At 48.9% G+C, this 57,671-nt stretch carries 41 protein-coding genes and 7 tRNA genes (1 of these 48 running past the window's edge); 36 read left to right on the forward strand and 12 right to left on the reverse strand.

The features are described 5' to 3' along the window. Nucleotides 1-6: 6 nt before the first annotated feature. The 3 genes from ACKX2L_RS05215 (at nucleotide 7) to ACKX2L_RS05225 (ending at nucleotide 3,203) form a co-directional block, all read left to right on the forward strand. Nucleotides 7-80: transfer RNA gene (locus ACKX2L_RS05215), tRNA-Arg, on the forward strand. 176 nt (nucleotides 81-256) lie between these two features. Beyond that, nucleotides 257-1,555 carry a fused HPr family phosphocarrier protein/2-hydroxyacid dehydrogenase gene (locus ACKX2L_RS05220; RefSeq protein WP_497552165.1) on the forward strand — a complete coding sequence of 433 codons (1,299 nt, stop codon included), beginning with the start codon at nucleotides 257-259 and terminating at the stop codon, nucleotides 1,553-1,555. A 232-nt stretch (nucleotides 1,556-1,787) separates the two neighbouring features. Continuing rightward, complete coding sequence (locus ACKX2L_RS05225; protein ID WP_497552164.1) at nucleotides 1,788-3,203, forward strand: alanine/glycine:cation symporter family protein; 1,416 nt, start codon at nucleotides 1,788-1,790, stop codon at nucleotides 3,201-3,203. A 178-nt stretch (nucleotides 3,204-3,381) separates the two neighbouring features. Here ACKX2L_RS05225 and ACKX2L_RS05230 read toward each other — a convergent pair whose 3' ends face one another. Continuing rightward, nucleotides 3,382-4,146, reverse strand: coding sequence for a formate/nitrite transporter family protein (locus ACKX2L_RS05230; RefSeq protein ID WP_497552163.1), 765 nt, complete (start codon nucleotides 4,144-4,146; stop codon nucleotides 3,382-3,384). A 404-nt stretch (nucleotides 4,147-4,550) separates the two neighbouring features. Here ACKX2L_RS05230 and hflX point away from each other — a divergent pair, with 404 nt between their 5' ends. From hflX to ACKX2L_RS05260, 6 genes are all read left to right on the forward strand, one after another. Then, on the forward strand, nucleotides 4,551-5,795 hold the full coding sequence (gene hflX / locus ACKX2L_RS05235; RefSeq protein ID WP_497551626.1) for a GTPase HflX: 1,245 nt from the start codon (nucleotides 4,551-4,553) through the stop codon (nucleotides 5,793-5,795). Further along, nucleotides 5,792-6,664, forward strand: a complete 873-nt coding sequence (locus ACKX2L_RS05240; RefSeq protein ID WP_497551627.1) for an HD domain-containing protein — start codon at nucleotides 5,792-5,794, stop codon at nucleotides 6,662-6,664. Before hflX ends, ACKX2L_RS05240 begins: the two co-directional genes overlap by 4 nt. Before the next feature lie 132 nt (nucleotides 6,665-6,796). Next, entirely contained in the window at nucleotides 6,797-7,966 is a 1,170-nt protein-coding gene (locus ACKX2L_RS05245; protein ID WP_497551628.1) for a THUMP domain-containing class I SAM-dependent RNA methyltransferase, read from the forward strand. Then, nucleotides 7,963-9,690, forward strand: a complete 1,728-nt coding sequence (locus ACKX2L_RS05250; protein ID WP_497551629.1) for a lectin like domain-containing protein — start codon at nucleotides 7,963-7,965, stop codon at nucleotides 9,688-9,690. Before ACKX2L_RS05245 ends, ACKX2L_RS05250 begins: the two co-directional genes overlap by 4 nt. 20 nt (nucleotides 9,691-9,710) lie before the next feature. Further along, nucleotides 9,711-10,328, forward strand: a complete 618-nt coding sequence (gene rdgB / locus ACKX2L_RS05255) for an RdgB/HAM1 family non-canonical purine NTP pyrophosphatase (protein WP_497551630.1) — start codon at nucleotides 9,711-9,713, stop codon at nucleotides 10,326-10,328. Between the two features lie 133 nt (nucleotides 10,329-10,461). Next, nucleotides 10,462-10,944, forward strand: coding sequence for a metallophosphoesterase family protein (locus ACKX2L_RS05260; RefSeq protein WP_497551632.1), 483 nt, complete (start codon nucleotides 10,462-10,464; stop codon nucleotides 10,942-10,944). A 49-nt stretch (nucleotides 10,945-10,993) separates the two neighbouring features. On the opposite strand, the gene ACKX2L_RS05265 is transcribed toward ACKX2L_RS05260, so the two are convergent. After that, the gene (locus ACKX2L_RS05265) at nucleotides 10,994-12,961 is read right to left on the reverse strand and encodes a fructose-1,6-bisphosphatase (protein ID WP_497552836.1); all 1,968 of its coding nucleotides are present in this window, start codon (nucleotides 12,959-12,961) and stop codon (nucleotides 10,994-10,996) included. A gap of 429 nt (nucleotides 12,962-13,390) precedes the next feature. Here ACKX2L_RS05265 and ACKX2L_RS05270 point away from each other — a divergent pair. The 6 genes from ACKX2L_RS05270 (at nucleotide 13,391) to ACKX2L_RS05295 (ending at nucleotide 14,068) form a co-directional block, all read left to right on the forward strand. Further along, nucleotides 13,391-13,465, forward strand: a tRNA-Pro gene (locus tag ACKX2L_RS05270). Between the two features lie 28 nt (nucleotides 13,466-13,493). Continuing rightward, a tRNA-Gly gene (locus tag ACKX2L_RS05275) sits at nucleotides 13,494-13,564 on the forward strand. A 123-nt stretch (nucleotides 13,565-13,687) separates the two neighbouring features. Continuing rightward, a tRNA-Arg gene (locus ACKX2L_RS05280) sits at nucleotides 13,688-13,761 on the forward strand. A gap of 27 nt (nucleotides 13,762-13,788) precedes the next feature. Continuing rightward, nucleotides 13,789-13,862, forward strand: a tRNA-His gene (locus ACKX2L_RS05285). 18 nt (nucleotides 13,863-13,880) lie between these two features. After that, nucleotides 13,881-13,952, forward strand: a tRNA-Gln gene (locus tag ACKX2L_RS05290). 43 nt (nucleotides 13,953-13,995) lie between these two features. Then, nucleotides 13,996-14,068, forward strand: a tRNA-Lys gene (locus tag ACKX2L_RS05295). Between the two features lie 91 nt (nucleotides 14,069-14,159). Here the strand turns inward: ACKX2L_RS05295 and ACKX2L_RS05300 are convergent. The 4 genes from ACKX2L_RS05300 to ppk1 all read right to left on the reverse strand — a co-directional run bounded on the left by ACKX2L_RS05300 (nucleotide 14,160) and on the right by ppk1 (nucleotide 21,461). Beyond that, nucleotides 14,160-15,542, reverse strand: coding sequence for an MATE family efflux transporter (locus tag ACKX2L_RS05300; protein ID WP_497551633.1), 1,383 nt, complete (start codon nucleotides 15,540-15,542; stop codon nucleotides 14,160-14,162). A 282-nt stretch (nucleotides 15,543-15,824) separates the two neighbouring features. Beyond that, nucleotides 15,825-18,152, reverse strand: coding sequence for a methyl-accepting chemotaxis protein (locus ACKX2L_RS05305; RefSeq protein WP_497551634.1), 2,328 nt, complete (start codon nucleotides 18,150-18,152; stop codon nucleotides 15,825-15,827). A 123-nt stretch (nucleotides 18,153-18,275) separates the two neighbouring features. Further along, nucleotides 18,276-19,355 carry a 6-phosphofructokinase gene (locus ACKX2L_RS05310; protein ID WP_497551635.1) on the reverse strand — a complete coding sequence of 360 codons (1,080 nt, stop codon included), beginning with the start codon at nucleotides 19,353-19,355 and terminating at the stop codon, nucleotides 18,276-18,278. Nucleotides 19,356-19,394: 39 nt separating this feature from the next. Further along, nucleotides 19,395-21,461, reverse strand: a complete 2,067-nt coding sequence (gene ppk1, locus ACKX2L_RS05315; protein ID WP_497551636.1) for a polyphosphate kinase 1 — start codon at nucleotides 21,459-21,461, stop codon at nucleotides 19,395-19,397. Between the two features lie 197 nt (nucleotides 21,462-21,658). On the opposite strand from ppk1, the gene ACKX2L_RS05320 reads away from it, so the two are divergent. From ACKX2L_RS05320 to ACKX2L_RS05355, 8 genes are all read left to right on the forward strand, one after another. Continuing rightward, on the forward strand, nucleotides 21,659-22,474 hold the full coding sequence (locus tag ACKX2L_RS05320; RefSeq protein ID WP_497551637.1) for a histidine phosphatase family protein: 816 nt from the start codon (nucleotides 21,659-21,661) through the stop codon (nucleotides 22,472-22,474). Nucleotides 22,475-22,658: 184 nt separating this feature from the next. Then, nucleotides 22,659-24,809 carry a beta-galactosidase gene (locus tag ACKX2L_RS05325; RefSeq protein WP_497552759.1) on the forward strand — a complete coding sequence of 717 codons (2,151 nt, stop codon included), beginning with the start codon at nucleotides 22,659-22,661 and terminating at the stop codon, nucleotides 24,807-24,809. Nucleotides 24,810-24,920: 111 nt separating this feature from the next. Beyond that, on the forward strand, nucleotides 24,921-27,353 hold the full coding sequence (gene leuS / locus ACKX2L_RS05330) for a leucine--tRNA ligase (RefSeq protein WP_497551639.1): 2,433 nt from the start codon (nucleotides 24,921-24,923) through the stop codon (nucleotides 27,351-27,353). 133 nt (nucleotides 27,354-27,486) lie between these two features. Next, entirely contained in the window at nucleotides 27,487-29,169 is a 1,683-nt protein-coding gene (locus ACKX2L_RS05335; RefSeq protein ID WP_497551640.1) for a GGDEF domain-containing protein, read from the forward strand. 108 nt (nucleotides 29,170-29,277) lie between these two features. Next, complete coding sequence (locus ACKX2L_RS05340; RefSeq protein ID WP_497552760.1) at nucleotides 29,278-30,450, forward strand: galactokinase; 1,173 nt, start codon at nucleotides 29,278-29,280, stop codon at nucleotides 30,448-30,450. 835 nt (nucleotides 30,451-31,285) lie between these two features. Continuing rightward, nucleotides 31,286-34,075, forward strand: coding sequence for an FAD-dependent oxidoreductase (locus ACKX2L_RS05345; protein WP_497551643.1), 2,790 nt, complete (start codon nucleotides 31,286-31,288; stop codon nucleotides 34,073-34,075). A gap of 150 nt (nucleotides 34,076-34,225) precedes the next feature. After that, on the forward strand, nucleotides 34,226-34,618 hold the full coding sequence (locus ACKX2L_RS05350; RefSeq protein ID WP_497551644.1) for a hydrogenase maturation nickel metallochaperone HypA: 393 nt from the start codon (nucleotides 34,226-34,228) through the stop codon (nucleotides 34,616-34,618). A 33-nt stretch (nucleotides 34,619-34,651) separates the two neighbouring features. Then, nucleotides 34,652-35,368, forward strand: coding sequence for a FadR/GntR family transcriptional regulator (locus ACKX2L_RS05355; protein WP_497551645.1), 717 nt, complete (start codon nucleotides 34,652-34,654; stop codon nucleotides 35,366-35,368). 94 nt (nucleotides 35,369-35,462) lie between these two features. Here ACKX2L_RS05355 and coaBC read toward each other — a convergent pair whose 3' ends face one another. From coaBC to ACKX2L_RS05370, 3 genes are all read right to left on the reverse strand, one after another. After that, nucleotides 35,463-36,656, reverse strand: a complete 1,194-nt coding sequence (coaBC, locus tag ACKX2L_RS05360; RefSeq protein WP_497552761.1) for a bifunctional phosphopantothenoylcysteine decarboxylase/phosphopantothenate--cysteine ligase CoaBC — start codon at nucleotides 36,654-36,656, stop codon at nucleotides 35,463-35,465. A gap of 71 nt (nucleotides 36,657-36,727) precedes the next feature. After that, nucleotides 36,728-37,501, reverse strand: coding sequence for a type III pantothenate kinase (locus ACKX2L_RS05365; protein ID WP_497552762.1), 774 nt, complete (start codon nucleotides 37,499-37,501; stop codon nucleotides 36,728-36,730). After that, the gene (locus ACKX2L_RS05370; protein WP_497552763.1) at nucleotides 37,498-38,187 is read right to left on the reverse strand and encodes an ECF transporter S component; all 690 of its coding nucleotides are present in this window, start codon (nucleotides 38,185-38,187) and stop codon (nucleotides 37,498-37,500) included. Before ACKX2L_RS05370 ends, ACKX2L_RS05365 begins: the two co-directional genes overlap by 4 nt. Nucleotides 38,188-38,519: 332 nt before the next feature. On the opposite strand from ACKX2L_RS05370, the gene ACKX2L_RS05375 reads away from it, so the two are divergent. The 5 genes from ACKX2L_RS05375 to ACKX2L_RS05395 all read left to right on the forward strand — a co-directional run bounded on the left by ACKX2L_RS05375 (nucleotide 38,520) and on the right by ACKX2L_RS05395 (nucleotide 43,961). Then, on the forward strand, nucleotides 38,520-39,833 hold the full coding sequence (locus ACKX2L_RS05375) for an aspartate kinase (protein ID WP_497552764.1): 1,314 nt from the start codon (nucleotides 38,520-38,522) through the stop codon (nucleotides 39,831-39,833). An 841-nt stretch (nucleotides 39,834-40,674) separates the two neighbouring features. Then, complete coding sequence (locus ACKX2L_RS05380; RefSeq protein ID WP_497552765.1) at nucleotides 40,675-40,920, forward strand: FeoA family protein; 246 nt, start codon at nucleotides 40,675-40,677, stop codon at nucleotides 40,918-40,920. Nucleotides 40,921-41,118: 198 nt separating this feature from the next. Further along, nucleotides 41,119-41,340 carry a FeoA family protein gene (locus tag ACKX2L_RS05385; protein WP_497551651.1) on the forward strand — a complete coding sequence of 74 codons (222 nt, stop codon included), beginning with the start codon at nucleotides 41,119-41,121 and terminating at the stop codon, nucleotides 41,338-41,340. 52 nt (nucleotides 41,341-41,392) lie between these two features. Further along, complete coding sequence (feoB, locus tag ACKX2L_RS05390) at nucleotides 41,393-43,528, forward strand: ferrous iron transport protein B (RefSeq protein ID WP_497552766.1); 2,136 nt, start codon at nucleotides 41,393-41,395, stop codon at nucleotides 43,526-43,528. Nucleotides 43,529-43,709: 181 nt separating this feature from the next. Then, the gene (locus ACKX2L_RS05395; RefSeq protein ID WP_497552767.1) at nucleotides 43,710-43,961 is read left to right on the forward strand and encodes a heavy-metal-associated domain-containing protein; all 252 of its coding nucleotides are present in this window, start codon (nucleotides 43,710-43,712) and stop codon (nucleotides 43,959-43,961) included. 69 nt (nucleotides 43,962-44,030) lie between these two features. Here the strand turns inward: ACKX2L_RS05395 and ACKX2L_RS05400 are convergent, their stop codons facing one another. Beyond that, nucleotides 44,031-44,438: a metal-dependent transcriptional regulator gene (locus tag ACKX2L_RS05400; RefSeq protein WP_497552768.1), complete on the reverse strand. Its 408-nt coding sequence runs from the start codon at nucleotides 44,436-44,438 to the stop codon at nucleotides 44,031-44,033. A gap of 495 nt (nucleotides 44,439-44,933) precedes the next feature. Here ACKX2L_RS05400 and ACKX2L_RS05405 point away from each other — a divergent pair, with 495 nt between their 5' ends. The 4 genes from ACKX2L_RS05405 to ACKX2L_RS05420 all read left to right on the forward strand — a co-directional run bounded on the left by ACKX2L_RS05405 (nucleotide 44,934) and on the right by ACKX2L_RS05420 (nucleotide 50,518). Further along, entirely contained in the window at nucleotides 44,934-45,854 is a 921-nt protein-coding gene (locus ACKX2L_RS05405) for an SDR family NAD(P)-dependent oxidoreductase (protein WP_497552769.1), read from the forward strand. Between the two features lie 279 nt (nucleotides 45,855-46,133). Continuing rightward, the gene (locus ACKX2L_RS05410) at nucleotides 46,134-47,543 is read left to right on the forward strand and encodes an alanine/glycine:cation symporter family protein (protein WP_497551657.1); all 1,410 of its coding nucleotides are present in this window, start codon (nucleotides 46,134-46,136) and stop codon (nucleotides 47,541-47,543) included. Between the two features lie 9 nt (nucleotides 47,544-47,552). Continuing rightward, nucleotides 47,553-48,203 carry a trimeric intracellular cation channel family protein gene (locus ACKX2L_RS05415; protein WP_497552770.1) on the forward strand — a complete coding sequence of 217 codons (651 nt, stop codon included), beginning with the start codon at nucleotides 47,553-47,555 and terminating at the stop codon, nucleotides 48,201-48,203. A 230-nt stretch (nucleotides 48,204-48,433) separates the two neighbouring features. Further along, a complete protein-coding gene (locus tag ACKX2L_RS05420; protein ID WP_497552771.1) occupies nucleotides 48,434-50,518 on the forward strand; it encodes an elongation factor G in 2,085 nt (694 codons plus the stop codon). 99 nt (nucleotides 50,519-50,617) lie between these two features. On the opposite strand, the gene ACKX2L_RS05425 is transcribed toward ACKX2L_RS05420, so the two are convergent. After that, on the reverse strand, nucleotides 50,618-51,268 hold the full coding sequence (locus tag ACKX2L_RS05425; protein ID WP_497552772.1) for a YesL family protein: 651 nt from the start codon (nucleotides 51,266-51,268) through the stop codon (nucleotides 50,618-50,620). A 239-nt stretch (nucleotides 51,269-51,507) separates the two neighbouring features. On the opposite strand from ACKX2L_RS05425, the gene ACKX2L_RS05430 reads away from it, so the two are divergent. From ACKX2L_RS05430 to ACKX2L_RS05440, 3 genes are all read left to right on the forward strand, one after another. Beyond that, the gene (locus tag ACKX2L_RS05430) at nucleotides 51,508-52,935 is read left to right on the forward strand and encodes a carbohydrate ABC transporter substrate-binding protein (RefSeq protein WP_497552773.1); all 1,428 of its coding nucleotides are present in this window, start codon (nucleotides 51,508-51,510) and stop codon (nucleotides 52,933-52,935) included. A 130-nt stretch (nucleotides 52,936-53,065) separates the two neighbouring features. After that, nucleotides 53,066-54,055 carry a carbohydrate ABC transporter permease gene (locus tag ACKX2L_RS05435; protein WP_497552774.1) on the forward strand — a complete coding sequence of 330 codons (990 nt, stop codon included), beginning with the start codon at nucleotides 53,066-53,068 and terminating at the stop codon, nucleotides 54,053-54,055. Next, nucleotides 54,052-54,888 (forward strand): carbohydrate ABC transporter permease, encoded by an 837-nt coding sequence (locus ACKX2L_RS05440; protein WP_497551663.1) that lies wholly within the window; start codon nucleotides 54,052-54,054, stop codon nucleotides 54,886-54,888. Before ACKX2L_RS05435 ends, ACKX2L_RS05440 begins: the two co-directional genes overlap by 4 nt. A 16-nt stretch (nucleotides 54,889-54,904) precedes the next feature. Here the strand turns inward: ACKX2L_RS05440 and ACKX2L_RS05445 are convergent, their stop codons facing one another. Next, on the reverse strand, nucleotides 54,905-55,825 hold the full coding sequence (locus ACKX2L_RS05445) for an AraC family transcriptional regulator (protein WP_497552775.1): 921 nt from the start codon (nucleotides 55,823-55,825) through the stop codon (nucleotides 54,905-54,907). A gap of 117 nt (nucleotides 55,826-55,942) precedes the next feature. On the opposite strand from ACKX2L_RS05445, the gene ACKX2L_RS05450 reads away from it, so the two are divergent. Beyond that, nucleotides 55,943-57,671, forward strand: partial view of a right-handed parallel beta-helix repeat-containing protein gene (locus ACKX2L_RS05450; RefSeq protein ID WP_497552776.1) — the 5' portion only. The gene runs 452 nt beyond the window's last position; 1,729 of the gene's 2,181 nt are visible here — the first part of the coding sequence; its start codon is at nucleotides 55,943-55,945; its stop codon lies beyond the right edge, outside the window.

Here is a 57,671-nt window from a genome sequence, read left to right on the forward strand (position 1 = left end):
GGATATGTGCGTGTAGCTCAGCTGGATAGAGCACTTGGCTACGGACCAAGGTGTCGGGGGTTCGAATCCTCTCACGCACGTTTGGAAAGGAGATGCAAGAGCATCTCCTTTTTTTATATTTCGGGAAATGCAAATACTTCTCTCTTTTCTTTGGATTTCCAACGTTATCTGTTCTTTATTTATGGTACAATTCACTTAACCAAAAAGGAAATAAGAACTTTTAGATATCTTTTATTCATCAGGAGGAAAGATCATTATGAAGAGTTTTGATTATGTTGTAACTAACCCGCTTGGAATTCATGCTCGTCCTGCTGCGAGAATCGCCCAGGTCTGCATCGGTTATAAGAGTGAGGTAACCTTATCCGTTGATGGCGCTGAAGCCAATGGTGCGAATGTACTTTCGATTCTTCGTCTGGAAGCCATCAAGGGATCGACCCTTCATGTGGAGGCGGCAGGACCGGATGAAGATGAGGCACTTCAGGCTGTCCGGGCTGTTCTCGAAGAGGAGCAGCCCAAGGGAAAGAAGGCGGATATCCTTAAGATTGCCTTCTTCGGTACTAAGAGCTATGACCGGATCTTCTTCAGTGAACTGGCGAAAGACCGTGGAGTCGGTGCTTACAATGTCGATATCAAGTACATCAAATCTCGTCTGACAGAGGAGACGGCTTATCTTGCGAAGGGTTACGATGCGGTCTGCATTTTTGTAAATGATGAGGCTCCGAGACCGGTCATTGAAGAATTACATGATGTCGGGGTGAAACTGATCCTGCTCCGCTGCGCCGGATTTAATAATGTAGACATCGATGCTGCATCGGAATATGGAATTACGGTTCTTCGTGTTCCTGCTTATTCCCCTTATGCGGTCGCAGAGCATGCCATGACGATCATTCAGGCTGCGAACCGGAGGATCCATAAGGCCTATAATAAAGTCAGAGATAATAACTTCGCCCTGAGCGGACTTCTTGGAGTGGATCTCCATAATAAGGTTGCCGGTATTATGGGCACCGGCCGGATCGGCGTCTGCATGGCGAGAATCTGCAAGGGCTATGGCATGACGGTTCTCGGCTGGGATGCATTTCCAAATAAGAAGCTTGAGGAAGAGGGCCTTCTTACCTATGTGAGCAAGGAGGAACTCCTGCAGAGGGCGGATCTGATTTCTCTGCATGCGCCTCTCATCATGGGCGAGGGCGGAACCCATCATCTGATCAATCGTGAGACCATTTCCCTGATGAAGAAGGATGTCATGCTGGTCAATACCAGCCGTGGCGGTTTGATCGATATTGAGGCTCTGATCGAGGCTTTGAAGGAAGGACATTTCCACGCGGTTGCACTGGATGTTTATGAGGGCGAGGATGCTAATGTCTATACGGATCATTCCGAGGATATGCTTTCCAGCGATGTCGTTGCAAGACTAACGATGTTCCCGAACTTGATCCTGACTTCTCACCAGGCTTTCTTCACCAGAGAGGCCCTGCAGGCCATCGCCGCAGTCACCATGGAGAATGCGAGAAACTTCAACGAAGGCCTTCCTTACGGGGCCGCTGAGGTGAAATAAAGACCGTCCGGATACACTTCATCGCTTTAATGAAGTGAAACTTATTCAAGTGAAAGACGTCATCCTATAAGAAATATTAATAGATAATTGCGAACTTATTACCACGAGCCGCCGGCAATATGCTAAGATAGAAAAAAGTTTTTGCAGATGAAAACTTTTCAGCTGTCATGGCATATGCCGGCGGCTCGTTTCATATCACTTGTTAAGTCATCTGCGCGGGAGGAAAAAGAAAATGTGGAGTTCGATCAATCAAATCTTGGCCAAGATCGATAATGCTGTCTGGGGAGTTCCTCTGATGGCTCTGATTCTTGTAGGCGGTGTCTTACTCACCATCCGAACCAGGGGTATCCAGCTTCGAAGACTGCCTTTGGCGATCCACTGGGTCTTCCATAATGAGAAGGACCAGGAGGGTGAGGTCTCCAGTTTCGGAGCCCTGATGACTGCTTTGTCAGCAACGATCGGTACCGGAAATATTGTTGGTGTTGCAACAGCCGTTGGAACCGGCGGACCGGGAGCTCTCTTCTGGATGGTTCTGGCAGCCTGCTTTGGAATGGCAACCAAATATTCGGAAGCACTTCTGGCTGTAAAATATCGTGCGGTTTCCAAAGACGGAAAGACACTGGGCGGACCTTTCATGTACATCGAAAAGGGTATGGGCAGCCGCTGGAAATGGCTGGCTAAGCTCTTTGCTTTCTTTGGCATGTGTGTTGGTCTGTTCGGAATCGGCACCTTTTCTCAGGTCAATGGTATTGTCAGTGCGGTCAATAATTTCTTTAATCCGTCCGGAGACAAACCCATTCATCTTCCCGGGATCGGAAACTACAGTATGGTTACGATCCTTGCTTCTCTTCTGGTAGCCGTATTGGTTGCACTGGTTGTAATCGGCGGCCTGCAGAGAATTTCGAAGGTTGCTTCTGTTGTGGTTCCTTTTATGGCGATTACCTATTTTGTTTTCGGCATGCTTCTGATCCTGTTGAATATCACCAAAGTCCCGGCGGCTTTTGTTTTGATCTGCAAAGCTGCATTCGCACCCAGGGCTTTCACCGGAGGTATGGTCGGGTCTATGTTTGTTGCTATGCAAAAAGGTATTGCCCGGGGTATCTTCTCGAATGAAGCGGGTCTCGGATCCGCCCCGATCGCCGCTGCCGCAGCACAGACCAAGGAGCCGGTTCGGCAGGGTCTGGTCTCCATGACCGGTACCTTCATCGATACGATCATTATCTGTAATATCACGGGTCTGTCGATTGTTCTGACCGGTGGCTGGGAGGTGAAGGGACTGGAGGGCGTTGCCATCACAACTTATGCTTTCCAGAAGGGACTTCCGTTCCCGGAGCAGTTCTCAGCATTTATTCTGATGCTTTGCCTGATCTTCTTTGCCTTCACAACAATTCTCGGCTGGGATTATTACAGTGAACGCTGCATCACCTACCTCAGCGGGGAAAAGAAGAAACCTGTGAAAGTCTTCCGCTGGCTTTATATTTTAGCTGTATTCGCCGGCCCTTATATGACGGTTTCTGCAGTCTGGACCATTGCAGATATCTTCAATGGCCTAATGGCTGTGCCTAATATGATCGCTCTGTTCGCCCTGTCTCCGGTCGTTGCTTTTGAAACCAGGGACTTCTTCGCAAGAAAGAAACATCTGGAGTGAGACTTATCGTAATAGAAGGCAAAATTGAAAAATACGATAGTTCCGAAGCTCACCGAGGCAAGATTCGAGGGCATTTATCGTAATAGAAGACAAATGTAAAAAATCCGATAGTGAACTCAAGGTTTCACTATCGGATTTTTGAACATCAAGCTGTATTACGATAATTGCCAAGTTGTCTCTATTTCTCAGCCTTGGCTCCCACAAAATATGGAAGTGCAACGAAGCAGACACCGCCGATGATATTTCCAATCGTGACGGCAAGCAGGTTATGCAGCCATCCGCCGAAGGAGACGGCTTGGCCGGCCGGATCAAGGAGGGCCAGGGTCAGCTGAGTCATGTTGGCGATGGAGTGCTCAAAACCGCAGGTAATGAAGGCGAAGAGGCACCAGAAGATCATGATCAGTTTTGCGCTTTCGGATTTGCATTTAAATCCGCACCAGACAGCAAGGCAGACCAGAATATTACAGAGGATACCGCGGATCACAAGCTGTAAAAAGGGAGCGGACATCTTGCCTGCTGCGGCAGTTGCCAGAAAGATCTGGGCAGGCTCGGTATAGAGACCGGAGAAATGGAAGAAGACTGCGAGTAAGGCAGAACCGGCGAGGTTTCCAAACCAGCAGAGGACAAGAAGCTTTAAGGCATCTGCAAAAGAAATCTTCTTCTCAGTCAATCCGGCGGTCATCACCAAGGTATTTCCGGTGAAAAGTTCTGCACCTGCAATCACAACGAGGCTCAGGGCAATACCGAAGGCGCAACCCATGACGACCTTGGTTGCAGGAGCTCCTTTCATGAGGCCGCCGATAACATTGATCAGGATATTACCAAAGCCGATATAGGCACCGGCCAGCATGGAATGGATGAAATATCCAACGGGGCTTTTCTTCAGGAAGTTAACTTTGTTTTTTGCGGCAGAGGAGACTGCCTGATACGTTTCTCCGTACATAGGATTGCCTTTCTGTTCATGTGAAGATTAATGGTCACCGATATAGGTGAAAAGATAAGCAAGGTACATAACTTCAATTTCAGATTATCATAAAAAACGACAGAAGTATACAGAAAAACTCCCTTAGCAAGCCCCATTCCGGTAAGCTCCCATTCTGGTAATATCCCATTTCAGTAAGCTCCCATTCCGGTAATATCCCATTTCAGTAAGCTCCCATTCCGGTAAGCCCCATTCCGGTAAGCCCCATTCCGGTAAGCCCCATTCCTGTCTGACTCCATTCCGGCATGCCCTATTCCAGTAAGATCCCTTCCGCTTTCACTTGCACAAAGTGTCCGCGGGCCTTAGAATATCAATAAATAAGTAAGCTACAGGAGAATAAGTCTTTGATCGAAGAGAAGAGACAAGTGGAAAAATTTATTCTGATCGCAGTAGACTATGGTCAGGACTACCCGCCGGAGAAGTCATTGGATGAGCTTTCCGAGCTTTTGAAAACGGCCGGAGGAGAAGCAGTTTTTCGGGTCATTCAGAAGTTAGACAATCCTTTTCCCGGGACTTACCTCGGAAGCGGTAAAATCGAAGAGTTGAAAGCCTTTCTTCATGGCGAAGAGGAGGCAGGAAATCCAATCACAGGGGTTCTTTCCGATGACGAATTGTCGCCGGCTCAGATGGCGAATCTGGAGCAGATCCTGGGCGTGAAAGTCCTGGATCGAACCAGTTTGATCCTGGATATTTTTGCCCGGCACGCCAAGAGCCGGGAAGGAAAGATTCAGGTGGAAATGGCCCAGCTCTCCTATCAGTCTTCCCGCCTGGCCGGATCCTTCGGTATGGCCTTATCCCGTCAGGGCGGCGGAATCGGCACCAGAGGCCCCGGAGAGTCCATGCTGGAAACCGACCGCCGGGTCATTCGAAACCGCATGGCAAGGCTTCGAAAAGAGATCCGGGACATGGAGAAGTCCCGGGATACCGGCCGAAAGATGCGCCTGCAGAACGGGATTCCTGTCATCGCCATTGTCGGTTATACCAATGCCGGGAAGTCCACGCTCTTAAACCGCCTGACGTCTTCGGATGTCTTAGAGGAAGATCAGCTTTTTGCAACGCTGGATCCGACCACACGGACCGGAAAGCTCATCGATGGTCAGAAAGTCCTTTTTACGGACACGGTCGGCTTTATCCATAAGCTGCCTCACCAGCTTGTCGATGCTTTTCACTCGACTCTGGAAGAAGCTTCCTATGCTGATATCATCCTCCACGTGATCGATGGCTCGGACCCGGAGTGGCCCATGCACCGCCAGGTCGTCTATGAGACCCTCGATGAACTGGGGATCCGGGGCTGCCCTGTGATCACGGTCTTCAACAAGGCGGACCTTCTGGTGGAGCCTCTGCACGGGTCCGACGGAAGGGCTGAGCGGACGGTCTCTATTTCAGCCAAAAGCGGGCAGGGCCTGGACCGCCTCATGGAAGCGATCGCAGATGTCTTGAATGATCAAAGAGTGCTGATTGATCGGACTTTCTCCTATCAGGACGGGGCGAAGATCAACCAGATCCATCGTCAGGGCCAGGTGCTTTCTCAGGAATACAGCGAAGATGGCATCCATATTCGGGCCTACGTTCCCCGGAGTCTGTCAAATTTGGAAAGGACAAATTCGTGAAAGAGTTAGAGAAAAACGAGCGTTATTCCTATTCTTCCATCGGTCATCCGGCCTCCAGAAACCCCGAGGGCTTCTACTATTGCAGGGCGGTAGAGAGCCTGATGGCGGATGATTATGTCCTCTGCAGAGACTGCCCTTTGTATGGAGGGAATCATGCTTTGGGATTTCCCGAATGCTGGTATTATGATCTGGATCTCGAAGATGCGGAACTGATTGACCCGGAGGAGTTCTGCCAGAGAGAACATTCTTTGGTGGAAAGCGGCCTGATCCCGCATTTTCCTTTTTTCTTAACCGATGCAGAAGCACAGCGGCGTTTCGGCCTGATGGAAAAGGCGATTCAATTTGCTGCCAAAGCACATCTTGGACAGAAGAGGAAGGGAAACGGCTTGCCCTATATTTGTCATCCGATCGAAGTCATGATGCTTGTCGCAAGGATGACGCCGGATCCGGAGGTCGCGGCAGCAGCAGCATTGCATGATACTTTGGAGGATACGGATACGAGGGCGGAGGATATCCGGGAGCATTTTGGCGACCGCGTCCTGGCTTTGGTGCAAAGCGAGAGCGAAGACAAGAGGCCGGAGATGTCCAAGGCGGAATCCTGGCAGATCCGGAAGGAAGAGACGCTTGCAGTAGCAAGAAAGGATGGCCGTGACGCGAAGATCATCATGCTGGCGGACAAACTTTCAAATCTCAGGTCGACTTACCGGGAGTGGAAGATCATCGGCGATCAGATTTTCGACCGCTTTAATGTGAAAGACAAGGCCCGACATGCCTGGTATGCAAGAGGCTGTATGGAAGTCTTACAGGATCTTTCGGATCTGCCCCAATACCGGGAATTCTGCCGGCTGGTGGAAACCATATACTCCTGAGCTGTGGAAATGAGTTTTTTGCACGGGAACAAGCAGGTAATGATGAAAACAGCAAAAGGCATTGGCAATCCATAGGAAGGATCCGAGGCACTCTGGCTGCTATCATAAAAGAAAATAAAAGGAATAGAATTCATGAAACAATGGACATTAATGGCACCCTGTCACTTCGGTCTGGAGGCTGTTTTAAAAAGAGAGATCTATGATCTCGGATATGAAATTTCAGAAGTACAGGATGGAAAAGTCCTTTATACGGGAGATCCGGAGGCTTTAGTGCTCTCTAATATTCACCTTCGGACTGCGGAAAGAGTCCTTCTGGTTGTCGGCCGTTTCCGGGCAAGCACCTTCGAAGAGCTTTTTCAGGGCATCCGCAATTTGCCCTGGGAGGATTATCTGCCCCGGAATGCCAAATTCTGGGTCACCAAAGCTTCCTCTGTCAAAAGCAAGCTCTTCAGCCCTTCGGACATTCAGTCGGTCACAAAGAAGGCCATGGTAGAGCGGATGAAGTCCTATTATAAGATGGACTGGTTTCCGGAAGACGGGTCTTCCTACCCGGTCCGCATCTTTCTTATGAAGGATGAGGTGACCGTTACATTGGACAGTTCCGGTCCTTCTCTTCACAAGAGAGGTTATCGGACGGAAACCGGAAAGGCGCCGATCTCGGAAACTCTGGCAGCAGCCCTGATCCTTCTGACTCCCTGGCATGGTGATCGGATCCTGGTGGATCCTTTCTGCGGCAGCGGGACCTTTCCCATCGAGGCAGCCATGATGGCTTGTCACATGGCACCTGGTATGCGGAGGCATTTTACGGCGGAAGACTGGACCAATCTGATTCCGAGGGAAATGTGGACCGAGGCCAGAAAAGATGCTGAGGCAGAGGTCGATCTTGACATAAAAACCGATATCCAGGGCTATGATATCGATGGAGATGTGGTGAAGATCGCCCGCCAGAATGCCAAAAGGGCCGGCGTCGACCAATTGATCCACTTCCAGGAAAGACCCCTTTCTGAGCTGCATCATCCCAAGAAATACGGTTTTATTATTACCAACCCGCCCTATGGAGAGCGGTTGGAGGAGAAGGAAGCCCTGCCTCCCCTCTACCGGCAGATCGGTGAAGTTTATAAAAGACTGGACGATTGGTCTATGTTTCTCATCACGTCTTATGAAGATGCAGAGAAGTATATCGGAAAGAAAGCGGCCAAAAACCGGAAGATTTATAACGGCATGATCCGGACTTATTTCTATCAGTTTCCGGGTCCAAAGCCTCCGAAGAGATCCGGACAGGATAAGGCGGTGAGAAAATGAAGTTTCGTGCACGTTTTCTGATTTTCTTTTTGGTGATCGTGCTGGCCATCCTTCTTAAGAATTTTTCTTCGGATGAGCGGATCGGGACAGTTACGGCCTTCCGCGGAGCCCAGCTGGAATCCGGCGTTTTCAACCCTCTCATGGCCGGAAACGGCAGGCGGGCCGGCCTTCTTTCTGTCAAGATCGACAAAACGACCTATTCCAATCAGGGGGGAGAGACTTTTTTAAATACAGATCAGAAAGTGATGGCCTCCCTGCATTTTGTCCGGGATGTCTTTTCGGCGAGCGCATATGCAGATGCGGATGGAAAGCTGACTCTGCAGAGGAATAATCAGATCTATACCTTTCAAAGAGGGAAAAAGAAGGGGAGCCTTCTTAAGACTTCCGGTCGGAAAGGGTCGGCGGAGCAGGCGGAGAAGATCACCCTCGACCTGGCGCCTCAGGAATACAACGGCAAGTACTATTTCGGCATGGAGGATCTCTGCAAGCTTTTTGGCTATGGCTATCAATTTGATTCTGCATCCGTAACGGCATATCTGGATTCGTCCACAGCAGTAGCAGCCAGCCTTCCCAACAGATATGATCTGAGGGATAAGGGACGAGTCTCGAAGATCATGGACCAGGGAAAGCTTTCGGCCTGCTGGTCCTATGCGGCTTTGTCGGCCTTGGAGTCTTCGCTTCTTCCGGAAGAGTCCCTGACCTTTGATCCCAAGGATCTGGCCAACCGCAACAGCTACGGGATCAAGGATACGGATGAGGGATCTTATATGGTGGCTGTCTCCACCCTCTTGTCCTGGCAGGGGCCTGTCAAAGAAGGCGGGACGGACATCGCCGGTCATCTTCAGGAAGTCCATTTCTATGACCAGGATGATATGGATGATTTGAAATGGGCGATCTTCAAGAATGGCGGCGTGTCCACTTCTCTCTATGTCGAAGTCAATTCCTCGGATCTGTCCAAGTCGGATTTCTACAACAGCCGGACGGATTCTTATTGTTACAGTGGAAATAAGAAGCCGAATCATGATGTTGTGATCATCGGCTGGGATGATAATTACGATAAGAGCAAATTCGCTTCCAAGGTTCCCGGCAACGGGGCCTATATTTGCCAAAACAGCTGGGGAAGCTCCTTTGGAGACGATGGGGTCTTCTATGTCTCCTACTATGACACCAATGTCGGAAACTTCGCCGTCTCCTATGCCAAGTTTGAGAAACCTGAGAATTACGATCACATCTATCAGTCGGATCTCTGCGGGGAAGTCGGGAAGATCGGCTACAACCAGAACACCAATATGGCAGCCAATGTCTTTACGGCAGCAGAGGATGAGGACCTGCAGGCCGTCGGTTTCTATACGACGGGAAAGGATACCCAGTACGAGGTCTATGTCGTGGACCGGTTCGAGAATACGGGTTCTCTGGCGCAGAGGAAGGAGCTGGCCAGCGGCACCCTGCATGACACTGGATTCTATACGATCCCCCTGCAGGAGAAGGTGTCGATTGCCAAAGGCCATCGTTTCGCGGTTCTGGTGGCTCTGAAGACGCCGGGGACCAGCCACCCGATTGCCATTGAGTATAAGGGCAATGATATGACGAAAAATGTAGACCTGTCCGATGGTCAGGGATATATCAGCGGAAATGGCCTGGATTGGGAAGATGTAGAGAAGGCTTACCAGGCCAACCTCTGTCTCAAGGCTTACAGCAACCGGAAACAGAGTGATGAGGAATGAGAAGGAGACAGGAATAGATCATGAAGATTATATTTGCAACAGGTAATCAGGGAAAGCTGAGGGAGATCAGGGAGATCCTCGGAGGTCCGGGGATCGAGATCCTTTCGATGAAGGAAGCCGGTGTGGCTTGTGATCCGGAGGAGAATGGGTCTACATTTCTGGAAAATGCCTTTATTAAGGCAGAGGCCGTAAGAGAAAAGTGCAACGCTTCAAGGGATTCTTCCTTACAGCAGGCCCTGGTGATGGCGGATGATTCCGGCCTTGTGATCGATGCCATGCCGGAGGAACTGGGCGTAAGATCGGCTCGCTTTATGGGGCATGATACGGACTACCGGCTGAAAAACCAGGCTATTCTGGACCGCCTTTCTGATTTGCCGGAGGAAAAGCGGTCGGCCCGCTTTGTCTGTGCGATTGCGGCTGTTTTCCCGGATGGAAGGAAAGTGGATGCGGAAGGTGTGATGGAGGGTCGGATCGCCCATGAGATCGCAGGATCAGGCGGTTTCGGCTATGATCCCATCTTCTTTTTGCCGGATAGGAACTGCACGTCTGCAGAACTTACGGAGGAGGAGAAAAATGCCATCAGCCACCGGGGCAAGGCTTTGCGGCAGATGAAGGAGAAGCTGACAGGATCACTGTAAGGGTGGGTCCAAAGTCCGGCTATGGGATCGGCAGGAGAATGGTATGAGACCGGAGAAAAACGGATGGAAGCCGGGCGATTGTTGAAGAAATAGATGAGGCCGAATCGAAGGCGTGGAGATAGAAGGGAAGAATATGCGCATTCTGATTGTAAGTGACAGTCATGGGGACCGGAAGTATATTGATCAGGCCATAGAACGGGTGGAACCGGATATGATCTGCCATCTGGGCGATGCTCAGGGCGATGACATCCATATCCAGGCCATGGGAAATTGCCCCCTCTATATCGTGCGGGGAAATTGCGACAGTGACCTTTCTTTGCCTCTGGAGGAGACTTTCGACCTGGAGGGGCACCGGGTCCTGATGGCGCATGGTCATTACTTCGGGGGATCTCCTTCTACGATCGAGGCAGGGTTACGACGAGAGGCCGAGAAAAATCACTGCGACATTATTATGTATGGCCATACCCATATCCCGGTTTTAAGGGAAGACCCGGATCTTACGATCTTAAATCCGGGCTCCATCGCAAGGCCACGACAGGATGGCCGGAAGCACAGCTATATTGTGCTGGAGATTACGAAGAAAGGAGATTTCCTTTATAATCTCTGCAGTTTGTGACACTCCACGGCTAAAGCCGTGGAATTTTCTCGCCCACATGGGTGATAAATCACAGGGCCGGATGGCGGCCCGCCCTGGTCGGGTTTTCCGCAATGAGACCGCTTCGATAGGCACTGAGCAGACATTTCAGATCTTCCAGTCGTGCTTTGAGGCGCTGGCCGTTGTCGGTATCGCGGATGAGAATTCGTTTGGGAGCATTCATGGCGATGATTTGATCACTGTGGATGTCTCTCTCGTTTTGGATGGCATCTTCTTTCGAAGTAAAGGGCTCATGGGCAACCAAATGCATACCATAGGAATTGTAGATCAGGGTGTAGCCGGCAATTCCGGTCTGCTTCTGATAGGCTTTTGAGAACCCTCCATCAATGACCAGGACTTTTCCATTGCATTTGGAAGGGCTCTCACCCTTACTCTGCAGAACCGGTACATGGCCGTTTACAATGTGGCCGTCGCTGCCAAGACCGAATTCGCTCAGAACCCGGTTCATGATAGCTTCATTGTCCATCAGACGGTAGTAGGGATTCTTGATTTCCCGGTGAGTCTCTTCATCAGCGATGAAGTATCGTTCAAAGGTGGTCATCCTGTTTTTTCCAAAGAGCGGCGATCTCGGGCTGGACCAGATCCAGTACATAATATCGCGTCCCTTCTGTCTTTCCTCTTCATCTACGGCAAAAAAGGCCCGCCGGACATATTTCTCCAGCTCATCATAGAGAGGCTTTCCGGAAAACTCATGCCCATAGACATTGACTTTCATGAAACGGCCGGATTCATCCAGCGGAATGCAGCCATGATAAAGGAGATTATTGTTGTAGACCTTGTAAAGGCTGCCCTTGTTCAAAAGGAACTGCATGTGAGTCTGGAGCTTATCACATTGTAGAAAAGCGGTCTGCATGCGGTCCATGACATATTCCTCTTCCTCTGTCAGGCGATAAGGATCCTTGGGATCTATGGTTGGAAAATTGTTATCCAGAAGGGGATATTCTTTCCCGTCTAGATTGATGGTTCCCTTGTCATAATTGATTTTCTCCAGAAGGCAGCGATCCTCCATCTGAAATTCCGGATGACGGTGGAAAAGCTGCCCTTCCAGCTTGAACTGGATGATGGCGATGGCCTTGTGCATCTTCCGGTTCAGGCTGTCTTCTTCTTCGGTCAGAACGCTTCCTTCTACATCCTTGGTTTTAAAGAGGCTGCAGGAATCGTTCCTGTATTGGTTCAGAGCCAGGGCTGCCAGAGGAAGCATGTTAATGCCATATCCGTCCTCGAGGATATCCAGATTTCCGTATCGGGCCGAGATCCGCATGATGACAGCAATGCATTCCCGGGAGCCGGCGGCAGCGCCCATCCAGGTGATGTCGTGGTTGCCCCAGCAGATGTCGAGGGAATGGTAATGGAGGAGGCGGTCCATGATCTTGTCCGGACCAGGACCGCGGTCATAGATGTCGCCGAGGATATGCAGATGGTCGACGACCAGACGCTGGATCAGATGGCAGAGGGCAGAGATAAATTCCTCAGCTCTTCCAATCTCGATAATGGTATCAATGATGGCATTGTAATAGGCTTCTTTATCGGTTATTTCGGGCTTTTCGGTGATCAGTTCCTCAATGACATAGGAGAATTCCTTTGGCATGGCCTTACGAACCTTGGAACGGGTATATTTCGATGAGGCTCGTTTGCAGATCTCAATCAGGCGGTAGAGGGTGATCCGGTACCAGTCGGACATATTCTGAGTGGATTTTCGGATCAGGTCCATCTTTTCCCTGGGGTAATAGATCAGAGTCGCCAGGGAATTTTTGTCGGATTCGGGCAGAGTCCTGCCGAAGACATCATCGATCTTCATTTTGACAGCGCCGGAGCCGTTTTTTAAGACATGAATGAAGGCTTCATATTCACCGTGGATATCTGTAATAAAGTGTTCTGTGCCCTTGGGAAGGTTTAGAATCGCTTCCAGATTGATGATTTCTGTGGATGTACTTGCTATGGATGGATAGAGCTCTGCAAGAGTCAGGAGATACTTCATTTTTAATTCCTGGCTGTCATTGGTATCGCAGGCCGATTTCTGTGCTTCTGATCGGTCTGGCTTCCTGATATCTGATCCGTCCGGTTTCCTGATTTCAGATCTGTCCGGCATTTCTGATCTGACCGGCTTCCTCATTGGTTTTGACATGATTTCCCCCGAATCCAAACCGGATTGGATTTATCCGGTTTTATCTTTCTCATAATTCCTTATGTGTAGTATATTCTTACCGGTGAGGCTCTGCAAATGAATTTCGACTGAAATACTTGAACTTGACTTTTCCCTTGATCCATCCTGAATTGAAAAAGCTGCTTCCTGTGCAGGACGAAGGCAAGGGTTGAAATAAATCAATGAAAAAAGTGCTTGACATGAATTCTCTATTTACGTATAATAACACTTGCGTTTCGAGTTATGGCCAAACGCCAATCAGTTCGGGGTGTGGCTCAGTTTGGCTAGAGCACCTGGTTTGGGACCAGGGGGTCGCAGGTTCGAATCCTGTCACCCCGATGCATTTATTCTATATCATTTGTGATATGCGGGTGTAGTTCAATGGTAGAACACCAGCCTTCCAAGCTGGATACGTGGGTTCGATTCCCATCACCCGCTGAATCGGGATCAGTGATCAAGCTCAAGTTTTCGCTTAGGTTTCTCCTTAAGAGATTTTAGATTCCGTCCCGTTTGCAAAGTCTAGTCGTTGAGCGTTTACACATCGGGCTTTGCTTCATATATGTGTTCGTAGCTCAGCTGGATAGAGCACCGGCCTTCTAAGCCGGTTGTCCGGGGTTCGAATCCCCGCGAGCACATTGATCGCTTCTGGCGATTACATTATGGTGGGTATAGCGCAGTTGGCTAGCGCGTCAGATTGTGGCTCTGAAGGCCGTGGGTTCGAGTCCCATTACCCACCCTGTTGCTATAGCAACAATGGGCTATAGCCAAGCGGTAAGGCACAGCACTTTGACTGCTGCATTCGTGGGTTCGAATCCCGCTAGCCCAGTCAATCAAATAACCGACTGTGGTTGGCCGCTGGCAGAATATGAGTGGCATTAGCTCAGTTGGTAGAGCACCTGACTTTTAATCAGGTTGTCGGGGGTTCAAATCCCCCATGCCACACTTAAGATGGAACGTGTGAAACTTTTGGTTTCACACGTTTTTTTATTTTCTTTCCAAAATCCGATAGTTTCGGGCCTGAGTCTGGAGAAAGTTATCGTAATAGAAGCTGCTTTTCCTTTATCACCCTCTGCCGCTTCATGACACTGTAATAAACCAGGATCACATAGACCCCGGCGGTCAGCCAGGCGGTCTGATGGGTCAGACAGATGGCAGTGAAACCGAGCCGTGGAACCATGGTCAGGGCGAAGACAGTCCGTGCAATCATCTCAATCACACCGGATCCGACGGCACGCCCCGGGTAGCCCATCCCCTGGAGAGCCGGCCGGAAGACATTGACCGGCGTCACCATGAAAAACATGAATCCGACATAGGTCAAAAAGCGGGAAGCGATCCTTAGAATCCGGCCACTGTTGGCCTGATTTGTTGAGAGAAAGAGGGATGCGGTCGAATGGCCCGTCAATGCCATCAGGGACCCGAAGATCAGCCCGTAAAGGAGGCCGAGCAGGGCGGCAGACCGGACTCCGGATCGAATGCGGTCCGGCTTCCCGGCTCCGAAATTCTGACCGACATAGGTGGCCACGGACGAAGAGAGAGCGACATAGGGGCACATCACAAACTGTTCGACACGATCCCCGGCGGTATATCCGGCGATATAGAGACTGCCCAGGGCATTGTTTGACGACTGCATCACCATACTGCCGATGCCTGTAATGGAGAATTGCAGTCCCATGGGAAGCCCCATGACAAGAAGCTTGGCGGCGACATCTCCGGACAGGATACGATTTTCTCTTCTCGGATGCAGGATCTGCATTTTTCTCCAAATATAGACCAGGCAGAGGAAACCACTGAGAAGCTGAGATGTAATAGTCGCGATGGCAGCTCCGGCGCAGCCCCAGTCTAATACAGCAACACAAAAGAGGTCCAGGAAGATATTAATGATAGAAGAGGTCAGAAGGAATAGGAAAGGGATCCGGCTGTTTCCTACCGCTCGAAGAAGAGAAGCCTGCAGGTTATAAAAGAGGGTAAAAGGAAGCCCAAGGAAAATAATGCGGAGATATAGAGTCGCGTTTCCTGCTATCTCATCTGAGACGTTCAAGAGGTGAATGATCTGGCCGGTGAGGAGAGCCGTGGCACTTGTCAGGACCAGGGAAATCCCCAGGGTCAAAAGAATGGCATGATAGAGGAAGGTGCGCATTTTTCCATAGTCTCCCGCACCGAATTGTTGGGCAACCGGAATGGCAAAGCCGTCGCAGATGCCACTGCAGAAGCCGAGAATCATGAACTGAACACTGGTGGAAGCACCGACAGCGGCGAGTGCATTGGCCCCGAGGATCCGGCCGACAATGATGGAGTCCGCCATGTTATAGGTCTGCTGTACCAGCTGGCCGAGAAGAACCGGAAGCATAAAGCGAAGGAGGAGCCGAACCGGGCTTCCCTGGGTCATATTCTGTACTTGATTGGAAGACTCTGACATGTGTGTTTCCTCTGATATAACATAAGACATAAACTTTCGACTTATTATAACAGTTTAAGAGGAGGATTCCTCCGCCTTTTTTTCATAAATACAAAAACCAGCCGGCGTCTCATGAAGACGCCGGCTGGTTCTATCTTATGATCAATTTCTATATGATGATTCTTGTCAACAGTCTGGAAACCACACTTAATAAAATAATTGTTGGATCATTTCTCCAACCGAAGCTTGGAAACCAACTGGTTCATCATTTCTTCAACTGAAGCTTGGCAACCAGCTGGTTTATCATTTCTTCAACTGAAACTTGGCAACCAACTGGTTCATCATTTCAGCCTGAGAGGAGAGCTCTTCACTTGCAGCTGCACTCTCCTGTGCTGTTGCAGAGTTGGTCTGTACGACAGAGGAAATCTGATCAATTCCCTGAGTGACTTCGGCAACCCCGGCATTCTGCTTCTTGGATGCCTCGGAAACCTGAGCAACCAGACTGTCGATTTCGTGGAAGCTGTTTTCTACCTTATGCAAGGCAGCAGCGGTTTCTTCTGTAATGGTAGCACCCTTTTCGACAGCGCGGATCGTATCTTCGATGAGATGAGCCGTATCTCCGGCTGCATCCTGAGATTTCTTGGCCAGGTTTCCAACCTCGTCTGCGACAACGGCAAAGCCCTTGCCTGCCGAGCCGGCCCGTGCTGCCTCGATGGAAGCGTTGAGAGCCAGGATATTGGTCTGGAAAGCAATATCATCAATGGTCTTGATGATCTTATTGATCTCACCGGCCTTGGCCGTGATTTCCTGCATTGCCTCTGACATCTCCTGCATCTTTTGGTTGGAGAGAGCAACATCATCGGAAGAGGATCGGCTGATGGAAGCTGCTTCCATACTTCGGTTGGCGGTCTCCTGGATCTGAGTGGAGATGTCATTCATATTCGTAGACAGATCTTCCAGAGAAGCAGCCTGTTCGGTAGATCCTTGAGCAAGAGCCTGGGCACCGGATGCTACCTGAGAGCTTCCGCTGGAAACCTGATCGGCAGCAGTCCGAATGTCGCCCATGGTGTCAGACAGCTTGTCTGTGATCTCTACAAGGGAATCATAGAGGGGCTGGTAACCACCGACATAGTAATGACGCTTTACATCGAGGTCTACATTGAAATTGCCACGTGCCATCTCATCCAAAACACGGGACAGGTCGTTTATAATATGGCGGAGACGGGACATCAGGTGGGAAATGCCGGTTACAAGATTTCCGATCTCATCCTTGCCCTGATAGTTCAATTGGATATCAAAATCACCATCGATAACCTTATCTGCAGCCTGGCTGACTTCCTTCAGAGGCGCGAGAGCTTTTCGAAGCAGACTGACGATCAAAACGATCAGGAGGAGTCCGATGATAATGCCACAGATGACAACCAGATTCGTCAGCATAAAGGTGGCATGATTATATTCTTTCATCGGGACGGCTGTCTGAATCCACCAGGTTTTCTGTCCGGCATCGACCGGGGTATAGAAACGCATGACCTGACCAGAGGAAGAACTTGTCTGAATATTGAATTCTTTACCCTTGGTCCACTGCTTGGAAATCTTATCGAAGGTGGTGGAGTCTACGGTCTTACTGAAATCCTGGCCAATGACTTTCGTATGTGTGCTGAAGAGAATATTTTGGTGCTCGTTAATCAGATTGACATAAGCGTTAGGATACTCCGGCATACGTACTGCGATGGTCTGGAAGACATCGGCTTTCAGATCTACTTCGACGACACCCATAAATCCGGCATCTGTTATGATGGGATAGTAGGCGCTGATCATATTGACGCCATCTTCCTTGTAGGCGTTGGTAAAACCGGCTTTGGCTTCACTTCCAAGGACCTTGGCCGGCTTATAGTAATCTTCTTCGGAGTAGGAACTGTAAGCCAAATTTTCAATGCTGTTTTCCTTCAGATCTTCCTTGTTCAGATAGGGCGCATAGACCTGGGCGGAAGTAGAAAAGGCACCCGGCTCGAAGAAGACACCTGCACCGACAACATCCGGGTTATCGGATACGACCTGGAAAAGGGTATTGATGATGACGCCTTCGGCATCAAAACGACTTGCCGGAATCGGAGCGCCGGTCAGGCGGCTGATATAGTTTGCACTGACAGCCTGAGGCTGGCCCTGAATCTCACCCTGGGTTGCCCAGGAAGCAGTAATAGCTGAGTCCATGCTGTCAGGCTCAGCATACATTTTTTTCAGAGCCTGCTGAATTGTGTTATTGACACTATCGGTTGTCTGTAAGGTCGTCTTGACCTGATTGCGGTTTTTCTCGCTGATGTTAAAGAAGAGCTTGTTTGTCGACTGACGAACCGAACGCGCAACGACAATAGAAACTACGGTATTCATTGCAAAGAAGGAAAGTGCAATGACAATCGCACAGATCAGGGCAAGACGAGCGGCCAGGCTGTGAAAACCGGAGGACTTGCTTTTCCTCCCTTTGCTTTTTTTAGAGGCTGCAAGAGATGCCTTCTCTGATGCTTTCTTTTGTTCTTCTATCGATATTTGTCCGGATTTACTTTGTTCAGACCTGGAGGACTCCGTCTGGGTGGACGGATCTGCCTTCAAGCGCCTTTTCTTGAATGCTTTCATAATAAATCTCCTCACCTTAACAATGATTACAGAGAAATATCGTCAGAAAAGGGTGAGGAGATAATGAAAAAAATGTTAATTTTTCTAAGAATTTTCTATGTTTCTTGTGGATATTGGTGGAGATCACTCGTCACCGAAGGTGACACCCATTAACTTGGCATCTTTGATCACTTCGCCCTCCGGATCGACATATTTCAGCTTTCCTGCGCTTTCTGCGAGAGGAATAGAAGTGATTTCTCCGGCCTGACTTACAACGAGACGGCCGAACTTCTTATTCATGATGAGCTTTGCACCTTCAATGCCGAAGCGGGTGGCATACATTCTGTCATAGGCAACCGGGGATCCGCCTCTCTGGGCATGTCCGATGACTGCAGTGCGAACCTCGATATCAGGAAGTATTTCTGAGAGCTGGTTTGCTATTTCTACGACAACGCTGGCACCGTTTCGGGCCGCCACCTTGGCCTTGTATTCTTTCTTGGACAGTTTGGCGTCTTCCTTGGAGATGGCACCTTCCGCGCAGGCAATCACAGTAAAATTCTTGCCGATTTTCTGCCGCCTTTTGACCCTCTTGGCAACCACGTTGATGTCATATGGTATCTCGGGCAGGAGAATAATCTCCTCGCCGGCGGCCAGACCTGCTGCAAGTGTGATATGACCAACCCTGTGCCCCATGATCTCTACCACGAAGACACGGGTATGGGATTCTGCTGTTGTATGGATCTCGTCCAGATTCCGCACGGCAACATCAATGGCAGACTGGAAACCGAACGTATAATCGGTGCCGTAAATATCATTGTCTATGGTTTTCGGCAGTCCGATGACATTCAAGCCCTCTTCGGACAGCATATTGGCGGACTTCAGAGAACCATTTCCACCCAGAACGCAAAGCGCATCCAGCTTCAGCTCCTGATAGGTCTTTTTCATGGCAGAGACCTTGTCAAAACCATCCTCAATGACCCGCATTTTCTTAAAAGGGCAGCGGGAAGTGCCGAGAATGGTGCCGCCCTGGCTTACGATGCCGGAGAAATCGCGCGGCGTCATCTTGATGTAATCCTTATACATGAGTCCGCGATAGCCGTAACGGAAACCGATGATTTCCAGATCCGGAATATTATTGTAGAGAGTCTTGGCCAGTCCCCGCATGGTTGCGTTCAAAGCCTGGCAGTCCCCGCCGCTTGTCAGAATACCTACCCGATATGCCATAAGATGCTCCTTTCTCGGAATGAATATTTTCCCGAAATCTTATTTGCCTTTTTCATCAGACCTATTGTTCAGCGTGAATCCTGAGAAGAAGTATTCCTGAGAATTCAGCTTTTCCTTCTTGTTCCGGACCTTCCGGTACTTGCCATCAGATCCAAGCTCACAGGCCTTGACATTATCCTGCAGCATAATTCGGAACATGGACAGGATCTTATTCCGACAGCTTTCATCGTAGATCGGTGCGGCAATTTCAACTCTTCGCTCTAAGTTTCTCGTCATGAGATCCGCCGATGAAATATAGACCGCGGGATTCTCTGCACCGAAGATATAGATCCTGGAGTGCTCGAGGTAGCGGCCGACAATCGAAATAATATGGATATTATCCGTATAACCCTGTATGCCGGGCGTGATACATGAGATGCCACGAACGATCATATCGATTTTGACGCCGGCCTGGCTGGCCTCGACCAGCTTTTCAATGACGGGCTTACTGGTGACAGAATTACATTTGAAACCAATATAAGCAGGCTTCTTCTGCTTTGCCTTCTCGATTTCCTGATCAATATAGGAAAGGATACGGTCCTGCATGGCATGCGGGGCAACCATTAATTCATTGATATGACGGATGGTCTGCTCCTGAGCCAGATGATTAAAAACGGTATTGGCATCCTCACCGATGGATCTTTTGCTGGTCATGAGGCAAAGGTCGGTATAGAGCTGGGCCGTTTTCTCGTTGTAATTTCCGGTACCGATCTGAGTGATATACTGCACCCTGTCGGTTTTATCCAGATAAGTAATCAGGCAGAGCTTACTATGTACCTTATAGCCGTTCAGGCCATAGATGACATGAGCACCGGCCTTCTCCAGAGCTTTGGACTGTTCAATGTTGTTTTCTTCATCGAAACGGGCACGGAGCTCGACAAGAACCACCACATCCTTGCCGTTCTCAACCGCACGAATCAGAGACTTGATTACCCGGGAATTCTTGGCAACCCGGTAGAGGGTCATCTTGATACTGGCAACGTTGGGATCTGTTGCGGCTTCATCCAGAAGACGGAGAAAAGGCGACATGGATTCGAAGGGATAAGCAAGGAGGATATCATGCTTCAAAATCTGCCGGATCATAGGAGTCCGGTTTTCTACCATCGTGGAATTCTGCGGAAGCAGAGGGTGGTAGAAAAGCTCCGGATGGCTTCCTCTTAACAGGTCACGGATCTCTCCGAAGAAAGAGAAGTCCAGGGGACTTTCGGACAGGAAGAGCTGTTTGTCTTTCAGATCCAGGAAATTCGCCATCATGGAGAGCTCCTGTTTTTCTAAACCCGGCGTATATTCCAGTCGTAAGGGGTGGAGCTTCCTCCGCTTCCGAATCAGATTCTCCATCATGGACCGATAATCGTCGCTGTCCTCCATTTCGTCCTCATCGATATCGGCGGATCGTGTGACACAGATAACGCTTGCGGCCTCTACCTTCTGATTTCGGAAAATCTGAGGCAGGTAATGCGTCAATACGTCTTCCAAGAGAATCAGAGAACCGTCTGACAGATGGATGAGCCGCATTTCTTCCGCATGGACGATTGAAACGATGCCGAGCTTCCGCTTGCCTTTTTTCGTGGTCAACTGGGCTGCCAGATAGAGGTCGTCATTATTTAAGAAAGGAAATGGCTGACGGCGGGAAATGATCTGTGGAGACAAGAGGGGCAGTATCTGGCTCTCAAAATAAGAATCCAGAAAGGCTAAGTCTTCTTTCCGCTCGATTTCATCGAAGGAAAGAAGACGGACACCATATTTCCTCAGCGCTTTGACTGCTTCTTTATAATAACGGTCCTTCTTCCTGTTCAGAATGCGGATGCGCCCCAGAATGGCATGAATCTGCTCTTCAGCCGTCATATAGGTCTTGTTTTCCCGTTCGGTCGGATAATAAAGCATCTCGTCATAAAGAGAGCCGACTCTTACACGGAAAAATTCATCCAGATTGGTTTGATAGATCGAGATAAAAGACAGCTTCTCAGCCAGGGGGACATTCTTGTCCTTAGCCTGCATGAGAACGCGGTCATTGAATTTTAACCAGGACAGTTCACGGTTTTCTCTGTAAATTGCTTGATCTTTCATAATCTTTCTCCTGCATACTCCCGGAATTGTATTTGATGCTGACAGACTGAACGGATTGCTAGCCATGCAGCATCGTGTTTATAATATATTATGACACATACTAGATACAAGAGGTATGAAAATTCAGTAGATTTTACAGATTCTTTACAAATGGTTGACAGTTCATCCTGCAGTCATACAGAAAGGAAAGAAACAATATGCGAATCATTTTCATCAGACATGGCACGCCGGATTATACAACAGACTCCCTGACTCCGGTTGGAAAGCGCGAGGCGGATGCTTTGGCTCTTCGGACTGCACGATGGACAAATATAGACCAAATCTTTATATCTCCTCTCGGCCGGGCACAGGAGACTGCGCAGCCGACCCTTCAGATCCTGAAAAGAGAGGCAAGCACGAAAGACTGGCTGCGAGAATTCCCGCCTCAGATCGAAGATCCATCGACCGGAGAGACCCATGCAGCCTGGGATCTCATGGCAGAGGATTTTACCGCGGATCCGGGGTATTTGGATCCGGACCGCTGGTTTTCTTATGGGATCTACAAGGATCGGCCGGATGTGGAGAAAGAGGCCGAAAAAGTTTGCAATGGCCTGGATCAAATCCTTGAAAGTTATGGATATCGCTGGCATAAGACTCCTGATTCCAAGTTCGGTCGTTATTTTGACTTCACGGATCCGACCGGCCATGTGAATCCGGCAGAGGCCGGGGATATCATGCTCCATGGCACGAAAAATTACGAGATCCGGGATCGTGATGATGAGAAGACCGTTCTCTTCTTCTGTCATTTCGGGGTCACTTGTGTCATGCTGGGACATCTTCTGAATATCTCTCCCGTGATCCTCTGGCATGCGACTTGTATTCCGCCGACAGGGATCACGGTTCTGAATGCAGAGAAACGCCTTCACAATACGGCAAGTTTTCGTATGCAGTGTTTAGGAGACGTTTCCCATCTTCATGCCATGAACCTTCCTGTCTCAGGATATGCAGCTTTCTCCCCGGTTTTCCAGGGGTGAGGTGGAGAAAATCATCAAAGGATCCCCACCTGGTTCTGCCCCGTGGGGGATTTTTGATACCCGAATCATAAGAATCATTTCCTTTTATAAGAAAATTGTTTTTGCACATTTCCAATCCAATGGCTTTGCTATGATTACCAATAGAGGCAAAAAAGTTCTTTTCACCAGATCAAGGGAGGATCATATGATTTCACAGGTTCCGACAAGAGGCAAGCTTTTATACGGAGGCGATTATAATCCGGAGCAGTGGCTGGATCGGCCGGATATCCTGGCAGAGGATATCCGCCTGATGAAAAAAGCTCATGTGAATGTGGTTTCCATGGGGATCTTCTCCTGGGCCGCTTTAGAGCCGTCGGATGGGAATTACGACTTTTCCTGGCTGAAGGAGCGGATCGACAGTCTCTATGCCAATGGGATCTATACGATTCTGGCAACTCCGACGGGAAGCCGTCCGGCCTGGCTGGCGAAGAAGTATCCGGAGGTTCTTCGCGTCAATGATTCCGGCATTCGTCAGCATTTTGGCGATCGTCACAATCACTGCATGACGAGCCCGGCTTATCGGAAGAAGGCCTATGAGATCGACCGCCGTCTGTCCGAGACTTTCGGGAAGCATCCGGCCGTCATCGCCTGGCATATCAATAATGAGATGGGCGGCGAATGCTACTGCCCCCTCTGCCAGGAAGCCTTCCGGACCTGGCTTGAGGACCGTTATGGCACGATTGCAAATGTAAACCGGGCCTGGAATACAAGCTTTTGGAGCCATACTTTTACCTCTTTTGAAGAGATTGAAGCGCCGATGGCAATTGGAGAAAGCCAGCTTCATGGCTTGAAACTGGACTGGAAACGCTTTACAACCGAGCGGCATAAGGATTTCACGGAAAAAGAGATCGCTGCGGTCCGTGATGGCGGATCCACTCTGCCAGTCACCATGAATCTCATGTATGACTACAAGGGATTGAATTATCAGGAATTTACGGACATCTGCGATTTCATGTCCTTTGACAACTATCCGGTCTGGGGCAAGAAGGGAGCAGAGGGAAATGTCGATATTGCCGTTGATACGGCATTCGAGCATGACAGGATTCGCTCCTTGCAGAGAAAGCCTTTTCTTATGATGGAGTCCTGTCCCTCCTCGACCAATTGGCAGTCCGTCAGCAAGTTAAAGGAGCCCGGCCTTCTTCTGGCCCAGGAAATGCAGGCCATTGCACATGGTGCGGATGGCGGTCTATATTTCCAGATGCGGCAGAGCCGGGGAGCCAGTGAGAAGTTCCACGGAGCTTTGATCGATCATTACGGGAAGGAGGACACCCGGGTTTTCCGAGAGGCTGCGGCGACAGGCCGGGCTCTGGAGGATATCGCATCCTGCCTGGGCTCCGGTGTGACTGCCAGAGTTGCTGTGCTTTATGATATGGAAAACCGCTGGGCTCTGGAGGATGCCCAGGGGCCGCGGAATGCAGGACTTTATTATCGGGAAGCCTGCCGGAAATCTTATCGGGCTTTTCGGGAATACGGTCTGAATGTAGACCTGATCGATGAGACCCAGAGCCTGGAGGACTATCAGGTCCTGGCCATGCCGCTTGCCTATATGTTCCGCCAGGGCTTTTCGGCCAAAGTCCGGGACTACGTTGAAAAGGGCGGCTGTCTGATCCTGACCTACTGGTCAGGAATCGTGGATGATACAGATCTCTGTTTCTTAGGCGGGACGCCGCATGACCTGATCGATGTCTGCGGCTTCCGGAGCACGGAGATCGACGGACTCTATGACGATGAGTGGAATGAGGCCTCTGTTTCGAGAGCGGACTTCCCGGAATGCAGGGAACTTACGAAAGACAGTTATCAATGCAGGAACCTCTGCGAGATCCTGGAGCTTTCCGGGGCAGAGGCGATGCTTTCTTATAAGAAGGCATTCTACGCCGGCAGTCCGGCCGTGACGCGTCATAGCTTTGGTAAGGGCAGAGTTTACGGTATCGCAGCGGACTTTGACTACGATTTTTATCGGGATTTTTATCGGGGCCTTCTAAAGGACTTACGGGTTTTTCCGATTTTAAAGGAGATTCCTTCCGGTCTGGAAGTTACGGAGCGAGAAGGAGAAGACGGATCGGTCTACATTTTCCTGATCAACTGGAAACCGGAGGAGGTCGAAGTCGGCCTTCCGGATGGAGGAAGGGTTCTGTATCAAAGCAGCGGGGTTACGATCCAAAAATCCGCGGCCCTTGGAGAGCGGGAGAAGACAGGAAGCGGTGAGGAAGAAAAAACTTCCGATCCCGGTCCTGTATCCCGGCGGGCAAGCCTCCCGGATTATGGATGTCTGGTGATTTCTGTGGAAAAAGCTTGACAGATGGAGTATACTTTAACGGCATATGGATGGCTTTAGTGGAAAAAGTTACTTTTGACACGCATTTCATATAGACTCGAAAAGATCACGAAACATTTGGAGGCCATGGAAATGAAATACAATTTCACCAAGATTGAACCGAAGTGGCAGAAGGCATGGGAAGATAATGATGCCTTCAAGGCCATTGATTTTGATAAGAAGCCGAAGTGGTACGGCCTGGTCGAGTTCCCCTATCCTTCCGGAGCGGGCATGCATGTCGGTCATATCAAGGCATATTCCAGCATTGAAGTCCTGGCAAGAAAGCGCCGGATGGAGGGCTACAATGTTCTCTTCCCCATGGGATTTGACTCTTTTGGTCTGCCGGCTGAGAACTATGCCATTAAGACCAATACCCATCCTCATGACATTACGGTGAAGAATATCCACCATTTCAAGGAGCAGATGGAAAAGGTCGGCTTCTCCTTTGACTGGAGCCGTGAGATCTCGACTTCCCTGCCGGAATATTATCACTGGACCCAGTGGATCTTCCTTCAGATGTTCAAGCATGACCTGGTCTTCCGCGCCAAGACTCTGGTCAATTACTGCCCTCACTGCAAGGTAGTTCTCTCCAACGAGGATTCCCAGGGCGGAAAGTGTGATATCTGCCACAATGATGTTATCCAGAAGCCAAAGGACGTCTGGTATCTCCGTATTACAAAGTACGCAGACCGTCTCCTTGCCGGCCTGAATGATGTTGATTATCCGGATTCCATCAAGCAGCAGCAGAGAACCTGGATCGGTAAGTCGACCGGTGCCTTCGTAAACTTTGATATTGCAGATAAGGACGGCAAGGTTATTCCGGATGAGAAGCTGGAAATCTATACCACCCGCTGCGATACCCTCTATGGCGTCGCCTTCATGGTTGTCGCTCCCGAGCATCCGCTTCTGGATAAATATAAGGCGTCCGTGAAGAACTGGGATGCGGTTGTAAAATACAGAGAAGAAAGTGCCAAGAAGACTGAATTCGAGCGGACTCAGCTGGTCAAGGACAAGACCGGTGTACGGATCGACGGTCTGACCGCCATCAATCCTGTAAATGGCAAGGAAGTTCCGATCTTCATCGCCGACTATGTCATGATGGGTTACGGTACCGGCGCCATTATGGCTGTTCCTGCCCATGATCAGAGAGACTGGGATTTCGCTCATGCCTTCAACGTTCCGATTACTCCGGTCATCGAGGGCGGCGATATCGAGAAGGAAGCTTATACCGGTGACGGCCGGATGATCAATTCCGACTTCTTGAACGGAATCGATAATAAGAAGGAATCCATTGAAAAGATGCTGGAATTCCTGGAAGAAAAGGGCATCGGTCACAAGGGAGTCCAGTACAAGATGAAGGACTGGGCCTTCAACCGTCAGCGTTATTGGGGCGAGCCGATTCCTCTGATTCATTGCCCCAAGTGCGGAACCGTTCCGGTACCTGAGGATCAGCTTCCTCTGACCCTCCCGGATATGGAAAAATTCGAACCTGGCCAGGAGGGTGAATCTCCTCTGGCACGTGCGACCGATTGGGTGAATACGACCTGCCCTTGCTGTGGAGGTCCGGCAAAGCGGGAGACCGACACCATGCCGCAGTGGGCCGGTTCCAGCTGGTATTATCTCCGTTTCTGCGATCCGCACAACGATAAGGCTTTTGCGGACAAGAAGAAGCTGGAATACTGGATGCCGGTCGATCATTATAACGGCGGTATGGAGCATGTGACAAGACATCTTCTGTATTCCCGTTTCTGGCATCAGTTCCTCTATGATCAGAAGCTGGTCAACACGCCGGAGCCTTATGCCAAGCGGTCTTATCAGGGCCTGATCCTGGGACCGGACGGCGAGAAGATGAGTAAGAGTAAGGGAAATGTCATCGATCCTATGGACATCGTTGAGTCCTACGGTGCTGATACCCTGCGTGTCTATGTACTTTTCATGAGTGACTACGGCGCCGCAGCTCCCTGGTCCGATGAATCTCTCCGCGGCTGCAAGCGTTTCCTCGACCGGACCTGGAACCTCCTGGATCATATCGAGGACAAGCCCGAGATCAAAACGATTGAAGCAAGTCTTCATAAGACCATAAAGAAGGTTTCCGAAGATATCGAACGGATGAAGTTCAATACTGCGATTGCAGCTCTGATGTCTCTGATCAATGACTTCGGTAAAGCGGAGTATGTGACCAAAGAAGACGTTCTGACCTTCATTAAGCTCCTGTCTCCTTTCGCTCCTCATATGACGGAAGAGATGTGGCAGCTTCTGGGTCAGAATCCGGATGGCAAGACCTTCTGCACCCTGTCCTCCTGGCCTGCATTTGATCCCGAAAAGGCAAAGGACGATGTCATCTCCATGGGTGTCCAGGTCAACGGCAAGGTCCGTGGAAATGTAGACCTGCCCCAGGGCTGCAGCAAAGAGGAGGCTCTGGCAGCAGCCAAGGAAAATGAAAATGTAAGAAAATTCATTGATGGAAAAACCATCGTGAAGGAGATTTATGTACCGGGACGGATCCTGAACTTTGTTGTAAAGTAAGGTTTTCGTTTCATACCCATTCCCGAAAAGGAAAAATTGTTGTAAAGTAAGGTTTCCATTTCATATCCATTCTCGAAAAGGAAAAATTGCAGGATCATCAGAACGAGGAGATCACACAAAGGAGAAGTAAAACATGAGACAGCAGCAATTTCGTTTTCTACGCTATGCTTATCGTGTGCTTTTCTTTGTCTTCTTGGTAATGATGGTCCTGCTTTTTTTTGTGCAGAAAGACGAAGTCTATAATCCGTGGAAAGATGAGAAGCCGATAATTCGCGAAATCACAGACTATCAGATCCGGGAGGAAAAAGATTCGGATGCACCTGCGGGCTTTCACCGGGATTATATCATCCAATTGAAAAAGGGTGATATTGTAAATGAATCCTGGCTGTATGTCTTTACTTCGCATTGCTATGCGGAGGTCTATTTCGAGGAAGACCCCAGTCAGGTCCTTTACAGTCTCATGCCGGAGGAAAACCATAAAAATATAGGAAAGACACCCGGAAATCGCTGGCTGGACATCCCTATGTATGAAGATGACTGGAAATCAACGCTGATCATTCGTACCTATCCGGTCTACCAGGGATTCCTTCAGCCACCTCTGATCTATCTTGGCACCCAGAGGGATGTTACAAGTCACATTATGAACCAGAGCTTATTTCCTTTTGTCATGGCTGTGAATCTGATCTTTCTCGGTATGATTGCTCTGGCACTCTATCGTGCTAAAACAGGTAAACACAAACCGACCGAAGGGTTGGATCAATTGGGTATCCTCTGTATTGTGGCAGGATTCTGGAGGCTTACGGACCTTCGTATTTCACCCTTAATATTCCGAAACATACAGCAGGTTTTATCCGATTTTTCCCTGTCTATGCTTTTCCTACTGCCCGTTCCTGTAACGCGTTATGTTTATAGCAGGATTCACATGAAGGTGAAATGGCCCCTGCTTCTGACCATAGCCCTCTATGTGGTTTTCGATTGCATTACTTTCCCTCTGCAGATTTTCGGTATCAGGGATCTGCGACAATCTCTGTTTATCTTCCAGATTCTGGCCATCGGCGGAGGCGGCCTGATGCTTATTATGGTACTTCTGAGTCATGTGAAAATGAGAATGACCAGATCAAAAGAACCGCGGAGTTCTGTCATTTTCATCCTGTCGATTGGAGTCTTCGCCGGCATTGTAGGTGATTTGATTTCCTACTATTATGGCAACAGCAATATGATCTTCTCCAGCCTGATCTTTCTCTTCTATGTCGTTACGACTCTGATCTATAATTACAGGCTGCTGGCGCAATCGGCGAGTTTCGATTCGGCGACAGGCATTTCCAATAAGAATGCCTGTCTGCTGGCATTAGGAGAAATCCAGGCATTCAACAGTTTCGAAGAGAAGGAAAAGGAAAAAGAGAATCGGGTCAGTCTTGTGATGATCGATCTGAATTATTTGAAAATGATCAATGACCATTATGGACATGAGACAGGTGACCGCCTTCTTGCTGCTTTTGCGGATCTGCTTGTGGAATCCTTTGAACCAAAGGATTTCATCGGCCGCTTTGGAGGAGATGAATTTCTGATCATTGCCCGGGGTGAGAACAGCGGGAAGTGTGAGAACAATCTGAGGGAGCTTGGTGAGAAGGCAGGCAGGACTCCCCTGATTCAGCCGGATGGATACAGGATCACTATCAGTTTTGCAGCAGGCATTGCCAACAGCTGGGATTATCCGGAAGCAGATGGCCTGACACTCCTGAAAAAGGCGGATGAGAAGATGTATGAGGATAAGATTTCAAAACATGCAGAGAGGAAGGACCAGGCGAATGGATAAGATCCCGGCATCATCATTTTTGCAATAAAATAAAATGAATGGGAGATAGTTCCAGAAAATAATCTGGGGTAAGATGAATAGGATAGTGTTGATAGAAAGGGGTTACTTATGGCACTTCTAGAAGATCTGAAAAAAGAATTTGTTGAGAAATTCGGCGGAGAGGGAGACATCCGCTGCTACTTTGCACCAGGACGGGTGAATCTGATCGGCGAACATACGGATTATAATGGCGGTCATGTTTTTCCCTGCGCTCTGTCCATGGGAAATTATGCCGTTGCAAGAAAAAGAGATGATAAGATGGTCCGCTGGTACAATGCGACCTATCCTAAGGATGGCATTCAGACAGCGGATATCACAAAGCTGGCACCGAATGATAACGGTATCTGGTATGACTATCAGCAGGGCGTCATCTGGGAATTTGAGAAGCATGGGTATCATGTTCCCAATGGCTATGACATGGTCATGGCATCCGATCTTCCGGCAGGCTCCGGTCTGTCCGCTTCGGCCTCTATTGAAGAGGTCGCTGCAGTTATCCTCCGGGATCTTTTCGCTATTGATATGACTATGGTGGATTGTGCACGGATGGGCCAGCTTTCCGAGAATGAATATAATGGCATGAACTGCGGTATCATGGATCAGTTCGCCTCTGCCATGGGTAAGAAGGACTGCGCTATTTTCCTGGATACCAATACTTTGAAGTATGACTACGTCCCTCTGAATCTTAAGCATGAGAAGATTGTCATCACCAATTCCAAGGTAAAGCACAGCCTGGCAGGATCTGCTTATAATGACAGACGCCGGGAATCTGAGCAGGCACTTTCGGACCTTCAGAAAGTCGTTTCGATCAAGACACTCGGTGATCTGGATGAGGCAACATTTGACAAGTATGCCGATGCGATTCCGGATGAGATCTGCCGTAAGAGAGCTCATCATGCAGTCTATGAGAATCAACGGACCATCCAGGCTGTCGATGCTCTGAAGAAGGGAGATCTCGAGGGATTCGGGAAACTTATGAATGAGTCTCATATTTCTCTTCGCGATGACTATGATGTCTCCTGCAAGGAACTCGATATTCTGGCAGAAGAAGCCTGGAAGATCCCCGGTGTGATCGGTTCCCGTATGACCGGTGGCGGTTTCGGCGGCTGCACGGTTTCTATCGTAAAGGAAGACTGTGTAGACAATTTCCGTGAGACCATTGCCAAGGTTTATAAGGAACGCACCGGACTGGACTGCGAATTCTATATCGCAGATGCAAGTGACGGAGCCAGAAGGATCCATTAAGGTATAGACCGGGCCCGATCCGAAGCTTGCTCGGGTCCAATCCGAAACTTGGTAGGATCCGATTCGAAGCTGGGTCGGGTCCGATTCGAAACTTGGCAGGATCCGATTCGAAGCTTGGTTGGGGATGAAATTATCGTAATATGACTTGCTTTTTAAAAATACGATAGTAAAAGATGATGTATTAGGGCAAAATATCGTAATACTAATGGCTTTCTATATTCCCGATAGTGAATTCTTGAATTTGCTATCGGGAATATCTGTTTTTGCTTCTATTACGATAAATGTAGTCCAAAACCGGAGTCGGACTATCATAAAATTATAAAATGTTCTCCATTACGATAAGCACAGGCCTTGATGATTCTAATATCAAGTGACAGTGCATTTGACCATAAAGTGACATGGCATTTGACATCAAATTTGCACAGAATTCAATCATTCACGCACAAACCAGAACAAAAACAGAGAAATCATATTGTCTCTCTATGGAAATCGCCCAAAACAACTTGTGGCATTACCACGAAAATAAGAAAAGAATTAAAGTTTAATTGCCAGAATCACGCCTTTGTGATATATTTAACAAGCACTGGTAATACCACAGAGTGAAATACCAGGGACTCTGGTGAGACCGATGGCTTCGACACCACGCGTGACCGAAACCACGCGTAATCATAAATGGGAGTCAGAAGGTACTTTGGATACCCCCATCATTTCATGACTATAGTGTTAGAAGGTACTTTTGACACCCACGTCATTTCATGATTACAGTGTCACTTGTCTGCATTTCGCCTGTGGGAAAACGAGAAACCAATGAAGTAAATGAGAGAGGTATGATACTATGGCAGCAAAGGGAGATCCACATTATCCATTACGTCCGGAGTGTGCAAATGTTGACGAACCATTTCGCCAGCCTGTCGCAGATCTGGGCAAGCTGATCACTGACCGCATCCCGATCAAATTAGGGAAGCAGAAGATCACAAAGGATGATCCGGAGTATTGGGCAGTTGCAAGACTATGCACAGACGAAGAAGCACGATTGGCTTTGAAGGTTTTTAAGAAGATCCGCAGTCCCAAGACATTCGACCAGATCCAGAAGGCATCCGGAATCGAGGCCCAGAAACTGCAGGAGATGCTGGATCACATGTCCTGGACCGGGCTTCTGGAGTGGAACTATGAGAATCCCAGGCATGAGAAGCAGTATGTCCTTCCTATGTTTGTTCCGGGATCCGGCGAGTTCTCCAATATGAATAAGGACCTGATCGAGGAGCATCCGGAAATGGGTATGTTCTTCGAGCACATGACCCGTCTGCCTCTGGAGAAGGTGACGAAGATCGTTCCAGAGGGCGGTGCCGGTATCGGTATGCATGTCATTCCGGTCGAGAAGGCCATCGAAATGAATAATGAGGCCATTGGTGTCGAGAAGATCTCCCATTGGCTGGATAAATATGATGGAAAATATGCCAAGTCCCCCTGTTCCTGCCGCCGGTCCAGAAAGACCTATGGTGAGGGCTGCGGTGATGTCGAGGACGGCTGGTGTATCGCAGTCGGCGATATGGCAGATTATGTCGTAGAGACCAATAAGGGCGGCGAGTATATCAGCAGAGAAGAGGCTCTTGAAATCTTCAAGAAGGGGGAAGAAAACGGATTCGTTCATCAGATTACCAATATCGATGGTGAGGACAAGATCTTTGCAATCTGTAACTGTAATGTGAATGTCTGCTATGCCCTCCGGACTTCTCTTCTTTTCAATACACCAAACCTTTCCCGGTCTGCTTATGTGGCCCGTGTCGAGAAGGACAAGTGTGTTGCCTGCGGACGCTGCGTGGAATTCTGCCCGGCAGGTGCCGTAAAGCTCGGTCAGAAGCTCTGTAAAAAGGACGGCAGTGAGGTCGAATATCCGAAGCACGTGCTTCCGATCGATGCGGATCATTCCTGGGGAGAAGATGACTGGGATTGGGATTACCGCGACCATAACCGTGTAGAGGCTTACCGGACCGGAACTGCTCCCTGTAAGACCGCCTGTCCTGCCCACATCGCGATCCAGGGTTACCTGAAGATGGCAGCAGAGGGCCGTTATACCGAGGCTCTGGCATTGATCAAGAAGAACAACCCGCTTCCTGCTATCTGCGGCCACATTTGTAACCGCCGCTGCGAGGACGCCTGCACCCGTGCTACTGTGGATGAGGCCATTGCAATCGATGAGGTCAAGAAGTTTATTGCCATGCATGACTTGAAGGCCGAGACCCGTTACATTCCGAAGAAGGTCATCCCCAGAGTAGACGGAGACTTCTCGGAGGATAAGGTCGCTATCATCGGCGCCGGTCCTGCCGGTCTGTCCTGTGCCTTCTATCTGGCAGAGAAAGGTTATAAGCCGACCGTATTTGAAAAGAATGAGAAAGCCGGCGGTATGCTGGTTTACGGTATTCCTTCCTTCAAGCTGGAGAAGGATGTCGTTCAGGCCGAGATCGACGTCATGAAGGAGATGGGCGTTGAAATAAAGACCGGAGTCGAAGTCGGTAAGGATATTACCCTGGATGAGCTTCGGAAGCAAGGCTACAAGGCTTTCTATATCGCTATCGGATGCCAGGGCGGCCGTAAGGTCGGCGTTCCGGGCGAAGATGCCGAGGGCGTTGTGACTGCTGTCGATTTCCTTCGTGAAGTCAATGCGAAGGAAGCTTATGATGTCAAGGGCGATATCGTCGTTGTCGGCGGCGGAAATGTTGCCATCGACTGCTCCCGTGATGCTGTTCGTGTCGGTGCCGAAAAGGTAACCCAGCTCTGCCTGGAAACCAGAGATATCATGCCGGCATCGGATGAGGAAGTGAAGGAAGCCGAAGAAGACGGCGTAGAGATCAAATGCGGCTGGGGACCGAAGGAAATCCTTACAGATGAGAAGGGCGAAGTTTCCGGTATCGTCTTCAAGAAGTGCCTGTCCGTAAAGGATGCAAACGGCCGTTTCAACCCGACCTACGATGAGAATGACACGATTACCATTCCCTGCAGGCATGTCGTTCTGGCAGTTGGTCAGTCCATCGTCTGGGGCAATCTGCTGAACGGCGAGAAGGTAGAACTGGGACGAGGTAACGGCGCTCTGGCGGATCCCAAGACCTATCAGACTGCGCAGCCGGATATCTTCGTCGGAGGAGATGTCTACACCGGGCCTAAATTTGCCATCGATGCCATTGCAGCAGGCAAAGAAGGCGCAATCTCCATCCATCGTTTCGTTCAGCCGGGCAGCAGCCTGACCATCGGCCGGAACCAGAATGATTATGTCGAGCTGGACAAGACGAATATTAAGATCGAGAGCTATGACAACAGCAAGCGTCAGATCCCGGCAAGAAGGGAGTCAGAGAAGCTGTCCTTCCGCGATTATCAGGAGGTCTTCACAGAGGCTCAGGTCAAGAAGGAAGCATCCCGCTGTCTGTCCTGCGGCGCATCGGTTGTCGATGAGAATCACTGCATCGGTTGTGGCGTCTGCACGACCAAGTGCGAATTCGATGCCATCCATCTTTTCCGCGAGAACCCAAAGTGTTCTACCATGAGAAAGTCCGAGGACAAGATGAAGTACATTCTTCCTTATGCTGCAAAGCAGGCCTTTAAAGTGAAGTTTGTCAATAAGAGAAAGTGATCCTTCGAAACATAGACCAGCCCCGGGCAGGTCTTTAAAGTGAAGTTTGTCAATAAGAGAAAGTGATCTTTCGAAACTTAGACCAGCCCCGGGCAGGCCTTGCTTTTCGGGGCTGGTCTACATTTATAAGATGGAAGAGAAGAGGTAAGTATGCACGAGCTAGGCGTTGTCTTTAAGGTGATCGATAACTTAAAGGCGGTGGCCAAAGAAAATCAGGTTACGGAAATCTCAAGTGTCACCCTTGCCCTGGGTGAGGTATCGACGGTCATCCCCAAGTATCTGACCGATTGCTGGAAGTGGGCTGTCAAGAAGCAGGATCTCTTACGGGACTGCGAGCTTCGGATCAGCCGGATCCCGGCCATCACATATTGCGAGGATTGCGGCAAGACCTATTCCACCGTGCAGAGCGGTAAGATCTGCCCGTACTGCGGGAGCGACCATACCTATCTCATTCAGGGGCAGGAATTTATGATCAAGGAGATCGAAGTTTTTGAGCCGGAAGATGAGGAAGAGCCGCATTCTATGCTTGCAGCGGATGTGTGAAGAAGATTTATATCAAGGGAAGCGAGACTTTAAATGAAGATGGAACGTATCGAAGTTCCGACCCATAAGGAACTCTTTATTAAGAAGATGCAGGAAATGATCCTGTCCGGCGAACTGGAGCCGGGCTCCCGGATCCCGTCCGAGCGGGAACTGGCCGAAGGCATGGGAGTCAGCCGGACGGTCATTAATTCCGGGATTTCCACCCTGGTCGATCAGGGCTTTCTAAGGGTTCAGCCCCGTCAGGGGACTTTTGTCACGGATTACCGTCGGGAAGGGTCGCTGAAAACTTTCCGCGCGATTTTGGAATTAAAAGGAGATATCCTATCGGATGAAGATATCCGATCCATTTTAGAGATCCGCTGGGGCTTGAGCCAGATCACCTTGAAGCATGCGATCGAGCGGGCCTCCGATGAGGAGATGGAGGGTTTGTCCGTCTGTCTGAATCATTTGAAGGAAGCAAAAACTCCGATGGAGGCAGCGGAAGCCAGTTTTGAATTCCAATGGAATCTGTCCGTGATCGGGAAAAGTGATATCCTGACGGCCTTGATCGTTTCCTTCAAACCTGCCGTTATCACTCTCTGGCAGCGTTTCTGCCGGAAATACGGGATGGAGGTCCTCTATCAGCACACGAAGAAGACTTACGACTTCCTGATCCGGCGCGATCTGGAAGGCTCTCTGGCCTGGCTGGAAACCTTCACGAAAGACTCCATATCCGGGAATTATACGGTTTACAATAGTGCAGATGAATAAGAAAAAGCCACCGGGATCCCCTGATATGTACCTTCTTTACCGGACCATGAAAAGTTCAGTAAGGCTTGTACATATCAGGCCCCGATGGCTTTTTTTAAAGTGAGAAGAGTCGATCCAGAAGGACATTGGCAGCTTCTTCCTTCGACATGAGAGGAAGTTTTTCTTCCTTGTCCTTAGAGATCAGGGTCAGAATATTCGTATCCACACCAAAACCGGCACCGGCTTCTTTCAGGCTATTGGCAGCAATCAGGTCCAGATTTTTTTTCTCCAGTTTTTTCCTTGAATTTTCCAGAAGATGTTCCGTCTCCATGGAGAAGCCGCAGAGAAGCTGGTGATAAGGCTTATGCCGGCCCAGCCATTCCAGAATGTCTTTTGTTCCTTCCAGAGAAAGAGAGCTCAGGCTTTCCCCCTCTTTTTTCTTGATTTTATTGTCTGCTACCGAGGCCGGACGGAAGTCCGCCACGGCAGCGGCCATGATGACCGCATCCTGGGCACAGGCCCTTTGACTTACTGCATGAAACATTTCTTCTGCAGATTCGATCGGTATGCATTCGACATAAGGGGAGGGTGTAAGTTCCGTAGGTCCGGAAACCAGAGTGACTCTTGCGCCACGGTCGGCTGCAATTTTTGCAATGGCATATCCCATGCGGCCGCTGGAATGATTGGTGAGATAGCGGACCGGATCCAAGGCCTCCCGGGTGGGGCCGGCCGAAACCAGGATCCTCTTTCCGGTCAGATCTTTTTGATAAGCGATGGCATGATCCAGAGCAAGGAAGAGTCGTTCCGGCGATGCCATCTTGCCCTTGCCGCTGGTCCCGCAGGCCAGATGTCCGCTGACCGGTTCGATGATCTCCCAGCCGTAGCCCCGTAAGAGATCCAGATTATGCTGAGTGACCGGATTCTCGTACATCCGGGTATTCATAGCCGGAGCAATCAGCTTGGGCCGGTCCATGGCAAGGATCGTCGTTGTCAGCATATCATCCGCCAGACCGTTTGCGAGCTTTGCAATGATATCGGCAGAGGCAGGGGCCACGAGAACGGCATCCGCCTTGTCGGAAAGAGCGATATGCTCGATCTCATAGGAATGCTGGCGGTCAAAGGTGTCCACGACGGTTCTCTGGTGAGTCAGGGCATCAAAAGTGAGTGGCGTCACAAATTTTGCCGCATTTTCTGTCTCAATGACATTGACCAGGGCCCCGGCCTTCATCAGCATGGAGGCCAGATCACAGGTCTTATAGGCAGCAATGCCGCCGGTTACACCGAGAAGGATATTCTTGCCTTGCAGCATAGTTTTGAATTATCTCCTTTCACAATTATGAGTACATGTGCTTTTCATGCGTGGTGGCAGACGGTTGACATTCATTTCATCTGATAAAGAATCAAAAGCCCCTTTAGAAGAAGATCCGGATCATAGATCACATCTGTCCGAATCCAGGGAAGTACCAGCTTCCCCAGACCTCCCGTGATCACTGTTTTTAAACCCGATAGCCCTGTCCTCTCCCGGAGCCGGTCTGTGACGGCTTCGATCCTTATGCCGCAAGCAGCGACGGTTCCGGAGAGCATATTCGACTTGGTGTCATGGCCCAATAGATCAAAAACCGGCTTCGGATCAAGACGAGGCAGGCTGGCCGTATGCTCGGAGAGCGCCTCCAAACTTAGACCGATGCCGGGGCTTATCATCCCGCCGGCCAGGACTCCCTTTTCATCGACAAGTGTTAAGGTGGTTGCCGTGCCGAGATCAAAAACCGCGACCGGTTTTCCATAGAGTTTTATTGCAGCGGCCAGGTCGCAGATCCGGTCCATACCCAGGGCCCCGGTATCATATGACGAAGTATCAATGCCGCAGGGGCTGCCGGGATGCACTTCATAGGTCTCCCTGCCGGACAAATCCATGACGGCCTGTTTGATCAGGGGATTCAGATCCGAAACGACAGAGGATAGGACAGCGCCTTCCAAGAGATGGGAATCTATGCTGTGCTTTCTTAAGATCGTTTCCAAAGCCCGGGTCAGGTCTATATTTCCCCAGGGGTGACGGGTCGAGAGACGGTCGGTGAAGAGAAGCTTGTCGCCGGAAAAAAGCCCCAGGACGATATTGGTGTTTCCGACATCGATTGCAAGGATGGTCTGCTTCATGATCTTTTCCGCAGGGCTTTGGTGAGAAGGAGACCGACGCTTCCGGAAAGAAGGCAGCCTACGACGGCTTCGATGACGCCCTGAACGCCGACCAGGGCAATGACGAAGGTCATGGGATTGTGGCTGCCGAGACCTTGGGCCATGTTTTGGATGTAGTCACTCTGATAGAAGAAGAGGATCAGAGAAGTCATGAAAAAGAGGGTGTTCAGCAGGGGAGCGGCAAGGCCGGTCAGATAATAGGCGAGGTTTCCGATGTGAAGCTTCTCTTTCAGGGCATAGAAGATGAGGCCGGTGCAGAGACCATCGAGGATCCGGGCAATGACGGCTGTCACGAAGACGCCGACAGGACCGACCGGACGGATGGCAAAGAGGGTGGACAAAAGGCCGCTGGTTCCGGTCAGGGCGTTCAGGAAACTGGTCAGACCGAAGACGGTGCCACAGATGGCTGCGCCGGCGGGGCCAATGGTCATGGCTCCGATCGCTACGGGAATGGTGACCAGGGAGACACTGAGGAAGGGTGTCCGGATGGTTCCGAGTGGAGTTGTGCCCATGAGGACGGTGATCGCGATCAAAAGAGCGGTCTTTACCATGAATTCTGTCTTCGGCCGGATGCTAGTATCCTTTTTTGCGGATAGACTGCCTTGGGAAGAAGGATTCTGTGAATAGTTAGAAAATTGATTAGCCATGATCTGCTCCTTTCTGTTCGAAAATGGCATAAATGCAGAAAGAGAGCTGGAGGCCAGAAACAAAGATATGAAAAAATCTGTCATTCAAGTTCACCTTCTGCTGCTGTTCCGGCTCAACCGGATATAGCGCAGTTACTAAAACTTCGAAAATATTATGGCACAAATCTTACGACTTGCAAGAATTTTTTTGTGGTAACATCAAAAAAGGGCTGGACATTCGCGTGGGAATGCGGGAAGGGATAAATTGTGGTAGAATAAATTCGCTCTTCTGCCGGGGAGATGGCAGAAGAGATCTATTAGAATTCCCAAATAGATAGTAAAGAGAGTTTAAGATGAAAACAATTGTTGCAAAATTTGGCGGGACATCGCTTGCGGATGCGAATCAGTTTCGAAAGGTGAAGGAAATCATTGAAAGGGACAAGGGCCGCCGTTATATTGTGGTTTCCGCGCCCGGAAAGCGTTTTTCGGATGATATCAAGGTGACGGATCTTCTAATCAGATGCTATGAGAATGCCGTGAATCATCGGCCGGTTGGCGAAGTTCTGACTGAGGTCCGGGACCGGTTTTATGAGATCATCCGTGATCTTGGTTTACATTTCCCCATCGATGAGGAAATGGAGATCATACGTCGAAATCTGCAGAAGAAGCCGGAACTGGACTATATGGCCAGCCGGGGAGAATATCTGAATGCGCAAATTATGGCGGAATATCTGGGATTCACTTTTGTGGACCCGGCCTGGTCGGTCTGCTTCTTCCCGGATGGTCAGCTGGATCCTGTCACGACGCAGAGGGCAATGGCTGCGGCCCTGCATCCTTTGGATCGGGCGGTGATCGCCGGATTTTATGGGGCGGATGCAGATGGAAGGATCCATACCCTGTCCAGGGGCGGGTCCGATATTTCCGGAAGTCTCGTGGCTAAGGCTGTTAAGGCGGATCTCTATGAAAATTGGACGGATGTTTCAGGGCTCAAGGCTGCGGATCCGCGAATCGTTGCTGAGCCGCGGACCGTGGATTATCTGAGCTATCGGGAACTTCGGGCCTTGTCTTATATGGGGGCTTCGGTTCTTCATACGGATGCTGTTCTGCCGGCTTCGGAGCTTTCGATTCCCATCAATATTCGGAATACGAATGCGCCGGAAGACAGCGGGACAATGATTGTCCGGCATTTTCCTTCGTCTATGCAGAAGTATCCTGTGGTCGGGGTGGCCGGACGCCCGGGTATGACAGTTCTCCAGGTGGAGAAAGTCATGGTGAGTGACGGGGCCGGTTTCAGTGCCATTCTTTTGGATCTCTTGAAGAAACGGGATCTGCCTTTCGAGCAGTGTCTGACCGGTATTGATACGGTGACTCTGATCATTCGGTCTGACCTTCTCACATCTTGTAAGGAGGAACTGCTTTCGGAGATCCGAGAGATCCTGCATCCCGATTATCTCGGTGTCTTTGAGCATCTGTCGGTGATTGCCGTTGTCGGTGAGAAGGATCCCGGATCGATTGCCAATGTCAAGGTCTTGAATTCCCTTGCCCGTGCCGGGATTGAGATTGATACAATCAATCAGGGAGCAGGGAAACTGAACCTCTTGATCGGTGTGCCGGAAGACCGCTACGAAGATGCAATCCGGGCCATTTATGGGGCGATAGAATCTTGATGGGGGATAGATAAGAGGACGGCAATCTGCTTTCTTGAGCGATCATTTATTTGCTTTTTCATGGAAAAGTCAAAAAAGATTCTGGAGCAGATATCGAGATAGTCATAAGGATGGATCCATTTTTGACATGGGATGACGGCACAGAAGTTGTGCTCTCAGAAAGGTTGGATCCAAGTCCCATTCGAGACATATTCGATATACAGAATCTTTTTGAAATCATGCGCCTTTCCATGGCGAAAAGCACTCTTTCAGAGGACAAATATTCGATATACAGAATCTTTTTGAAATTATGCGCCTTTCCATGGCGAAAAGCACCCTTTCAGAGGGCGAATATTCGATATACAGAATCTTTTTTAAATCATGCGTCTTTCCATGGCGAAAAGCCCCCTTTCAGAGGGCAAATATTCGATATACAAAATCTTTTTGAAATCATGCTATAAAAACACACTAAAAACACGCATGGTTTTAAAAAGATTCTGTATATCGAATAAACAGGCCAAATCCGAGCCACCGAAACACTTAAAACACGCATGATTTCAAAAAGATTTGATATATCGAATAAGCAGGCCAAATCCAGGTTGCCAGGACAATAAACGCACATCAGACATGGTCAAACGCACATCAGACATGGTCGTTTCTGATATCTGCAAGTTTCATAATAGAGATCAGTTTTAGAATCTGTCCGGTACGACGGCAAAGAAAAAGTATTTTCCACTTGCATGTCGCTGTCAGATGGTTTAAACTAATGTCCGGTGGTTAGATATATCTACCTAAGTTTACAAAAGAATAACAATCAGAAGAAATATGTAAATACTAATTGAATCATCTTATGATGCAAGTAATGACTAGAAAGAAGGAAATTACAATGCTGCCTCTTTCCATGGCGAAAGCCGGAGAAAAATGTATGGTTGCCCGAATCGGCGGGAGTCCTGATGTGAAGAAACACCTGGAAGATCTGGGATTTGTTGTCGGCAGTGAGATTCAGATCGTTTCAACACCCGGGAATGGAAATATGATTGCCAAGGTAAAGGACGCCAGACTGGCTCTTACAAAAGAAATGACGAAAAGAATTATGGTAACGATGTAGAGATTCCTATATATTATTTTAATTCTTTATTTTTTGGTCATAGGTTAGACGTGTATAACAAAAGTTCAATTACATTACATAAAACTATATTGCTTAAAATATATTTAAAAACAGAAAACATATAAAAGATACTCATAAAGGCTGTTACTCCGGTGATTGGCCGGCGTTCAGAATATATCGATAGCGAGGAGAAAAAGCATGAAAACATTAAGAGATGTGCAAATTGGTGAGACTTCCACTGTGGTGAAAATCCATGGCAGCGGTGCTTTGAAGCGCCGGATCATGGACATGGGCATCACGAAGGGAACAGAGATTTCGGTCCGAAAGGTGGCTCCGCTTGGGGATCCCATTGAGGTGACCGTTCGGGGCTACGAGCTTTCGATACGAAAAGATGATGCGGATATTTTGGAGATGGCCTAAATTTCATCAGAAATTATAAACTTATGAGATGTTAGAAGAGAGGTAGGCAGATATGGCAATGAAAATTGCACTGGCGGGAAATCCGAATTGCGGTAAAACGACCCTTTTCAATGATCTGACAGGAAGCACCCAATATGTCGGTAACTGGCCCGGCGTTACGGTAGAGAAGAAGGAAGGGCGCCTGATCGGACACAAGGATGTCATTATTCAGGACCTTCCGGGGATCTATTCCCTGAGCCCGTATACCCTGGAGGAGGTTGTCTCCCGGAATTATCTCGTCAATGAAAAGCCGGATGTGATTCTGAATATCGTTGATGCGACCAATATCGAGAGAAATCTCTATCTGACCACACAGCTGGTGGAGATCGGTATACCGGTTGTGCTGGCCTTCAATATGATGGATCTGGTTAAGAAAAAGGGCGACAAGATCGATACGAAGAAGCTGGGACAGGAATTGGGCTGCGAGACCATCGAAATCAGCGCCCTGCATTCTGAGAATACCAGAAAGGCAGCGGAGCTTGCCATTCAATATGCAGAAAAGAAAAAGAAAGACCTGCCCCATGTATTTACCGGAAGCGTTGAACATGCTCTGGCTCATATCGAGGAGTCAATCGAAGATCTGGTGCCAAAGGAACAGCTTCGCTGGTATGCGGTCAAACTTTTTGAAAGAGATCAGAAGGCAACGGAAAATCTGCAGCTTTCAGAGGATTTATTAAAGCATATCGATTCGCATATCAAAGATTGCGAAGAGGAAATGGATGATGATGCAGAAAGCATTATCACAAATCAGCGCTATACTTATATCCAGAAGCTGGTTTCCGATTCCGTGAAGAAGGCTGGCGTGAAAGGCGAAATGACAACATCGGATAAGATCGATCGGATCGTTACCAATCGATTCCTGGCCCTTCCGATCTTTGCCTTGATCATGTGGGGCGTCTATTATGTATCCGTGACGACGATCGGATCTCAACTTACGGACTGGACGAATGACGTTTTCTTTGGAACCTGGATCACCAATGCGGCCACAGCAGGACTGAAGGCAGTCGGTGCATCCGCTCCGGTCATCAGTTTGCTTGTGGATGGTGTCATAAACGGTGTCGGTACAGTCCTTGGCTTTGTCCCGCAGATGATCATCCTTTTCCTTTGTCTGTCTATTCTGGAGGATTCGGGTTATATGGCGCGTGTTGCCTTCATCATGGACCGGATCTTCCGAAAATTCGGTCTCTCCGGAAAGTCCTTCATTCCCATGCTGATTGGCACCGGCTGCGGTGTTCCGGCAATTATGGCTTCCCGTACGATAGAGAATGAAAAAGACCGTCGGATGACGATTCTCCTCTCCACTTTCATGCCTTGCGGAGCCAAGATGGAAATAGTTGCCATGATGACCATGGTATGCTTTCCCGGCAGTATCTTTGTTGCACCCGGCATGTATTTCCTGGGGCTCGGTATTGTCGTTTTGTCCGGTATTGCTTTAAAGAAGACCAAATACTTCTCCGGAGATCCGGCACCCTTCGTTATGGAGCTTCCTGCTTACCACGTTCCAACGGTAAAAGGTGTTCTGATCCATGTCTGGGAGAGGACCAAAGCCTTCATGATCAAGGCAGGTACCATTATTTTTGCAATGTGTATCGTGATATGGCTTCTTATGCACTTCGGCCCGAGTGGTTTCCTTGCGGAAGATATTGATCACTCTTTTCTCCGCTATATCGGCGAAGGCCTGGCCTGGATCTTCAAACCGCTTGGCTTCGGAACCTGGCAGGGTGCTGTTGCATCGGTTTCTGCGGAAGTCGCCAAGGAGCAGGCAACCGCTACCCTTGGAATCCTTGCCCATGCAGCAAGTGACAGCAGCGCAGATGTTGCAACTGCAATCAATCATCTCTTTGGAGGAAGCAAACTGGTTGGTATGAGTTTCCTTCTCTTCAATATTTTCGACGCGCCCTGCATGGTTGCCATTGCAACCGCCTTCCGTGAGCAGGGCAGCAAGAAATGGGGCTGGATCACCTTCGGTTATCAGATGTTGATGGGTTACTGCCTGTCCCTGTGTGTTTTCCAGATCGGCTCTCTGGTCAGCGGAGCCTTTACGGTCGGAACTGTAGTTGCGATTGCACTTATGGTCATTGCTGCTTACTTCATCTGCCGGTCCAACCCTTATAAAAAGTCTGCTGTCGGCCGTTTCAGTGAGGCTTGAGTACAATTATGAAGGGTGGAAGTGTCAACGGCTGAGCCCTTTCGAACGTATTGGGCTGAGCTTATTTTGGGGCAAGTGAAATCAGAAACGAAATCAGCGGATTCATTTTCCGGAATTTGAAGGAAAATGAGATCAGCTGATTCGTTTTTGTTAAAATGTAGACCAAAGAAAGGAGATTGCTATGTACAAAACAGTTGTAAAGATCGAAGGTATGGCCTGTGGAATGTGCGAATCCCATATCAATGATGCCATTCGAAGGAACTTTTCGGATGCGAAGAAAGTGACATCTTCCCACAGAAAGGGAGAGGCAAGTTTTCTCACGGAAGATGCTATTGATGCCGATCGAATGAAAGCGGTCATTGAGGATACCGGTTATCATTTTAAAGGAATTCAGTCCGAACCCTATGTGAAAAAGGGACTTTTTAGGAGATGATCCTTGTTCCGGTAAAATGAAATTGTAGTATTTGAAAAATATTCAATTGATGGACTAGCCAGACGGAAGTTAGAAATTCATATCTTGCAGCTTATCGCTTAAAACCAGGGATTTCAGGGCCTGGAAGGATTCTTCTGAGAGATCATGCTCCACCTTACAGGCATCTGTCTGGGCCTGGTCTGCATTTACCCCAAGGGAAGTGAGAAGCTGTGTCAGGATCTGATGACGGTCCAGGGTGCGTTCGGCAATGGCTCTTCCCTCTTCGGTCAGGACAAGCATACCGGCGTGGTCGGTTGTGATGTAATTCTTTTCCTTCAGACGCTTCGTCGTATAGGTGACGCTGGGCTTGGAAACCTCGAGAAGGTCTGCAACATCAATTGAACGGACATAGCCTTGCTTCTGGAAAATCTCAAGAATTGCTTCCAGGTAATCTTCCGTTGTTTTCTGGGTTCCATTATTTTCATCAGTTCTTCTCATATCGTTATCTTATCCCTTCTCAAGTTGATTTTTGAATTAAAATTAGATACATATTACCACAGTATAGGATAATTGTGAAGTGGGGGTTCACAGGGTATTTCTTTTATTACATTCCGGGTTTATATTTAATACCGTGAGCACAATAGCAAAGGCTGCACTTGGCACATATCATACGATGATAGATCAGCAATCCATAGAAAACCACGGGTATTTCTTATGGCTACGGAGTCTGATACAGAGTGAAAAATCGATATATGAAATCTGTTGAGAATCATGCGCATTTCTTGTGGTCAGAAGGTCGGATATGGAGGGTGAAAATCGATATATGAAATCTTTTTGGAATGATGCGTGTTTTTTGATCAGATTTATAGCATGAATTTCAAAAGTTTTTCTATATCGATTTTCTGAGTTGAAAAAGGCTTTTTTTCGACAATTAATACGCATTATTTTGAAAAAATTTCATATATCGAATTTGAAAGCCGGATGGGAGGAAATATGCAGATCGTAAGGGAAATATGGAATCATCTGACAAGCTTTTTCGGGACTCTGGTTCTCATTGCCGGGATCATAGGTCTGATCGTTGGATGGATAGAGAGAGTCTATCTAAGATCCGGTGAAAAAACAACAAAGACTCTAGGCGAGGTGCAAAAAAGGCGTCTTGCCATTATTACCGGTGCGTCCAGCGGACTGGGTATGGCCTATGCAAAGGAGATTGATAAAGATCCGGAAAAATTCGAGGTCGATGAGATCTGGCTTGTTGCCCGGCGAAAGGACCGTCTGGAGGACTTGGCTTCTTTGCTTCATCTTCCGGTTCAAATCATACCTTTGGATCTGACAAGATCTGAGTCTATAGAAGTGCTGAAAAACAAGCTTTTGAAGGGGGAAGTGGATTCTGTTTCTCTCCTATTGAATTGCGCCGGCTTTGGAGCTTTCGGCTCTTCGGAAAAAGTTGGCTATCAGAAGGAGGGAAAGATGATCGACTTAAATGACCGGGCAGCCGCCCAGCTTACCAATATCGTGATCCCTTATCTTCATCCGGGAGCCAGGATCGGAGAAGTTTGCTCAGTTGCCGGCCTCCAGCCGATTCCTTTCTTCAATGCCTATGCTGCATCCAAGGCTTTCCTTTACAGCTATAGCAGAGCCCTTCGGGTGGAACTTTTGAGGAAGAAAGTCAGTGTCACGGCCATCTGTCCTTATTGGGTGAGGGATACAGGTTTCATCGGTACAGCAATGGATGAAAAAGCCCACCATCTTCTTTTTACTTCTACGACAAAGCAGGTGGTCTCCCGTTCGCTTTCTTCTATCTATCGCCGTCATGCCATGTCGACGCCGGGATTCATTCCGACATTAGACCGCATTTTCTGTGGATTGATCCCGGATAATCTTCTTTCTTATATCATGACGCGATTCTTATAAAGTTTCCCTTCCTTCTTTCCTATATCACGATGCGAGCCTTTTTACCAATACAGGCTGCCCATATCCAAACAAGATTCTTGTAATAACCATCGATTTTCTATCCTGTCATTTGTTATAATGGGTAAGATTGGAACCTTTTTTTGTTGATCCCATGCGCGAAAGGTCATAGTAGGTTCTTCATTAGATGGAATGCATTGATATAGAATGCATTTGCATCCAGACGAAATATCAGCAAAAATTGCAAAGGGAATCTTGTTAGAGTACAGAAAGGTGGGGCGGATGACAAAAATTCTTACGGAAATAGATACCTATCTCTATTTTCCGGTTCTTGTTTTACTTCTGGCAGCAGCCGGTATTTATTTTACGGTGCGGACCAGAGCGGTTCAGATCCGTATGTATGGTGAGGCCTGGAAGGTCCTCTGGGAGAAGCCCAAGGAAGAAGGGGCGGTTTCTCCATTCCAGGCACTTATGGTTTCCACGGCATCCCGTGTCGGGACGGGAAATATCATCGGAGTTTCTACGGCTATCTGTCTGGGCGGCCCCGGTGCCATGTTCTGGATGTGGCTTTTGGCTGTCCTGGGGAGTGCATCTGCTTATGTTGAGACCGTTCTGGCTCAGATCTATAAAAAGAGGGAGCCGAATGGCGTCGGCTGTTACGGCGGCCCGGAGCATTATATCGAGGATGCCATCCACAGCAGAAAACTGGCAAAAGTCTTTACGGTCTGCATGATCCTGGCTTATGGTTTCGGTTTTAATTTGCTCTGCTCTTATAACCTGCAATCTGCTTTTACCGTCTATTCTTTTTATGACAAAAAGCTGACACCTCTGATCATTGGCGGCATTCTTGCTATTCTTGTCCTGATCTGCATCCTTGGCGGAGGAAAGCGGATTGTGAGATTGACGGAGCTTATCGTGCCATTTATGGGATTTATCTATGTCGCTGTAGCGGTATTGATCTGTATTGTGAACTTTCACCATATTCCTTCCATGTTTGCCATGATCTTCCGGGATGCCTTTAATTTCCGGGCCATCGGAAGCGGAATTGCAGGGTCCTGCATGGTCTATGGAATCAAGAGAGGCCTTTATTCGAACGAAGCCGGTGTCGGCTCGGCACCCCATGCTGCAGCATCTGCAGATACCTCACATCCCGTCAAACAAGGTCTTGCGGCCGTGGTCTCTGTTTCTATTGACACGCTCTTCCTCTGTACGGCAACCGGTCTCTTATGTCTCGTCACCAACGTTCCGCGGACGGCAAAAAGTGCCGGCGCGCCCTATGTTCAGCAGGCCCTGTCCAGCTTCTTAAAGGGCTTCGGACCGGCATATCTCACCATTGCACTGATCCTGTTTGCATTCACAACTTTGATCGGGAATCTCTATTATGTGGATAACGGGCTGAAATATCTGCACAATAACAAGATGCCGGGGAAGAAGTTTCTGACCATCTTCCGCCTGATCTGTGCTCTTGTTATTTTCGCCGGTGCCTTAATACCGATGGATGCGGCCTGGGCACTTGCGGATATCACCATGGGAGCCATGGCTCTTATCAATATCCCCTGCTGCGTCCGCCTTGGGAATGTGGCCTTCCGCGCGACCCGGGATTATGAGAAACAGAAAAAGACAGGGCAGGATCCGGTTTTCCACGCCAAGGATGTCGGGCTGGATCCGAAAGAGTTAGACTACTGGAAGTAGGGGGAAGAAATGCCGGCTTTTATTTCTATTATGGATCTGATCGGGACGATCGCATTCGCAATTTCCGGGGCCATGGTCGCTGTGAAAAAGGACATGGATATCTTCGGCATCATGATTCTGGCTCTGACAACGGCCGCCGGGGGCGGCTTTGTCCGCGACCTGACCATAGGCAGGATCCCTCCTGCCGTCTTTTTGAATCCGATCTACATCATCCTGTCCTTTGCAACTGCCCTGGTGGTCTTTTTCGTGATCCGCTATGTGCGAAAGGGCGACCGGATCCTTCGGCTGATCCGGGTCTATGAGAAACTCCTTCTGGTTACGGATTCTCTGGGGCTTGCGGCCTTTACCGTGGACGGCGTCTATGCCGGCCGGATGGTGTCGAAAACAAATGTTTTTCTTATGATTTTTCTTGGTGTCATCACCGGTGTCGGGGGAGGAATTCTCCGGGATCTGTTCGCCGCGCAGAAGCCCTATATTTTCGTCCGCCATGTCTACGCTCTGGCATCGGTGGCAGGCGCTGTCGCCGCAGCACTTCTTCCGGCTGTGATCGGCTGGCCCAAGGCAATGCTTGTCGGATTTTTCCTGGTCCTTCTGATCCGCTATCTGGCAGCCCACTTTCGCTGGAACCTGCCGAGGGCCCTCCCCGGTGGGGAAATATAGACCAGACCGGAAGGAAATTTTCCATTCCGGCATTACCAAAGAAGCTGGCGTACCCTGTCATTTCAAAACATAGGCAGGTAATAGAGATTTCTAAAAACTTCATAGAAAATTGTAAATATTACACAATATATGATTGTATTGCCTAATATTTTTGTATAAAATGGTGATGAAAATAAGGTTGTCGGAAAACCAGTCAAAGGCTCGATTCTTAGGATAGGGGGAACTTGCGTATGAAGGTTTATACTACTGACAAGATTCGTAACGTCGTCATTTTAGGACATGGGGGTGCAGGAAAGACGACTCTGACCGAGGCCATGGCATATCTGGCCGGTCTGGTAGCAAGGCAGGGGAAAGTCGAGGATGGCAATACGATTTCTGACTTTTCCAAGGAGGAGATCCGGAGGAAGATCTCCATTTCGACTGCGGTCGTTCCGATCGAATGGGAGGATTATAAGATCAATATCCTCGATACACCGGGCTTTTTCGGTTTCGCAGGAGAAGTGGAAGAGGCCCTGAGTGTAGCAGATGGCGCTATTATTGTGGTGTCCGGCAAGGCCGGTATCGAAGCCGGTACGGAAAGAGCCTGGGATCTCTGTGAGAAATATCATCTGCCCAGGATCTTCTTTGTGACGGATATGGATGATGATAAGGTCTCTTATCGTCAGGTCATCGAAGATCTGACTGCTATGTTCGGAAAGAAGATCGCGCCTTTCAACATGCCTCTTCGTGAGAATGGTCAGCTGACCGGCTATATCAATGTCATTCAGAAGAAGGCCTTTCGCTATGACAAGCATGACACCATAGAGATCGAAATGCCGGATTATTCCGAAGACTATCTGGAACAATATCATTCGACCTTGATGGAAGCAGTTGCAGAGACTTCCGAAGAATTTCTCGACCGCTATCTGGACGGAGATACCTTCTCCGAGCAGGAGATCCGTGCGGCAGTCCGCCTGACCATACAGGACGGCTCTATCGTTCCGGTTGGCAGCGGCTCCGGCCTTCTTGCCCGGGGCGTCTATACCCTTCTGGATGATATTGTGAAATATATGCCATCCGCAGACAATCGCAAGATGACCGGCATTAATATCCGGACCAACGAAATTTTCGAAGCCAACTTCGACATTTTAAAACCCAAGACGGCCTTTGTCTTTAAGACCATTGTGGATCCTTTCCTGGGCCGCTTCAGCCTGATCAAAGTCAGGTCCGGCGTGATCAAATCCGATGATCTCCTTTATGACAGCCGGACCGATCGGGAATATAAGATCGGGAAGCTCTATATTTTGACTGGCAATAAAACAGCGGAAGTGCCGGAACTACATGCCGGTGATCTGGGTGCTCTGGCTAAGATTTCGGATCTGGCGACATCGGATACCCTGTCGACCAAGGCAGTGCCGATCATGTATGCCAAGATCGATCTGCCGATTCCCTATACCAGTCTGCGCTGGAAGGCCGTTCATAAGAGTGATGTCGATAAGATCGCTCAGTCGATGGCAAAACTCATGGCAGAGGATCCGACCTTTAAGGCTGTCAATGATGCGGAAAATCAGCAGTCTCTGATCTATGGAATGGGCGACCTCCATCTCGAGACCATCCAGTCCCGTCTGGAACATGATTATAAGGCGCCGATTGAGGTGGACCGGCCGAGAGTTGCCTTCCGCGAGACCATTCAGAAGACAGCCGATGTGGAAGCTAAGTATAAGAAGCAGAACGGCGGACATGGCCAGTATGGGCATGTCAAGATGCGCTTTGAACCTTCCGGCAGCGATAAGCCTTATGAATTCAAGGAAGAGGTCGTCGGAGGAGCCGTGCCCAAGGGATTTTTCCCCGCTGTTGAGAAGGGGATCGCAGCCTCCTGCAAGGCTGGCCCTCTGGCCGGTTATCCGGTGGTCGGTGTCCGGGCCATCCTCTATGACGGATCCTATCATCCGGTGGATTCTTCGGAAATGGCCTTCATGACAGCATCCCAGATGGCCTTTAAGAAGGGATTTCTGGAAGCCGCTCCCGTTCTTTTGGAGCCGATCGTAGATTTGAAGGTGACCGTTCCCGATGCCTATACCGGTGATGTTATGGGCGACCTGAATAAGAGGCGGGGCCGGGTGCTTGGCATGACGCCGCAGAATGGCAGGCAGGTCATCGAGGCAGAGGTTCCGGAAATGGAGCTCTATGGCTATTGTACAGCACTTCGCTCCATGACGGGCGGCCGCGGCCTCTATGAATATCATTTTGTCCGCTACGAGAAGACGCCGGCAGAGATCCAGAGCCGGGAAGTCTTGGAACATGCGAAGGAAGTCGAAAAGAAGACAGAAGGATAAGGATTTTAAAGGATAAGGATTTTATTTGAAAAACCGCCTCCCCGTCAGATCTTTGATGGGGAAGCGGTTTTCTATAGCTTTTGCCTTTATAGCTTTTGTCTACATTTTCTGGTCCTGGTCTGCATTTCCCTGCTCTGTCTTCTCAAAGACCCGGTTCAGAAAGAGTGAGAAGAAACAAGCTATGCCGGAGGCTCCGACGAAGAGAAAGATGCTGAAGAAAAGAACCGCTGCAATTCCGTTATGGAAAGCCAGATCCAGTGGCAGAAAGAGGACAAGGACGAAGAAGATTGATAAAAAGAGGTTGCCGAAGGCCAGGCGGAGAGCGTTTTTTACGGTCTGTGCGTAAGTTTCCCGGTAGCGGGCCGTAATCGGAAAGGCATAGAGGATCACAGCGACGACCGAAAAGAGAAGGAGCCAGACCGGATATTGGAGGATCTCAAAGGAGGGGTCAATGACCTTATAGATCAAATATAGATCGGCCGAAAAGAAGAGGAGAAGACCGAGGCAGGGAAGCCAGAGGAGAGTGGACCGGGTAAAATCCTTCTTAAATTGCCGGAAATAAGAACGGACCGGATAGGTCTCTTCTTTTCGAACGATTTTAATGGTCTGGCTGTAGAGCGCAGTCAGGGCTGCTCCAATCGTTATGATGGGAAGACAGGTTACAAGAAAAACCGCATTCAGGCAGATCAGATCAAAGAGAATGCCCAGGGCACGCTGCATAGGATTGTTCGGATCAAAGTACTTTTTCATAAATTACCTCACTTTCATTTGTCTATATTATACAAAAAAAATAACGATATTCATTGTTTCTTGTTCAAAATAATAATTTTTGACAAATAAAAAGCAAGTTCTGTCAAACAGAGAAGACCGGTAGATGATATAACGACAGTATCAAAGCAATCAAAGAAAATCAGGCCTGGTTTTCAACCATTGTATGGATATGCAACTCCGAAGAGGGACTTTGGGGGTGTTTAAAAAGGAGGAAAGGAATGAAAAGAAAAGTACTTGCGTTGCTTTTAACAGCAGCTATGACCTGTACCATGTTTGTAGGCTGTGGAGGCAAATCCCAAGGCGGATCGAAGGACAGTGGTAAAAAGGATGATCAGAAGACCAGCCAGACCATTACTCCTAAGGAAGGCGGAAAGAAGGGAACCTTGAATCTCTGGGCTTTCACAGATGAAGTTCCAGGTATGGTCAAGCATTATATCGAAGACCATCCGGATTTCCCCTATAAGGTGACATCTACGATCATTGCAACAACAGACGGTGCTTATCAGCCGGCATTGGATGCAGCATTGAAGTCAGGAGGAAAGAAAAGTCCGGACATCTACTGCGCAGAATCTGCCTTTGTTTTGAAGTATACACAGGGAGATATGGAAAAATATGCAATGCCTTATGAAGACCTGGGCATTGATGTGGACAAGGAAACAAAAGATGCCGATATTGCTCAGTACACCATAGATATTGGAACCAATACGGATGGCAAACTGGATGCTCTGGGATATCAGGCAACCGGCGGCGCTTTCATTTATCGAAGATCCATTGCAAAGGATGTTTTCGGAACCGATGATCCGAAAGAGATTTCTAACATCATCGGCGGCGGCAGCGGAAACTTTGATAAGTTCTGGGAAGCAGCAGACAAACTTGCGGCCAAGGGTGATGCCATTGTTTCCGGTGACGGTGATGTCTGGCATGCCGTTGAGAACAGTTCGGAAAAGGGCTGGCTTACAAAAGATGGAAAGCTTCAGATCGATCCGAAGAGGGAAGCCTTCTTAGATATCTCGAAGAATCTGACCGACAAGGGCTGGTCCAATGTAACTCAGGACTGGCAGGATGCCTGGTTTGCAGATATGAAAGGCGAAGGGCCGAAACCGGTATTCGGCTTCTTCGGACCGGCATGGCTTATTAACTACACAATCGCCAAGAACTGCGGCGGAGAAAAAGCAGGCGAAGGCACCTATGGCGACTGGGCTGTCTGCGATTCTCCGGTTGGTTTCTTCTGGGGCGGCACATGGCTTCTGGCCAATAAGGAAATGGATAAGAGTAAGAAGTCTGCTGTAAAGGATATCATTGACTGGATCACCCTGCAGACCGATGAAAATTCTCTTCAGTATAAGTGGGCAAACGGAACCTTAAACGGCGCTGGCGGAACCAAGGATGCAGTTGCTTCCGGAACGGTTATGAGTAAATCAGATGGATCCATGGATTTCCTGGGCGGTCAGAATATGTTTGATTATTTCGTACCTGCCAACAAATATGCAAACGGTAAGAATCTGACCCAGTACGATGAATCCATTAACCAGATCTGGAGAGATCAGGTTCGTGCCTATGCATCCGGACAGAAGAGCCGGGACGATGCCATCAAGGACTTTAAGCAGACCGTGAATGACAACCTTGGCATCGAGTCAGCAAAGTAATCTCTCTTTCCCTACCAAAAAATACACAAAAATACAAAAACACACAAAATACACCTTTTTCATACTTTCGCAGGGCAGTGCCAAGGCCTGCCCTGCAACCCTTGTCAGAGATATAAAGGGGGAAAACGACATGAAGACGCAGCATAACCGCTATGCAAAATATGGATACCTCTTCAGTATTCCTTTTGTGATAGCATTTCTCATCTTCTCTCTGTATCCGACGCTATATACGGCAGTCATCGGATTTACAGATCTGAAGGGCATCGGAACAACGGAGATCCACTTTCTGAAGGATCCCTTTCTCAATTTTAAGACAATTCTGTCCAGCCCTACATTTCAGACAGCATTTAAGAATACCCTTAAAATGTGGGTGCTGAACTTTATTCCACAGCTTCTTCTGGCACTCTTGCTTGCAGCATGGTTTACCGATCGCAGATTCAAGGTGCCCGGGGAAGGCATATTCAAGGTCATCTTCTATATGCCGAATATTATTACTGCAGCAACCATAGCCATCCTGTTTAATGCACTTTTCGGATATCCCATGGGGCCGGTCAACGATATTTTGACCCGGATCGGTATTTTTTCAAAGCCTGTGAATTTCCTGGTCAATAAACAGGTGGCTCAGAGCATTGTCATTTTTATTCAGACCTGGATGTGGTATGGCTATACTATGATTATTCTGATCTCAGGTGTGCTTGGAATCAATCCGGAAATTTTCGAGGCGGCCGAGGTCGATGGAGCCAATGGATGGCAGACTTTCTGGCTTGTGACATTGCCGAATATCAAGACCATCCTCTTATATACCATGGTAACCAGCCTGATCGGCGGCTTGAATATGTTCGATATCCCGAAGCTCTTTCTCCTGGGAGGCCCGGATAACGCAACGATGACCACAGGAGTCTTTATTTACAACCAGGCCTTCTCCGGAGCTTATATGTATAACCGGGCGGCAGCGGCTTCGATGATCATGTTCGTTATTATTGTTCTGGCTTCTATCGTTCTCTTCTGGCTTTTAAGAGACCGGGATGAAGAGGCTATGGAGAAACAGAAAAAACAGAGGGAAAAGGAACTGCGCCGTGCCTATAAGGCGAAAATGCAGGGAAAGGAGACAGATCAATGAAGCAATCACATACATTGAAGAAGACAATCATCTTCATTATCTGTATCATCCTGTCCATTCTCTCGATTCTGCCATTTCTTATCATGATCGTGAATTCGACCCGATCGACCGTAGAGATTCAGCAGCATGCCCTGTCCCTGATCCCTTCCGGATACTTCTTCAGTAATCTGAAGGTCCTTCTGGGAAAGAGCTTCAACCCGGCTGTCGGCTTCATGAATTCTCTGATCATCTCTGTCCTGACGACAGTTCTGGCAACCTATTTCTCGACTTTGACTGCTTATGGACTTGTGATTTATGAATGGAAACTGCGGGATGCCTTCTATCGCTTTATTCTGGCTATTATGATGATCCCGGCTCAGATCACTATGATCGGTTTCTATCAGATGGTCTATAAGGTTCATATGACAAACCACCTGTCGATGCTGATCCTTCCGGCGATAGCATCCCCGGCCATGGTTTTCTATATGCGTCAGTATATGATTCCGGCCTTAAGTAAAGAGATCGTTCAGTCGGCCCGGATCGACGGTGCGAGAGAATTCTTTATTTTCAATCGGATCGTTCTTCCCATCATGAAACCTGCCATTGCAACCCAGGCCATCTTCTGCTTTGTTTCCAGCTGGAATAACCTTTTTACACCATTGGTTTTATTGACGGATCAAAGGAAATATACCTTGCCCATCATGGTATCGCTCCTTCGAGGGGATATCTATAAGACAGAATATGGAGCAGTTTATCTGGGCCTGACGCTTACAGCCCTGCCCCTGATCATTGCATATCTCTGCCTGTCCAAGTATATTGTTGCAGGCGTTGCCTTAGGGTCGGTCAAGGGATAAAAAGTTCATTCGTTCCTCAGGTCTCCTGGACCGCAAGAGAACGGTATTTCGTCGGTGTCATACCGGTATTGCTTTTAAATGCCCTGCTGAAGGAGGCGAGGTCATGGAAGCCCGTCTGGTAGGCAACTTCTGTGACCGAGTTCTCATCAGCAAGAAGTTCCTTGGCTTTTCGGATCCGAAGATCCTGAATGAATTCATGGTAGGTAGAACCTGTGTAATCCTTAAAGAGTCGGGAGAAGTGAAATTTGGAGTATCCGGTGAACTCTGCAGCCTGTTCCAGGGAAAGAAGCTCCGTGATATGATCCTCCAGATAGGCCAGAAGCTCCGTGAAACGATCGTAGCTTTTCGAAACCACGCCGGAATTTGGAGCGGTCGAATCATAGCTCTTCCTCAGAGAATGGCGGCCGAAACTAGCAATGATATGGAGGAGTCTGGCATAGATCGCGAGTTCCCACATATTCTTGTGATCGAAATAGAGGTCCGTGATATGATTCATGTCCTCCCAGATCTTGTGATGGAAAACCGGATCTTTCGCAGCAGAAATATAGAGCGGCCGGTTAAAACGGGCAAGTATCAGCTTGTAATCAGCGAAACAGGAAAACATGGAGCTATCTATAATCATGATAAATCTGGCTCCGGAAGGATTTCCCATGAGTCGGTGAGGCATATGAGGAGGAATAAAAAGGAGATCATTTTCATTCAGATGATAGACCTGGTTCTGACAGGAAATCGTATAGTCATCCTTGATGCAGGCAATGATTTCCATGGCAGCATGGTGATGGGGCGGATAGCCTTCTGTCTGGATATTGTACCAGATCCGAATATGTGAATTTCCGAGATAGCGGACAAATTCCTGGTCGCCATTGACACGACGATCGGATCCGTCCCAGGCATCCGGCTGGACATATTTGATTGGCAGATCTTCCTCTGTTCTCATTTGTGCTCCCCTCCTTATCTTTGTTATGACGATAAAGGAATAATGAAACTATTATAAATCATTCGTCTGGAAATTCCTAACTATTATAAGAATTCTTTATAAAAGATTGGAGAAAAGATGACAATATATGTAAATAAAAACTCCAAAGCAGGAGGAGACGGATCCGAGGACCGCCCTTTTCGGACGATTCAGGAGGCGGCAGATCTCGCGGGTCCGGGAGATCGTGTTCTGGTTTTCCCCGGGGTTTATCGGGAATATGTACATCCCCGGCAGGGGGGAACAGAGACGCAAAGAATTGTTTATCAGTCGGTGGAACCTCTTCAGGCAGTCATCACCGGAGCAGAACCGGTCAGGAACTGGGAAAGTCTTGGCAATGGCACCTGGCGGGCAGCAGTGGACAATTCCATTTTCGGCTCCTTCCATCCATATCGGGAACTGGTATCCGGTGACTGGTTTATGGGCGGCTATATCGCTCATCGGGGAGATGTCTATTTGAATCACAAGTCTCTCTATGAGGTGCGGTCTTTGGAAGAGGTCCTGCATCCGAAGATTCAACCGGCTTCCTGGGACCCTCAGGGTTCTCTCTATCAATGGTACAGTGAAGTTCGTGAGGATCAGACGGTCTTTTATTGTAATTTTCAAGATCAGGATCCGAATCAGGAGGAGGTAGAGATCAGCGTCCGTCCGGCCTGCTTTGCACCGGAAGTGACAGGAGTGAATTATATTACACTTTCCGGATTCACGGTTCGGGAGGCTGCAACACAGTGGGCTCCGCCTACGGCTTATCAGGAAGGGATGATCGCCCCGCATTGGTCCAAGGGCTGGATCATTGAAGACTGCGATATCTATGAAGCCAAATGCGCCGGAATTTCTCTCGGCAAGTACCGGCAGGAGGGAAATGATAACAAGTGGTTAAAATGGAAGTATAAGGATGGAACGCAGACCCAGAGAGAGTGTGTCTGCCAGGCCCAGGCAGAAGGCTGGTCCAAAGAGACGGTTGGATCTCATATCATCCGCCGCTGCCAGATCCATGATTGTGGACAAAACGGTATTGTCGGACATATGGGCGGAGCCTTTTCCATCATAGAGGATTGTCATATCCATCATATCAATAATAAACAGAACCTGGCCGGAGCAGAGATCGGCGGGATCAAAATGCATGCCGCCATCGACTGCATCTATCGGAGAAATCATATCCACCACTGCACCAGGGGGATCTGGCTGGACTGGCAGGCCCAGGGGAGCCGGATCAGCCAGAATATCTTCCACGACAATACTCTGGCGGCATTTGAAAATGACCCTTGTGAAAAAGAAGGACTGTCAGAAGAAGAGAAGGAAGAGGCCCTTCGAGAGCGAAGAGAGATCTTCGCCGGTATGGGGGAAGACATCTTCGTTGAGATCTCACATGGGCCGACTTTGATCGATAATAACCTGCTCCTGTCGGATCGGGCATTGAAACTGGCCTGCCAGGGCGTTGCAGTGTGTCACAATTTCATCGCCGGAAGTCTGGTCTCGATCGGCATCGGGACAGACAATGGTTCAAAGACCTTGCCGTCGCCGCGTTATACCCCTTATCATTTTCCGCACAGGGTCGAGATCTTCGGCTTTATGACCTGTCTGCATGGGGATGACCGGTTTTATCAAAATATTTTCGTTCAGAAACCCATCCGGCCGATCATGGCGGCTTATCAAAAGCAGCAAAGACAGCTGCAGGATGGTTGGGACGACGGAAATCTGGAGGTCGGCACCGCTCCTTTTAATGGCTATCCGGATTTTTTGGAATGGAAGGCAGGATTCGATGAATACTGCGGTATGGGCTCTGCTCCCAGTGACCGTTATTACAGTC

Source organism: Porcibacter vitabionis (assembly GCF_046263795.1).
Taxonomy (GTDB): domain Bacteria; phylum Bacillota; class Clostridia; order Lachnospirales; family Lachnospiraceae; genus Lachnocurva.

Coding starts and splice junctions, on each gene's coding strand:
- ACKX2L_RS05220 (WP_497552165.1), top strand. CDS start 257: ATGAAGAGTTTTGATTATGTTGTAACTAACCCGCTTGGAATTCATGCT.
- ACKX2L_RS05225 (WP_497552164.1), top strand. CDS start 1,788: ATGTGGAGTTCGATCAATCAAATCTTGGCCAAGATCGATAATGCTGTC.
- ACKX2L_RS05230 (WP_497552163.1), bottom strand. CDS start 4,146: ATGTACGGAGAAACGTATCAGGCAGTCTCCTCTGCCGCAAAAAACAAA.
- ACKX2L_RS05245 (WP_497551628.1), top strand. CDS start 6,797: ATGAAACAATGGACATTAATGGCACCCTGTCACTTCGGTCTGGAGGCT.
- ACKX2L_RS05250 (WP_497551629.1), top strand. CDS start 7,963: ATGAAGTTTCGTGCACGTTTTCTGATTTTCTTTTTGGTGATCGTGCTG.
- rdgB (WP_497551630.1), top strand. CDS start 9,711: ATGAAGATTATATTTGCAACAGGTAATCAGGGAAAGCTGAGGGAGATC.
- ACKX2L_RS05260 (WP_497551632.1), top strand. CDS start 10,462: ATGCGCATTCTGATTGTAAGTGACAGTCATGGGGACCGGAAGTATATT.
- ACKX2L_RS05265 (WP_497552836.1), bottom strand. CDS start 12,961: ATGAAGTATCTCCTGACTCTTGCAGAGCTCTATCCATCCATAGCAAGT.
- ACKX2L_RS05300 (WP_497551633.1), bottom strand. CDS start 15,542: ATGTCAGAGTCTTCCAATCAAGTACAGAATATGACCCAGGGAAGCCCG.
- ACKX2L_RS05305 (WP_497551634.1), bottom strand. CDS start 18,152: ATGAAAGCATTCAAGAAAAGGCGCTTGAAGGCAGATCCGTCCACCCAG.
- ACKX2L_RS05310 (WP_497551635.1), bottom strand. CDS start 19,355: ATGGCATATCGGGTAGGTATTCTGACAAGCGGCGGGGACTGCCAGGCT.
- ppk1 (WP_497551636.1), bottom strand. CDS start 21,461: ATGAAAGATCAAGCAATTTACAGAGAAAACCGTGAACTGTCCTGGTTA.
- ACKX2L_RS05320 (WP_497551637.1), top strand. CDS start 21,659: ATGCGAATCATTTTCATCAGACATGGCACGCCGGATTATACAACAGAC.
- ACKX2L_RS05325 (WP_497552759.1), top strand. CDS start 22,659: ATGATTTCACAGGTTCCGACAAGAGGCAAGCTTTTATACGGAGGCGAT.
- leuS (WP_497551639.1), top strand. CDS start 24,921: ATGAAATACAATTTCACCAAGATTGAACCGAAGTGGCAGAAGGCATGG.
- ACKX2L_RS05335 (WP_497551640.1), top strand. CDS start 27,487: ATGAGACAGCAGCAATTTCGTTTTCTACGCTATGCTTATCGTGTGCTT.
- ACKX2L_RS05340 (WP_497552760.1), top strand. CDS start 29,278: ATGGCACTTCTAGAAGATCTGAAAAAAGAATTTGTTGAGAAATTCGGC.
- ACKX2L_RS05345 (WP_497551643.1), top strand. CDS start 31,286: ATGGCAGCAAAGGGAGATCCACATTATCCATTACGTCCGGAGTGTGCA.
- ACKX2L_RS05350 (WP_497551644.1), top strand. CDS start 34,226: ATGCACGAGCTAGGCGTTGTCTTTAAGGTGATCGATAACTTAAAGGCG.
- ACKX2L_RS05355 (WP_497551645.1), top strand. CDS start 34,652: ATGAAGATGGAACGTATCGAAGTTCCGACCCATAAGGAACTCTTTATT.
- coaBC (WP_497552761.1), bottom strand. CDS start 36,656: ATGCTGCAAGGCAAGAATATCCTTCTCGGTGTAACCGGCGGCATTGCT.
- ACKX2L_RS05365 (WP_497552762.1), bottom strand. CDS start 37,501: ATGAAGCAGACCATCCTTGCAATCGATGTCGGAAACACCAATATCGTC.
- ACKX2L_RS05370 (WP_497552763.1), bottom strand. CDS start 38,187: ATGGCTAATCAATTTTCTAACTATTCACAGAATCCTTCTTCCCAAGGC.
- ACKX2L_RS05375 (WP_497552764.1), top strand. CDS start 38,520: ATGAAAACAATTGTTGCAAAATTTGGCGGGACATCGCTTGCGGATGCG.
- ACKX2L_RS05380 (WP_497552765.1), top strand. CDS start 40,675: ATGACTAGAAAGAAGGAAATTACAATGCTGCCTCTTTCCATGGCGAAA.
- ACKX2L_RS05385 (WP_497551651.1), top strand. CDS start 41,119: ATGAAAACATTAAGAGATGTGCAAATTGGTGAGACTTCCACTGTGGTG.
- feoB (WP_497552766.1), top strand. CDS start 41,393: ATGGCAATGAAAATTGCACTGGCGGGAAATCCGAATTGCGGTAAAACG.
- ACKX2L_RS05395 (WP_497552767.1), top strand. CDS start 43,710: ATGTACAAAACAGTTGTAAAGATCGAAGGTATGGCCTGTGGAATGTGC.
- ACKX2L_RS05400 (WP_497552768.1), bottom strand. CDS start 44,438: ATGAGAAGAACTGATGAAAATAATGGAACCCAGAAAACAACGGAAGAT.
- ACKX2L_RS05405 (WP_497552769.1), top strand. CDS start 44,934: ATGCAGATCGTAAGGGAAATATGGAATCATCTGACAAGCTTTTTCGGG.
- ACKX2L_RS05410 (WP_497551657.1), top strand. CDS start 46,134: ATGACAAAAATTCTTACGGAAATAGATACCTATCTCTATTTTCCGGTT.
- ACKX2L_RS05415 (WP_497552770.1), top strand. CDS start 47,553: ATGCCGGCTTTTATTTCTATTATGGATCTGATCGGGACGATCGCATTC.
- ACKX2L_RS05420 (WP_497552771.1), top strand. CDS start 48,434: ATGAAGGTTTATACTACTGACAAGATTCGTAACGTCGTCATTTTAGGA.
- ACKX2L_RS05425 (WP_497552772.1), bottom strand. CDS start 51,268: ATGAAAAAGTACTTTGATCCGAACAATCCTATGCAGCGTGCCCTGGGC.
- ACKX2L_RS05430 (WP_497552773.1), top strand. CDS start 51,508: ATGAAAAGAAAAGTACTTGCGTTGCTTTTAACAGCAGCTATGACCTGT.
- ACKX2L_RS05435 (WP_497552774.1), top strand. CDS start 53,066: ATGAAGACGCAGCATAACCGCTATGCAAAATATGGATACCTCTTCAGT.
- ACKX2L_RS05440 (WP_497551663.1), top strand. CDS start 54,052: ATGAAGCAATCACATACATTGAAGAAGACAATCATCTTCATTATCTGT.
- ACKX2L_RS05445 (WP_497552775.1), bottom strand. CDS start 55,825: ATGAGAACAGAGGAAGATCTGCCAATCAAATATGTCCAGCCGGATGCC.